Annotated in this window: 43 protein-coding genes and 2 tRNA genes; 28 read left to right on the top strand and 17 right to left on the bottom strand. The window is 40.9% G+C overall.

Annotated features, from left to right (window positions below; translation table 11 throughout):
- On the top strand, positions 1-1,491 hold a 1,491-nt coding region (locus ACXYMT_RS15140; RefSeq protein WP_459059920.1), incomplete at its 5' end, for a T9SS type A sorting domain-containing protein.
- A gap of 476 nt (positions 1,492-1,967) precedes the next feature.
- Positions 1,968-5,849: a T9SS type A sorting domain-containing protein gene (locus ACXYMT_RS15135; protein ID WP_459059919.1), complete on the top strand. Its 3,882-nt coding sequence runs from the start codon at positions 1,968-1,970 to the stop codon at positions 5,847-5,849.
- Between the two features lie 132 nt (positions 5,850-5,981).
- On the opposite strand, the gene ACXYMT_RS15130 is transcribed toward ACXYMT_RS15135, so the two are convergent.
- Complete coding sequence (locus ACXYMT_RS15130) at positions 5,982-7,124, bottom strand: acyl-CoA dehydrogenase (RefSeq protein WP_459059918.1); 1,143 nt, start codon at positions 7,122-7,124, stop codon at positions 5,982-5,984.
- 65 nt (positions 7,125-7,189) lie between these two features.
- Here ACXYMT_RS15130 and ACXYMT_RS15125 point away from each other — a divergent pair, with 65 nt between their 5' ends.
- The 12 genes from ACXYMT_RS15125 to ACXYMT_RS15070 all read left to right on the top strand — a co-directional run bounded on the left by ACXYMT_RS15125 (position 7,190) and on the right by ACXYMT_RS15070 (position 17,298).
- A complete protein-coding gene (locus ACXYMT_RS15125) occupies positions 7,190-8,284 on the top strand; it encodes an anhydro-N-acetylmuramic acid kinase (protein WP_459059917.1) in 1,095 nt (364 codons plus the stop codon).
- 55 nt (positions 8,285-8,339) lie between these two features.
- Positions 8,340-9,566 carry a Glu/Leu/Phe/Val dehydrogenase dimerization domain-containing protein gene (locus tag ACXYMT_RS15120; protein WP_459059916.1) on the top strand — a complete coding sequence of 409 codons (1,227 nt, stop codon included), beginning with the start codon at positions 8,340-8,342 and terminating at the stop codon, positions 9,564-9,566.
- 174 nt (positions 9,567-9,740) lie between these two features.
- Positions 9,741-10,442: a MotA/TolQ/ExbB proton channel family protein gene (locus ACXYMT_RS15115; protein ID WP_324720735.1), complete on the top strand. Its 702-nt coding sequence runs from the start codon at positions 9,741-9,743 to the stop codon at positions 10,440-10,442.
- A 1-nt stretch (position 10,443) separates the two neighbouring features.
- A complete protein-coding gene (locus ACXYMT_RS15110; protein WP_459059915.1) occupies positions 10,444-10,836 on the top strand; it encodes an ExbD/TolR family protein in 393 nt (130 codons plus the stop codon).
- Between the two features lie 74 nt (positions 10,837-10,910).
- Positions 10,911-11,732, top strand: a complete 822-nt coding sequence (locus tag ACXYMT_RS15105) for an energy transducer TonB (protein WP_459059914.1) — start codon at positions 10,911-10,913, stop codon at positions 11,730-11,732.
- Positions 11,733-11,763: 31 nt separating this feature from the next.
- A complete protein-coding gene (locus tag ACXYMT_RS15100; RefSeq protein ID WP_459059929.1) occupies positions 11,764-12,954 on the top strand; it encodes a bifunctional folylpolyglutamate synthase/dihydrofolate synthase in 1,191 nt (396 codons plus the stop codon).
- A gap of 106 nt (positions 12,955-13,060) precedes the next feature.
- Positions 13,061-13,135, top strand: a tRNA-Val gene (locus tag ACXYMT_RS15095).
- A 41-nt stretch (positions 13,136-13,176) separates the two neighbouring features.
- Positions 13,177-13,251, top strand: a tRNA-Val gene (locus ACXYMT_RS15090).
- 168 nt (positions 13,252-13,419) lie between these two features.
- On the top strand, positions 13,420-14,085 hold the full coding sequence (locus ACXYMT_RS15085; RefSeq protein ID WP_459059913.1) for a hypothetical protein: 666 nt from the start codon (positions 13,420-13,422) through the stop codon (positions 14,083-14,085).
- A gap of 180 nt (positions 14,086-14,265) precedes the next feature.
- Positions 14,266-15,183 carry a tetratricopeptide repeat protein gene (locus tag ACXYMT_RS15080; RefSeq protein ID WP_459059912.1) on the top strand — a complete coding sequence of 306 codons (918 nt, stop codon included), beginning with the start codon at positions 14,266-14,268 and terminating at the stop codon, positions 15,181-15,183.
- Between the two features lie 181 nt (positions 15,184-15,364).
- Complete coding sequence (locus ACXYMT_RS15075) at positions 15,365-15,805, top strand: hypothetical protein (RefSeq protein ID WP_459059911.1); 441 nt, start codon at positions 15,365-15,367, stop codon at positions 15,803-15,805.
- Positions 15,806-15,969: 164 nt separating this feature from the next.
- Positions 15,970-17,298, top strand: a complete 1,329-nt coding sequence (locus ACXYMT_RS15070) for an erythromycin esterase family protein (RefSeq protein WP_459059909.1) — start codon at positions 15,970-15,972, stop codon at positions 17,296-17,298.
- 166 nt (positions 17,299-17,464) lie between these two features.
- Here the strand turns inward: ACXYMT_RS15070 and ACXYMT_RS15065 are convergent, their stop codons facing one another.
- Together ACXYMT_RS15065 and gldJ are read right to left on the bottom strand one after the other, a co-directional pair.
- Entirely contained in the window at positions 17,465-18,745 is a 1,281-nt protein-coding gene (locus tag ACXYMT_RS15065; RefSeq protein ID WP_459059908.1) for a UDP-N-acetylmuramoyl-tripeptide--D-alanyl-D-alanine ligase, read from the bottom strand.
- A gap of 64 nt (positions 18,746-18,809) precedes the next feature.
- Entirely contained in the window at positions 18,810-20,471 is a 1,662-nt protein-coding gene (gene gldJ, locus ACXYMT_RS15060; RefSeq protein WP_459059907.1) for a gliding motility lipoprotein GldJ, read from the bottom strand.
- 435 nt (positions 20,472-20,906) lie between these two features.
- Here gldJ and porV point away from each other — a divergent pair, with 435 nt between their 5' ends.
- From porV to ACXYMT_RS15015, 9 genes are all read left to right on the top strand, one after another.
- Positions 20,907-22,064: a type IX secretion system outer membrane channel protein PorV gene (gene porV / locus ACXYMT_RS15055; protein WP_459059906.1), complete on the top strand. Its 1,158-nt coding sequence runs from the start codon at positions 20,907-20,909 to the stop codon at positions 22,062-22,064.
- A gap of 111 nt (positions 22,065-22,175) precedes the next feature.
- Positions 22,176-22,658, top strand: a complete 483-nt coding sequence (cdd, locus tag ACXYMT_RS15050) for a cytidine deaminase (protein WP_459059905.1) — start codon at positions 22,176-22,178, stop codon at positions 22,656-22,658.
- A 108-nt stretch (positions 22,659-22,766) separates the two neighbouring features.
- Positions 22,767-23,765 (top strand): pyruvate dehydrogenase (acetyl-transferring) E1 component subunit alpha, encoded by a 999-nt coding sequence (gene pdhA / locus ACXYMT_RS15045; protein WP_459059904.1) that lies wholly within the window; start codon positions 22,767-22,769, stop codon positions 23,763-23,765.
- A 6-nt stretch (positions 23,766-23,771) separates the two neighbouring features.
- Positions 23,772-25,433, top strand: coding sequence for a pyruvate dehydrogenase complex dihydrolipoamide acetyltransferase (locus ACXYMT_RS15040; protein WP_459059903.1), 1,662 nt, complete (start codon positions 23,772-23,774; stop codon positions 25,431-25,433).
- A gap of 62 nt (positions 25,434-25,495) precedes the next feature.
- Complete coding sequence (locus ACXYMT_RS15035; RefSeq protein ID WP_459059902.1) at positions 25,496-26,491, top strand: M28 family peptidase; 996 nt, start codon at positions 25,496-25,498, stop codon at positions 26,489-26,491.
- Positions 26,488-27,168 (top strand): SDR family NAD(P)-dependent oxidoreductase, encoded by a 681-nt coding sequence (locus ACXYMT_RS15030; protein WP_459059901.1) that lies wholly within the window; start codon positions 26,488-26,490, stop codon positions 27,166-27,168. The genes ACXYMT_RS15035 and ACXYMT_RS15030 overlap by 4 nt, the downstream gene beginning before the upstream one ends.
- Before the next feature lie 5 nt (positions 27,169-27,173).
- On the top strand, positions 27,174-27,779 hold the full coding sequence (locus tag ACXYMT_RS15025) for a SprT-like domain-containing protein (protein ID WP_459059900.1): 606 nt from the start codon (positions 27,174-27,176) through the stop codon (positions 27,777-27,779).
- Position 27,780: 1 nt separating this feature from the next.
- Positions 27,781-28,863 (top strand): mannose-1-phosphate guanylyltransferase, encoded by a 1,083-nt coding sequence (locus tag ACXYMT_RS15020; RefSeq protein ID WP_459059899.1) that lies wholly within the window; start codon positions 27,781-27,783, stop codon positions 28,861-28,863.
- Between the two features lie 3 nt (positions 28,864-28,866).
- The gene (locus tag ACXYMT_RS15015; RefSeq protein WP_459059898.1) at positions 28,867-30,288 is read left to right on the top strand and encodes a DUF389 domain-containing protein; all 1,422 of its coding nucleotides are present in this window, start codon (positions 28,867-28,869) and stop codon (positions 30,286-30,288) included.
- Here ACXYMT_RS15015 and ACXYMT_RS15010 read toward each other — a convergent pair.
- Entirely contained in the window at positions 30,285-31,049 is a 765-nt protein-coding gene (locus ACXYMT_RS15010; RefSeq protein ID WP_459059897.1) for an ABC transporter ATP-binding protein, read from the bottom strand. The two genes, ACXYMT_RS15015 and ACXYMT_RS15010, sit on opposite strands and share 4 nt — an antisense overlap.
- Positions 31,049-31,786, bottom strand: a complete 738-nt coding sequence (locus ACXYMT_RS15005; protein WP_459059896.1) for an MlaE family ABC transporter permease — start codon at positions 31,784-31,786, stop codon at positions 31,049-31,051. The genes ACXYMT_RS15010 and ACXYMT_RS15005 overlap by 1 nt, the downstream gene beginning before the upstream one ends.
- 111 nt (positions 31,787-31,897) lie before the next feature.
- Between ACXYMT_RS15005 and pafA the strand changes: the two genes are divergently transcribed.
- The gene (gene pafA / locus ACXYMT_RS15000) at positions 31,898-33,562 is read left to right on the top strand and encodes an alkaline phosphatase PafA (RefSeq protein WP_459059895.1); all 1,665 of its coding nucleotides are present in this window, start codon (positions 31,898-31,900) and stop codon (positions 33,560-33,562) included.
- On the opposite strand, the gene ACXYMT_RS14995 is transcribed toward pafA, so the two are convergent.
- The 4 genes from ACXYMT_RS14995 to gcvP form a co-directional block, all read right to left on the bottom strand.
- A complete protein-coding gene (locus ACXYMT_RS14995; protein ID WP_459059894.1) occupies positions 33,563-34,411 on the bottom strand; it encodes a glycosyltransferase family 2 protein in 849 nt (282 codons plus the stop codon). It lies immediately after the preceding gene.
- Between the two features lie 96 nt (positions 34,412-34,507).
- Positions 34,508-35,032, bottom strand: a complete 525-nt coding sequence (locus ACXYMT_RS14990) for a methyltransferase domain-containing protein (protein ID WP_459059893.1) — start codon at positions 35,030-35,032, stop codon at positions 34,508-34,510.
- 1 nt (position 35,033) lies between these two features.
- Entirely contained in the window at positions 35,034-36,092 is a 1,059-nt protein-coding gene (locus ACXYMT_RS14985) for a 3-oxoacyl-ACP synthase III family protein (RefSeq protein WP_459059892.1), read from the bottom strand.
- 227 nt (positions 36,093-36,319) lie between these two features.
- Positions 36,320-39,169 carry an aminomethyl-transferring glycine dehydrogenase gene (gene gcvP, locus ACXYMT_RS14980; RefSeq protein WP_459059891.1) on the bottom strand — a complete coding sequence of 950 codons (2,850 nt, stop codon included), beginning with the start codon at positions 39,167-39,169 and terminating at the stop codon, positions 36,320-36,322.
- 115 nt (positions 39,170-39,284) lie between these two features.
- Between gcvP and ACXYMT_RS14975 the strand changes: the two genes are divergently transcribed.
- Positions 39,285-40,097 (top strand): UbiA prenyltransferase family protein, encoded by an 813-nt coding sequence (locus tag ACXYMT_RS14975; RefSeq protein ID WP_459059890.1) that lies wholly within the window; start codon positions 39,285-39,287, stop codon positions 40,095-40,097.
- Here the strand turns inward: ACXYMT_RS14975 and ACXYMT_RS14970 are convergent.
- The 5 genes from ACXYMT_RS14970 to ACXYMT_RS14950 form a co-directional block, all read right to left on the bottom strand.
- Positions 40,083-40,343 (bottom strand): hypothetical protein, encoded by a 261-nt coding sequence (locus ACXYMT_RS14970; protein ID WP_459059889.1) that lies wholly within the window; start codon positions 40,341-40,343, stop codon positions 40,083-40,085. The two genes, ACXYMT_RS14975 and ACXYMT_RS14970, sit on opposite strands and share 15 nt — an antisense overlap.
- 1 nt (position 40,344) lies before the next feature.
- Positions 40,345-40,896, bottom strand: coding sequence for a sigma-70 family RNA polymerase sigma factor (locus ACXYMT_RS14965; RefSeq protein WP_459059888.1), 552 nt, complete (start codon positions 40,894-40,896; stop codon positions 40,345-40,347).
- A 92-nt stretch (positions 40,897-40,988) separates the two neighbouring features.
- Positions 40,989-43,022 carry a M3 family metallopeptidase gene (locus ACXYMT_RS14960; RefSeq protein ID WP_459059887.1) on the bottom strand — a complete coding sequence of 678 codons (2,034 nt, stop codon included), beginning with the start codon at positions 43,020-43,022 and terminating at the stop codon, positions 40,989-40,991.
- 203 nt (positions 43,023-43,225) lie between these two features.
- Positions 43,226-43,711: a 5-(carboxyamino)imidazole ribonucleotide mutase gene (gene purE / locus ACXYMT_RS14955; RefSeq protein ID WP_459059886.1), complete on the bottom strand. Its 486-nt coding sequence runs from the start codon at positions 43,709-43,711 to the stop codon at positions 43,226-43,228.
- Between the two features lie 28 nt (positions 43,712-43,739).
- A complete protein-coding gene (locus tag ACXYMT_RS14950; RefSeq protein ID WP_459059885.1) occupies positions 43,740-44,897 on the bottom strand; it encodes a 5-(carboxyamino)imidazole ribonucleotide synthase in 1,158 nt (385 codons plus the stop codon).
- Positions 44,898-45,025: 128 nt separating this feature from the next.
- Between ACXYMT_RS14950 and ACXYMT_RS14945 the strand changes: the two genes are divergently transcribed.
- Genes ACXYMT_RS14945 through ACXYMT_RS14935 form a run of 3 tightly spaced genes read left to right on the top strand, consistent with a single transcriptional unit; the run spans position 45,026 to position 47,752 of the window.
- A complete protein-coding gene (locus ACXYMT_RS14945; RefSeq protein ID WP_459059884.1) occupies positions 45,026-46,135 on the top strand; it encodes an adenylate kinase in 1,110 nt (369 codons plus the stop codon).
- 29 nt (positions 46,136-46,164) lie between these two features.
- The gene (obgE, locus tag ACXYMT_RS14940) at positions 46,165-47,172 is read left to right on the top strand and encodes a GTPase ObgE (RefSeq protein WP_459059883.1); all 1,008 of its coding nucleotides are present in this window, start codon (positions 46,165-46,167) and stop codon (positions 47,170-47,172) included.
- A gap of 58 nt (positions 47,173-47,230) precedes the next feature.
- Positions 47,231-47,752: a DUF4136 domain-containing protein gene (locus tag ACXYMT_RS14935; protein WP_459059882.1), complete on the top strand. Its 522-nt coding sequence runs from the start codon at positions 47,231-47,233 to the stop codon at positions 47,750-47,752.
- A gap of 89 nt (positions 47,753-47,841) precedes the next feature.
- On the opposite strand, the gene ACXYMT_RS14930 is transcribed toward ACXYMT_RS14935, so the two are convergent.
- The 3 genes from ACXYMT_RS14930 to ACXYMT_RS14920 form a co-directional block, all read right to left on the bottom strand.
- Entirely contained in the window at positions 47,842-49,533 is a 1,692-nt protein-coding gene (locus tag ACXYMT_RS14930; protein ID WP_459059881.1) for an OmpA family protein, read from the bottom strand.
- Positions 49,534-49,545: 12 nt separating this feature from the next.
- Positions 49,546-50,484: a PorP/SprF family type IX secretion system membrane protein gene (locus tag ACXYMT_RS14925; RefSeq protein WP_459059880.1), complete on the bottom strand. Its 939-nt coding sequence runs from the start codon at positions 50,482-50,484 to the stop codon at positions 49,546-49,548.
- 20 nt (positions 50,485-50,504) lie between these two features.
- Positions 50,505-53,517: T9SS type B sorting domain-containing protein (locus ACXYMT_RS14920; RefSeq protein ID WP_459059879.1), on the bottom strand; the 3,013-nt coding region annotated here is incomplete at its 5' end.

Genomic DNA, 53,517 nt, shown 5'->3' with positions numbered 1-53,517 from the left:
GTTTATGACAATCCTGATTTGGAGGTACAAGATTTAGCTGAGTGTGAGAGCCAGGACAGTAATGGTGCTGATCTTTCTTATTACATATTTGATGTGATGGGGGGAATAAAATCGTCAGATAATGGTAGTTGGACTTTCTCTTATGTAGATGAGAATGATGTTAAGCAGACCATCGCCGAGGATCCTGCCGAAAGTGGAAAATATCCTTTAAAGGTTTGGCTTACTTCTACCGATGGTGATCCTGCATCTGGAGTAGTGATTACTGCACGATTAGACAATGATGGAGATACTAATGCATCTTCAAATTGTTATAATGAGAAGACTTTCACCTTGACAGTTTATGATAATCCAGATGTCACAGCCACACCGAAAACTATTTGTTTAGGTGAGAGTGTTGATTTGTCAACCTTAATAAGTGCTGATAATGGAAGCTTGAGTTATTTTACTCAAAGTGACTATTCCGATAATAATGGGGCGGGATTAAGCAGTAGTATAGTGACGCCACAGGTTACAACTACCTACTATATTAAAAGTGTTGTTCAACATACTGGATTTAATTGTGAAGGTACTACTTCTGTTATGATAACCATTGAAAACTGCGCTCATTTATTCCCAACTCAAACAACATGTTGTAATTACATGGATGAGGCCAATCGGGAAGAATTCGATCAGGACTATCTATGTGTTAGTACTCAAGGACCGAATATTAAAAATGTTACACCAGGTGTATTCTTCTATTATGGAGATTTCCAAGTAAGTTCTACGGGTGAGAATACTATAACTTTTATTCAGGAGCGACCACAGGAAAGTGGTTCGGCAGTGAATGGGTCAAAGTTCTTCTCACTGGTTAATACAAACAACGTCTGGGTATACTCAGGAGAAGACCAATCAGCTTGTGAAAATGTTACAATCACAGGAGTTACTGAGAGCAATGGTGTAGTAACTGTAACTTTTAACACTCCATATACTGGTGCCCATATTTTATCTCTAAAATTCGATTCAAAATCAATTCAAAAAGGTAAGTATGGAGGAGATAACACGTATACCTTTGAAATCCAGGGTGAAAGTGGAAGCTTCGGTCAATTACCATTAGATGTTGATGGTCAGTGTGACGCAACCCCACCTGATTTAGGAGGTTACGATGGTTGTACCACAGGTAGCAATTCCTTTATACAATCCACCCAATCCATCCAGGCAGAAAGCCTGAGTGCTGAAGAACCTGTGGTAGAAACTGATGTTGCAGTATACCCAGTACCATTCAGCGATATGATCAATGTAGATTACGAGTTCGACTATTCTTCAGATGTTACGATCGAGATCTTTGACTTTGGTGGTAACTTATTGAGAACTGTGAAAGACAGCAATGTCTCCAGAGGCTCTACTACATCCATAGCAGTTGACTTTTCTATAAGTGCAAATCAAATGTACCTTGTAAGAGTTGCTACAGACAGAGAAACATTTGTAAAACAAATTGTATCCTCTAAAAAGTAAATTTTAAATAACCTTTAAAACCAGTAAAGCAGCCGGAAACGGCTGCTTTTTTTTGCCCTCTAACGACCAAAATCGTGTCTGTAGTTAGCACTTTATGTCTATTAAATCTGCAGTTTTTGCTCTAAAAGATCCCTCTAACCTTCTTTAGATCAATTTTTTAACAAAAATTTCTTATAATCAGTATTTTCTGATTAAGATATTTTTTTACTTTTATTGAGAGGTTTATCGGACAAATTCTTTTATACCTCCAATTTCTCCCCCTTTGTTATTACCCTACAATAAGATGTATATCGGAAAGCTTTTCCTCCATCTTCCAAATATATCTTAACCTTTTAAAGGATTTTAAAATTCCCCCGGGATCTGAATTTCTTCAGATCATGTTTCCTCTGTACCCCTTCAGAAGAAACTCTCACCCTTTTGCAATGTCAGATTTTTGATCTGACAGGATCGCCCTGATCTATCTGCCTGGCTGCTCTATGTTCTGGTTAGTATTTATTAACCAAACATTATTAATTATGAAAGATTTTACGATGAACTTAAATGGTTTTTTAAATCTTGTATTACGGAGCCTACGGAAGGAAGAATTCCCTGGAAAAAAATATTTTTTCATTAGTGCTTTTACCGTTTTTTTAATTTTTCCTCAGAGTATTTCTAGTCAGATCACTGTTCAAAATGTCGAGACGGGAAAAATAGATAAATTAGAGCAGTCGGCTAATGGTGCCCTTGGTTCGGAAACTGATCCCACCTCCTGGGTTACTGGTATTGTGAATAAATCAAAGGCTCATTATTTGGAAGATATGTCCATTCCTTATAGACTTACAATTTCTAGTCTTGATCCAACAAAAACCTACACCTTAACAATAGGTTTTGATACTCAAAAAGATGGTTTGCATGCAATAGATTATTTAACTTCGTATAACTACGTTGGATCCCATTCCTTGTACAGTAATCATGGTATCGAAACCGTTGATCCTCTACAAGGCTCTGGTTGGTCGTTAGTTGCAAAACCCGGTAAAACCTTGGTCAACGCTGATTGGGAATTTATACCTACACCTGATGTAGCTAATGGTAATCCTACATATCAGAATTTGAGCGATGATGATAAGAAGATGTGGATTTTTAATGGGGATTTTGTCAGTGTATCCAATGGTGATCAGGACCCCTTACTTCCTGGAGAGACTACAGTTAGCCGGGTAATTGTACAGTTTAAGCCAAATAGTGATAAGGTAATTATTGCGTGGGGCGGGCATATTTCTACCTGGGAAGATTGGGGAGAAGGCTTATCAGCTAGTGCAATTCAAGGAGCTCCGTATCACATGTTTTTAGATTCTTGTGATGAAGCGAAATTAGATGGATGTGGACAAAAAGATGTTCAGTTGAGTGCAGATGCTGTTTCTGCACCTCCTACTTGTGAAATTTCCGGAGTAGAAACTGTTTGTCAGGCTTCAGGAAACTTGACTTATACAGGAACAGTTGATAATGCATCCAATCCCACTTACTCCTGGATTATTAGCTCAATTACCAAGACTGAAGGGACAGATCCAAGTATTGTGGCAGGAACAGAAGATGATCAGCAAGTAGAAATTAATGTTCCTGATGATTTTGCCGGTAGTTATTCCTTGAAATTAATTGTTACCAATGAAGGCGTTTTTTCCTTAACGGGTTACTGTGAATTTACAACAACTGTTTATGACAATCCCGATCCAACACCGTCAGATTTAGAACTTTGTGAGCGATCAGAAGGAGATTTAAAAGCAGTGTTTAATTTAAACAACGGGGTATCAGCAGAAGGGACTGGAGCTTTAACTTTCCACCTTAGCCAAGAAGATGCAGATAGTGGTGATAATCCTATTGCTAATCCTGGCACTTATTTATCAGGTGATGATACCATATTTGTACGTGAGGAAAGTGATAGTGATGGGGATCCTGAAATAGGCTGTTATGGAACTACGTCATTTAGTTTGACAGTTTATGACAATCCAGATCCAACACCGTCAGATTTAGAACTTTGTGAGCGATCAGAAGGAGATTTAAAAGCAGTGTTTAATTTAAACAACGGGGTATCAGCAGAAGGGACTGGAGCTTTAACTTTCCACCTTAGCCAAGAAGATGCAGATAGTGGTGATAATCCTATTGCTAATCCTGGCACTTATTTATCAGGTGATGATACCATATTTGTACGTGAGGAAAGTGATAGTGATGGGGATCCTGAAATAGGCTGTTATGGAACTACGTCATTTAGTTTGACAGTTTATGACAATCCAGATCCAACACCGTCAGATTTAGAACTTTGTGAGCGATCAGAAGGAGATTTAAAAGCAGTGTTTAATTTAAACAACGGGGTATCAGCAGAAGGGACTGGAGCTTTAACTTTCCACCTTAGCCAAGAAGATGCAGATAGTGGTGATAATCCTATTGCTAATCCTGGCACTTATTTATCAGGTGATGATACCATATTTGTACGTGAGGAAAGTGATAGTGATGGGGATCCTGAAATAGGCTGTTATGGAACTACGTCATTCAGTTTGACAGTTTATGACAATCCCGATCCAACACCGTCAGATTTAGAACTTTGTGAGCGATCAGAAGGAGATTTAAAAGCAGTGTTTAATTTAAACAACGGGGTATCAGCAGAAGGGACTGGAGCTTTAACTTTCCACCTTAGCCAAGAAGATGCAGATAGTGGTGATAATCCTATTGCTAATCCTGGCACTTATTTATCAGGTGATGATACCATATTTGTACGTGAGGAAAGTGATAGTGATGGGGATCCTGAAATAGGCTGTTATGGAACTACGTCATTCAGTTTGACAGTTTATGACAATCCCGATCCAACACCGTCAGATTTAGAACTTTGTGAGCGATCAGAAGGAGATTTAAAAGCAGTGTTTAATTTAAACAACGGGGTATCAGCAGAAGGGACTGGAGCTTTAACTTTCCACCTTAGCCAAGAAGATGCAGATAGTGGTGATAATCCTATTGCTAATCCTGGCACTTATTTATCAGGTGATGATACCATATTTGTACGTGAGGAAAGTGATAGTGATGGGGATCCTGAAATAGGCTGTTATGGAACTACGTCATTTAGTTTGACAGTTTATGACAATCCAGACATCACAGCAACTTACCCAAGTGTTTGCCTCGGAGAAACTATCGACCTGGCGCAGATGACAGAGGGAGTGTATGACTACATTTCTAATCCTGATGCTGCTGTCCTAAAGTTTTACGGTTCTTTAGCTGATGTTGATAGCGATACACAATTGTCTTCGACAACAGTTAGTCCGGACCTGGGAGATAATACATATTACATCCTAGCGACATCAACTTTTGGTGACGATACTTGTGAAAGTATTACTCCTGTCACAGTTACGGGAATTGAATGTATTGTATGCGAAACTGCTTTTGCTAAAGCAGATGTGAATGGTGGTGACGCTTACTGTTTTTCTGATGACTCAAATCCTTTTGGTGATCCTGTGAGTAGTGAAAGATGGGGATGGACAAATGAATTTGAAGCCAGCGATTTTACAGAAGATACTCCAATCATTCTAAATCTCTATGCCGGTGCTGGACAGTGTGATAATATCGTGATTGGTGAACCTGGTACTGGAAAAGGAGTAATTGCTGGGCAGGTAATAATTACTTATGATGATGGTTACGTTACAGTAGAATATGATATGACTTTATATGGCTTTGTAATGAGTTCTGCCCATTTATATGTTGGATGTGATCCTTACCCTTCTAAGAAAAAGGGCAAAACTACAGAGTCTACTGTAGCTCCGGGACAATTCCCGTTTAGCTCTAGTAGTACAGGTTACTTTGATAAGTTTGAACCGGATCCAATCTGGGTCGGAACTTCTGGAAAATTCTACATAATTGCTCATGCCGATGTTTGTACAAGTAAGAATAATGACCACCTGGAGTATTATCCGCAGTTGACTTCCAACCAGGAAATACAGTATTTATCAGCTAAAAAGAGAAATGCTCAACTTGAAATGGTTTGCGGCGGTAGCACTAAGAAAGGTGGTCCTGCAGCTAAGACCGGTGCAGAATCTCTTTCAATACAATCTGTAGAAATTGTCGAAGAACCTGTTGTGGAAACTGATGTAGCTCTTTACCCCGTGCCCTTTAGTGATGTCATCAATATTGACTATGACTTTGACTACACTTCAGATGTGAAGATAGAGGTGTTCGACTTTAGAGGTAATCACCTGCGAAGTTACAGCGATTTACAGGTGAAAAGAGGTTCCACTACTACATTGAACATTGACTTTGCGCTCAAAGCAAACCAAATGTACGTGGTTCAGGTAATTACAGATCGTGAGAAATTTGTCAAACAAATTGTATCTTCTAAAAAGTAGATTTTGATTAGTATTTATTAACCTAAAAAAGAAAGCAGCCGGAAACGGCTGCTTTTGATTTATATAAATGTCAATCTGAACTTGTTTTCAGCTTCCTTAGATCCTGAAACAAGTTCAGGATGACCTTCTTTATTAGTCCCTCAAAATACTTCTGGAGATAACGATCTTTTGGATCTCTGAAGTTCCTTCGTAGATCTGTGTGATCTTTGCATCGCGCATCAATCGCTCTACGTGGTATTCTTTCACATATCCGTTTCCGCCGTGAACCTGTACTGCTTCCACAGTAACATCCATTGCGGTCTTTGATGCGAAAAGTTTTGCCATAGCCCCGCTAAGATCGTAGTTTTCACCATTGTCTTTGTCACAGGCGGCTTTCATTACCAGGTGACGGGCAGCTTCAATAGAGGTGTGCATGTCGGCTAGTTTAAAAGCAATAGCCTGGTGGTTCATGATCTCTGTTCCAAAGGCCTTACGCACTTTTGAATATTCTTTTGCCAATTCATAAGCTCCGGCAGCAATTCCCAAGGCCTGTGCAGCAATACCAATTCGCCCTCCCGAAAGGGTTTTCATGGCAAACTTAAATCCGAAGCCATCTTCGCCGATCCTGTTCTCTTTTGGAACCTTTACATCATTGAAGTTGAGAGAGTGGGTGTCACTTCCCCGAATTCCCAGTTTCTGCTCTTTTGGTCCGATCTCGAAACCTTCCATTCCTTTTTCTACAATGAAAGCGTTGATACCTTTGTGTTTTTTCTCCTTGTCTGTCTGGGCGATCACAATATAAAAATCGGCAGTACTTCCATTGGTGATCCAGTTCTTGGTTCCGTTAAGCAAGTAGTGGTCATCTTTTTCAATGGCCGTAGTTCTTTGTGAAGTGGCATCACTTCCGGCTTCAGGCTCAGAAAGACAAAAAGCACCTATAGATTCTCCTGTAGCCAGTTTGGTAAGATATTTTTGTTTCTGCTCTTCATTTCCGAATTTCTCCAGACCCCAGCAAACCAACGAGTTGTTCACCGACATCACTACAGAAGCAGAAGCATCAATTTTGGAGATCTCTTCCATCGCCAGCACATAAGCCACGGTGTCCATACCGCCGCCACCATATTCCGGAGAGACCATCATGCCCAAAAAGCCAAGTTCTCCCATCTTCTTTATTTGCTCCTTTGGGAACTCCTGTTTCTCGTCCCTCTCAATAACTCCCGGCAGCAGTTCATTTTTTGCAAAATCGCGTGCCGCATCGCGGATCATGATATGTTCTTCGGTCAAATTAAAATCCATTCGGTAATTTTTTAGAAATGTTGAATTTTGGTTTGCAAAGATACCGTTTTACAGACATTTATTCAATGGAGAGTGCTATTTTTACCGCCGTGGATCAAAATGACTATAACGTTGTAGGAGTTATGTCGGGTACATCGCTTGATGGCATCGACCTGGCATATGTTCATTTCACATTTTCTGAAGGCTGGACTTATAAAATGCTTGCTGCGGAAACTGTTCCTTATTCCAAAAGCTGGGAAAAGATGCTTTCTGAAGCTGTTGCTTATGATGATCAACGCCTGAAGCAGCTCGATATAGATTACACCCGTTTTCTGGCTGAAGTGATTTCAGAATTTCTCTCCAAAAATGACATTTTTGACACCCATGCTATTTGCAGTCATGGCCACACCATTAAGCACGAGCCGGAAAACGGCTATACCCTCCAAATTGGCAACCTTCCGGAGTTGGCTAAGCTCCTTAACCGCAAGGTCATCTGCAACTTTAGGGTGCAGGACGTGGAGTTGGGCGGCCAGGGAGCACCATTGGTGCCTATTGGGGATGAATTGCTCTTTCCGGAATTCGATTACTGCCTCAACCTTGGCGGATTTGCCAATATCTCCACCAAACCAAACGGGGAGCGGCTCGCTTACGATATTTGTGCTGTGAACACGGTGCTAAATTCTCTCGCTCAGAAGCTGGGAAAATCCTATGACGAAAACGGGAAGATCGCAGCTTCCGGAGAATTGAACAAGGAGCTTCTGGAAGTGCTTCAGAAAATACCATTTTACGGTCTCCGGCCGCCGAAGTCTTTGGGCATCGAATGGGTAAACAGGAATATTTTTCCCCTTTTTGAAGGGTATGATTCTGTTCCCTCTTTACTCCGGACGTATACTGAACATGCTGCAGAAATGATCGCTAATGAATTCAGGGATTCTTCCGGAGAAAAGGTGCTGGTGACGGGCGGTGGGGCTTTTAATCAATTCCTTATGGAGGAAATAAAAAGAAGGACCCGCACCGAAGTAATGATCCCGTCGGCTGAAGTAGTCAATTATAAAGAGGCCCTCATCTTTGCATTTTTGGGAGTGCTAAAAATGAGAGGAGAGAACAATGTTTTAAGTTCTGTTACAGGGGCTTCAAAAGATCATTCTTCAGGAGTAATTTTTGAGCCTGAAGAGTTTTAGAAATAAAAGGACAGGAAATTTAGTTTTTTATATTTGCGTCAATTTTAAAAGAATTATGAAAGAATTATTGAATTTATATCAGAATAAGGCACCCGAAATTGTGTTTAACTGGAAAGATCCGGAAACTGAAGCCGAGGGCTGGGTGGTGATCAACTCCTTGCGCGGCGGTGCTGCAGGTGGTGGAACCCGGATGAGAAAAGGTCTCGATATGAACGAGGTGCTTTCTCTGGCCAAGACCATGGAAGTAAAATTCACGGTTTCAGGACCTGCAATTGGCGGGGCAAAATCGGGTATAAATTTCGATCCTAATGATCCCCGCAAAAAGGGTGTTTTAGAACGCTGGTATAAAGCGGTTTCCCCGCTTCTTAAAAGCTATTACGGTACCGGGGGAGATCTTAATGTGGATGAGATCCATGAGGTGATTCCAATAACTGAAGATTCAGGTGTTTGGCATCCGCAGGAAGGTGTTTTTAACGGACACTTCAAGCCAACCGAAGCCGATAAGATCAACCGGATTGGGCAGCTTAGACACGGGGTGATCAAGGTACTCGAAAATAGCAAATTTTCACCCGATGTTTCCCGCAAGTATACAGTTGCAGATATGATCACAGGTTATGGGGTAGCCGAAGCTGTACGTCATTACTATGACATCTACGGCGGAAATGTACAGGGTAAAAAAGCTATAGTTCAGGGATTCGGGAATGTTGGTTCTGCTGCAGCCTATTATCTGGCGCAGATGGGAGCAAAGGTAGTTGGGATCATCGACCGGGTAGGAGGTGTGATCAACGAAGAAGGATTTACTTTTGATGAGATCCGGGATATGTTCCTGAACAAAGAAGGAAATACTTTAAAAACCGATAATCTTATTCCTTTCGAGGAGATCAATGACCGCATCTGGTCTTTAAACGCAGAAGTTTTCGCACCATGTGCCGCCTCTCGCTTGATCACCAGGGAGCAGGTAGATGAAATGGTGGCTGCCGGGCTGGAGGTGATCTCCAGTGGTGCCAATGTTCCGTTCGCCGACAAAGAAATTTTCTTCGGTCCGATCATGGAATATACCGATGAGCGAATAAGCGTAATTCCAGATTTCATTGCTAATTGCGGAATGGCTCGGGTCTTTGCTTACTTTATGGAGCGCAGGGTGCAAATGACAGATGAGGCCATCTTCAACGATACTTCAATGACTATTCGAAATGCTATCCAAAATACTTATACCAACAACAGCAGCAAAACGAACATTAGTAAAACTGCTTTTGAGGTGGCGCTTAAGAAGTTGGTTTAAGTTCTTATCATACATATAGAATTTTAAGGGTGCTTTTTTGGCACCCTTTTTCATGGAATGCATTGTGAATTACTTTTTCATTTATTGTGAAGGAGGAGTTGCAAGAAATCAAAGGCTGTTTATCTTTACAATTAATTTTGCATTCTCACGTTACATAAAAAACCCGATACACAAATGCTATACTTTTTTCAGGAAGATGGTCTTGCCCAGGCAGCACAAGAGGCAGAACCGGTAGTAGAGGAAAAGACCCTCTCTTTATTTGACTTGTTCCTTAGTGGAGGAGTAGGAGGGCAGGTGATCATTCTCATCCTTTTCATTTTGCTGTTTGCAGCCATTTACATCTATTTTGAAAGATTGTTCGCTATTAAAGCGGCCTCAGAAACAGATAGCAACTTTATGAACCAGATCAAGGATTCCGTGATGCACGGGAACATTGAATCTGCACGTATACGTTGTGCCCAGGCAAATTCACCTGTGGCGCGTCTTACTGCTAAAGGTCTGGACCGCATTGGGAGTCCGCTCGAAGATATTAACACAGCGATCGAGAACGCGGGTCGTCTTGAAGTCTATAAACTTGAGAAGAACGTAAGCGTGCTGGCGACAATTGCCGGTGCCGCACCAATGATCGGTTTCCTCGGAACTGTAATAGGGATGGTTATCGCCTTCCATGAACTTGCAACCAGTAGCGGGCAAGCAGAAATGGGTGCCCTGGCCGAAGGTATTTACACCGCCATGACCACTACCGTTGCCGGACTTATTGTGGGTATTATTGCTTATATCGGCTATAACCACCTGGTGGTGAAGACAGATAAAGTAGTGCATCAAATGGAAGCTACCGCTGTAGATTTCCTTGACCTTCTAAACGAACCGGTATAATATGAACTTAAGAGGAAGAAATAAGATCAGTCCGGAATTCAGTATGAGTTCCATGACCGATATTGTATTCCTGTTGTTGATCTTTTTTATGCTCACTTCCCCGGCTATAACTCCGGAAGCGCTTGATCTTATCCTGCCAAAGGCAAAAGGTAAGACCACAACCAAACAAAATGTGGCGGTGAGTATCACAAAAGACCTGCAGGTTTATATTGATAAGGAAAGGGTGAGTAATAGTTCTCTGGAAGCAAGATTGCAACAGGCCTTGTCGGGCGTTGAAGATCCTACGATCATCCTGCGTGCCGAAGAAGGCGTGCCTATTGAAAGAGCGGTAGATGTGATGGATATCGCTAACAGAAATCGCTATAAGATCGTGCTTGCAGTAAAACCTGAATAATTCTTTGCTGCTTTTCCCCTTTTTGAGACATTGTGGAACTATGTTTGCTAATTAAAATTTAGAAAAAGAACAGCGTGAAATACCTGGAGACAGAACACGAAAGAAAATCAATGGCAATAACGGTGGTACTCCACGTGTTGCTAATTCTCCTATTGCTGTTCTTCGGGTTTACTTATCTCGATCCTCCTCCCGAAAATGGAATTGCTATTAACTTCGGAACTTCAGATGTCGGCTCGGGCATTGAGCAGCCTTTAGAAAAGATCCAGACATCACCACAACGTACTACCCCTCCTCCGGTTACTCCTGTAGAGACCAATATCAGGGAAGAAGTCGTGACACAAGATGTGGTCGAGGCACCTGTAGTGGAAAAGAAGAAAGAGGAAAAAGTCGTGCAGAAAGTTGAAGAGCCGGTGAAAAAGAAAGAAGAGCCAGTAAAAAAGCCTGATCCTAAACCGTCCAAATCGACAACAGATGCCCTAAGCAGTATTTTAAACGGACCTGTAAGTGACGGGCAAGCCCGCGGCGGAGAAGGAAATGATGAAGCTGCAGGCGATAAAGGAAGTCCCGATGGGGATCCCAATGCCAAATCCTATTACGGAACAGGAATGGGTCTCGACGGGGATGGAAATTACCGGCTTGGAGGACGAAAAGCATTGAACAAAGAAAAATTTGTACAGGATTGTAATGAATCGGGTATAGTAGTGGTCCAGATCGAGGTGAATCGTAATGGAACTGTTACCCGTGCAATTCCGGGGGTCAAAGGTACTACCAACAATGCGACCTGTTTGACAGATCCTGCAAAGAGAGCAGCACTTGCTACCCGTTTTAACAGCGATCCCGATGCTCCTGTAAAGCAGGTGGGAACAATTATCTACAACTTCAAACTTACCGAATAACTTGACGACCTATACAGAAACTGTTGAATGGATGTTCCAACAGTTACCTATGTATCAACAGGTGGGAAGCAAGGCCTACAAGGTAGATCTTTCCAATATCAATAAATTGATCCGCCGGCTTCAGGATCCACACCATAATTTTAAGACCATTCATGTTGCGGGAACTAATGGTAAAGGTTCCGTTTCGCACATGCTGGCTTCTATTCTTCAGGAAGCGGGCTACAAAGTTGGCCTCTATACTTCTCCACATTTAAAGGATTTCCGGGAACGGATCAAGATCAACGGCGAAATGATCTCAGAAGCAGCTGTGATAGATTTTATAGACACCAATAAAGCCTTTTTTGAGCAGGAAAGTCTTTCTTTCTTTGAAATGACCGTAGGAATGGCTTTTGAATATTTTTCTGAAGAAAATGTGGATATAGCGGTAATCGAGGTCGGTCTCGGCGGCAGGTTGGACTCTACCAATATCATCTCTCCTGAAGTTTCTGTCATTACCAACATAGGATTGGATCACGTCGCTATTCTCGGAAATACCCTGCCGGAAATAGCAGCTGAAAAAGGCGGAATTATTAAGCCAAATACTCCTGTAGTGATTGGTGAGTACCAGGAGGAGACTTTTCCTGTTTTCCAGCGATTGGCTGAAGCAAAAGAAGCTCCATTTCATTTAGCTGAAGAGTATAAGGGCAAATCATACAGTTCAGATCTTAAGGGGCATTACCAGCAAAAGAACGTTCGTACTGTCTCTATGACGCTGGAAGTGCTGAAAGAGAAAGGTTGGCAACTACCGGAGGAGGTTGTGGAAAGGGGCTTCAAAAATGTCATTTTAAACACCGGCTTGCGGGGCAGGTGGGAAGTGCTGCAGGAGAGTCCCAGGGTGATCTGTGACACTGCCCACAACAAAGAAGGACTGGTGTATGCCATGAAGCAGTTAATGGAAGAAAAAGCTGAAGAAATTCACGTTGTAATGGGGGTTGTAAACGATAAAGATCTTGATGCCGTACTGCCGCTTTTCCCAAAAGGAGTAAAATATTATTTTTCCAGACCAAATGTTCCCCGCGGACTTGATGCTACGGAACTTCAAAAAAAGGCAGCCGAAAATAGCCTTTTTGGGAAGGTATATTATTCAGTTTCTGAAGCTTATGAGGCTGCATTATTACAGGCTTCAAAGGAGGATGTGGTCTACGTGGGAGGCAGTACTTTCACGGTGGCAGAAATAATTTGAATTTTTTGAAATTATTCTTTGCAGAATTGAAATTGTGGTCTATATTTGCATCCGCATTCAGAAAGAGACACAGTCGCAGAGAATGCCGAAGTTCATAAATATTTTAGGGCAATTAGCTCAGTTGGTTCAGAGCACCTCGTTTACACCGAGGGGGTCGGGGGTTCGAATCCCTCATTGCCCACAAAATTAAAGGCTTCCTCTTGGAGGCCTTTTTTGATTAAAGGGTGATTAGCTCAGCTGGTTCAGAGCACTACCTCGACAAGGTAGGGGTCACTGGTTCGAACCCAGTATCACCCACTAAAGTGGGAAACTTAAATTTCCAAAAAAACAAATTTCAAATTTATAGCAGACCTCACAGGTTTTACAACCTGTGAGGTTTTTTTGTTCCATGGTTTTGGAGGATAATTAACTAAATTGGTTGTGGTAAAACGAGTTGTGAGCAATTTGCACATTGAAAATCCTTAAATGAAAGAATCTATTTTTCTGACCTTCGCCCTAATATTTCTTGGTATTGAGCATAGTAGTGCTCAAAAGACTGTACCAGCCGATCTTATTCCAAAAGGATATGTATTATTTGAGGAATATAGTGGAGATTTAAATAATGACGACAGAAACGACTATGTACTAATAATCAAAAATACAAAGGAAGAGGAAATAGTTGAAAACAGATTTGGGGATGTAGTTGATCGTAATAGAAGAGGAATAATAGTAATTCTCAACAAGGAAAATGAATATGAAAAAGTAGTTGAAAATACAGATTGTTTCTCGTCAGAAAATGAAGATGGCGGAGTATACATGCCGCCAGAATTATGGATTAACATTGAGAACAATAAATTAAAGATTCATTACGGTCACGGTCGATATGGATATTGGGAATATATTTTCAAATGCTTGGAGTCTGATTTTGAATTAATTGGGTATGAATCAAGTGAAAGTAACGGACCAAAAATTCTTTATCAATCTAAAATTGATTTTATAAAAAAAGAAAAAACATTATCCGAAAACACAACGCTAGATCCTGAGGCTGAGGAAGAAATCTTTGAAGTAATCTCTTACGACATACAAATAGATAATTTAATAAGATTATCTGAGATTAAAAATTTTGAAGACCTTGATATGACAAAATATTAGGTTGGCAAACAGCTCACAACAACGGTTAACACAAATGCGGCAGACCAGTCAAAAATGGCATTTTTGAGTCCCTTTAAAAATAGAAATTAAAAGATCAATTCCGTTCCCCTACTCCGCAACTTGCGTTAACCGGGACGTTGTAAGCAATTTGATTAAAAGATTAATATTTACTAGGTTTAAATGAAACTAAACCAACCAATTATAGTTATGATTAATCAAATCCAACTTTACACAATTTGTTTTTTACTTTTTTTTACACCCAACAGTTTTGCTCAACAAAAAACTGAAAATTTCCAAGAAATTTTAAATGAAGCCAATAAGTTGTCGTCCAACGGAAATTATGATAAAGCTTTAGTCTTGTATGAAGATGCGGTTAAAATTATACCGGATACTATTTCAACTATTGACAGATTAAAACTTTATAATAGCCTAACAAAGAAATACGCATTTTTAGGATTATTTGATGAAGCCAGGAAAAGAACCAGAGAACTATATTTTCAAGATCTGGAAATCAGGAATAAAGAGCTTTTGAAAATTGACGGTTCATGTTTATTAGGTGCTTATGAAGCATTGGAAGGAGACTATCAGAGTGCATTAGATTTTAACGTTGTATACCTTTCTATTGTAAAGGAATATGAAGATGTTAGCAAACATTGTGCTTATCGGATTCATGCCCTTGCTGGAAAAGAAGAGCAATCTATAAATCAAATTCAAGAACTAATTTCACGAAATCCACTTCCCGAATATTTTTTATGGCTAACTTATTTACTACAAGAAAAAGGTGCGGATAAAATGGTTCAACAACTATTGCCAAAATTAGATCAACTAAAACGAATGTCAGAATCTGGACAAATAGAGGGTTATGATGAAGGAACTATTTTTTATGGACTTGGAATGATGGAAATTATTAAGGATAATCACGAAAAAGCGATAGAATACTTAAAAAAATCTTATGACGCGGGGAATAAACAATATTATTGGTGGAAAAATTTTAATCCTATGTTTCATGAATTAGAATCGTATGCAGAATATCAAGATTTAATGGATAAAATGAAATCAGATATTGATCAAATGAGAGCAAACTACCTCAAGTCATAAGCCGCATAAGCAAGGTTATCAAAAGTGGCTCTTTTGAGAGGTAATTACTTTTTTTTATTAGAACAACCATTCCGCCGGAAAATGATTCCTTCCCTACACGCCACTTTCGTTAACCGGGAACGTTGACAGCATTTTTAACCCAACCTTAATTGAAAAATTTCATCTTAAACAAAAATGACACATGACGAAAAAATTGTTCTTTTATTTAACAGTAACAATGATAATTTTCTCTTGTTCGAAAAGCGATGATAATCAAAATGTTATAAATCCAGACTTCCTTGGAAAATGGAAACTTACAGAAACTCTTCAAGATCCTGGAGACGGAAGTGGTGTCTATGAACGTATCGATAGCGAAAAAACTATTGAATTCTTTAATAATGGAACTTTCTCTATAAACGGACCACTCTGTGGATTATCTACTTCAGTAGGCGAGAATATTATGGGTCAGGTTCGGAATTCAAATTATTCTAATAACAATATATTGCTTTCCAACGAGAAATGTTCCACTGACAACTCATCAACCGAATATATAGTAGTTATTGAAAACTCTGATTTAATTATTTATTATACAGCATGCGTAGAAGGCTGTGCCCAAAAATACCAAAAAGTAACTGCCGAGTGAAAAACTGCTTACGATAACGGCTATCCAAAAATGGCTTTTTTTAGAACTACTATCTTACATTTATTTCCATAAGAAACAGCCGGTTCAACTGAAAGTGATTTCTTCCCTACACACCACTTTTGATAGCCGGGAGGTTGTACAACATTTAAAGAAAGACTTATCTAGTGAAAAATAAAATATCAATATTCATATTTTTTTTAACCGTCCTTAGCTACTCTCAAAAAAAGCAAACTATTGAATGGATAAATAATAATTCTATTCTTATTGAAAACGCTAACCCAAATTCTGTCCTGATTGATTTTAAGCAAAATGCTCCCGTTAGTTTTAGAAATGCTAAAATTTATGGTTTTGGAGAAGCTTCTCACAATACAAAGGAATTTTTTGACCTTAAGTCAAAATTTTTTAAACACTTGGTCAATACTCAAGGTGTCAGAGTCTTTATAATGGAAGAATCGTATCAAGCTGAATCTGGAATTAATGAATGGATAGGTGGTGGAAAAGGAGACATTAATACCATAGCTGAAAATTTTAACATCGGATTCTGGCGTTCTAAAGAAGTAGTAGAATTATTACAGTGGATGAGAAATTTCAACTTAGATAAGTCAAAAGGAGATCAAATTCGCTTTTATGGAATGGATATTCAAAAAGGGAAAAACATTAGTAAAGAGATACGAACATTAATTAGTGAGAATAAAATTAATATTGGCGAATCGCTCTTGACTACTGTAGATAGTTGCTCAATCAAAACAATAAACTATAACAAACCTGACGATTGGTGGCAACTTCAGATTCCAAAATTGACTAAACTAAAACAGCAAATACTGACTTCAAAAAACGAAAGTGATGAGTATAAATCTTTAATAAGAAGTTTAGATTATTTAATTGGTTATATTGAATACGCCTCGTACGTTACAGATGAATATCCGAAAAGCACGGAATTTAGAGATTTAAAAATGTTTGATAACGTAAGGTGGATTGTGGAAAATCTTTCGCCAAACAAAAAAGCTTTTATTTGGGCTCATAATGAGCACATTAACAAAAAAGAAATGTACTACGCTGGGAGTGATATAATCAATTTAGGTCGTCACTTAAAAGACCACTACTCAGAAGATTATTATAGCGTAGGTTTTGACTTTGCGACAGGAAAGATTAATGGTTATGTATCAGACCAGAAAAAAGGTAATCACTGGAAAACTTACCACATAAAGAAGCCTTTTAGAAGAACTTACGCCAGAACATTAAATGCGGCTAATAAGGAAATTTACTTTATCGATTTAGATATTGCAATTGAAAATGAACCAACAGGATTCTTTAGTAAGAAAAACGAATACTTACTTATAGGTGGCGGCGGATATCAACCTAAACCGTTACATAAAATTAAGATTTCAAAAATATATTCGGAATCCTATGATGGTTTAATATTCGTAAAAAAAATATCGCCTCCGGATTATAAATATAAGCGAACTATAAAAACGGGGTACAGCAAGGAATAACGCACATTGATGAACACCTCTCAAAAATGGCATTTTTTAACTACCCTGTAAGATGGTATGCAACCTTTAATTTTTGATCATTGTTTCGTAACCTGCGGTAATACGATTTTTAAGATTTTTGAACCTTAAACCTTAAACCTTAAACCTTGAACCTTTAGTTCCGGAATTAAATTAATTCCATCACCCTTTCTAAAGCCATTCCGCGGGAACCTTTTATGAGAATAGTGCCGGAATTGAATTCTGAAGGCTGAAACCAGCTTCTAAAATCTTCAAAACTCTCGAATTTTTTTATCCTTTGAGAGGAAATGTTAGTTTGAAAGAAATTGGAGCCAATAGCATAGACCTTATCTACGTTTGAATTGTGATACTGTTCCAGTAAATGTTCATGTTCCCCGGCTGCTGAAGTTCCCAGCTCAAACATGTCTCCTAAAATGGCAATTTTAGGAGCTCCTTCCATACTTTTCAGGTTTTCTAATGCTGCAGCCATGCTCGAAGGATTGGCGTTGTAGGCATCCAGAATGATCCTTCTATTGTCCTTTAAAATGATCTGAGACCTGTTGTTCTTTGGGGAGTAATCTTTGAGAGCAGCTATAATATCATCTTCAGCGACTTTGAAATATTTTCCTACTGTATACGCGGCTGCCATGTTTGTGCTGTTGTAGTTTCCTGTCAATTGTCCGCAGATCTTTTTTCCTTCCACCTCGATTCCGGCATAGGAGTCTTCCCTGTAGTATGTCAGTTGAAGATCTGCTTCCGGAGAAGGGCCAAAACTGTAGGTGTGGTCATAACTTTTCTCCTGTGCCTGTAGTGGATCATCCTGGTTCAAAAAGAGCATTTTTTGATGTGCTTTCAAGTGGTCATAGAGCTCCTTTTTGCCTTTTATAACTCCTTCTACACCTCCAAAGCCTTCCAGGTGAGCTTTTCCAAAGTTTGTGATATAGCCATAATCAGGAGAAGCAATTTTGCAGAGGAGGTCTATCTCCTTTTGGTGATTGGCTCCCATTTCGACTATTCCTAATTCAGTTTCCTTGTTCATGGAAAGCAGGGTGAGAGGAACTCCAATATGGTTGTTTAAATTTCCAGTTGTTGCCACTGTTTTTAACTTCTTCGAGAGCACTGCGTTAAAGAGCTCTTTGGTGGTGGTCTTTCCATTACTGCCGGTAAGAGCAAGGATAGGAACTTCTAAATACTTTCTGTGGTATGCAGCCAGTTCCTGCAGTGCTTCAAGAACATTCTCTACCCGTATAAATTTATCATTGTTTTCGGGAAGATCTTCATCAATGACCGCATAGGTAGCGCCTTTCTTCAAGGCCTCCGAAGCAAATTCGTTGGCATTGAAGTTATCACCCTTAAGAGCAAAGAACATACTGCCGGGCATGATCTTCCTGGTGTCGGTACTAACGCCGGAAGTCTGTAGAAATAACTGGTGGAGTTGTGGTATTTTCATAAAAATAAAGCTATAAAAAAAGCCCTAATCAAATTAGGGCTTCTCCTTATATATTTAAAGAAATTTAATTCTTTGCTGTTTTGTTTTTATTAAGAGATTTTGATCCCACTCTGGACATTGCATTTCTAAATCCAATATAGTCGGTCGCCATATCCTGAGGGAAGAATCTCCTCTGTGCAGGATCCAACCAGTATGCACGGTCTCTCCATGAACCACCTTTATAAACTCTTACATTGTCATCTACTAAAGTGGTGCGTCCTGTAGACTTGTCATATTCAAGATTTTGACCTCCAATGCTGTCTATAGTTGCTGTGTGAACTGGAGAATTGTACATTCTCTTGCTTGGATCTGCTTCCCCTTCTTCACCAAAAGAATCATAGTAACGGGTAGAAGTCCTGTCTCCATCTCTAAAATTTCTTTGATCACTTTCATTGAAGTTAGTTCGCAGATAAGTATCTTCAGGTGTAATGGGAACAGTCTTTATCTCCCCGGGAAGATTTCTTGCTACGATTCTTCCGTTACTCAAAGTATCATATTCGATCTCGTCTACTCCAAGAACCTTAACGGTTCCGTCTTCAGTAATAGCGTGTTTTGTATAAACGTTACCTCTATAGTAGTTGAAGTCGTTAAATTCATCATCGACGATGGGTCGGTAAACGTCAGCAACCCACTCGGCCACGTTTCCGGCCATGTCGTAAAGACCAAAATCATTTGGCTCATAAGATTTAACTTCGGCAGTAATATCGGCGCCGTCGTCACTCCATCCTGCAATTCCGCCGTAGTCGCCATCACCTTGCTTAAAGTTGGCCATTTGGTCACCTCTTCTTCTGGCATCACCACTTCTGGTGTATTGACTATCCCATGGATATTTTTTTCTTCCGCGGTAAACATTATAATTTCTGATTCCTACTAATGCAAGAGCTGCATATTCCCATTCTGCTTCGGTAGGAAGACGATATTCGGGTAGAAGAACTCCGTGCTTGCGTTGTACATAAAGGTTGGTACTATCCTTAGTCATAAACCTGTCGGCCTTTTTACCGCCGCGAGAAATACTGTCACTTCCGCCATAGACCTGGTTTGGGGCATTAAGATAGGTTTCAGTGCTAAATCCTTGTCCGGGTTCAGCAGCAAAACGGGCACCTTCAGCAGTAAATCCTTCTTTTTCCAAACGTAGTTCATTCACTCTGTCTGTTCTCCATTTACTGAATTCCACTGCCTGTATCCAGCTAACACCAACTACCGGGTAGTTCGCATATGCCGGGTGGCGTAGATAGTTATTGGTCATCGTCTCGTTATAACCCAACCTGTTTCTCCAAACAAGAGTATCGGGTAAAGCTCCCTGGTAAATATTTCTATACCTTTCTTCGCTTGGGGGGTATACGCGCTTTAGATAATCGAGGTATTCCAAATACATTAGATTGGTGACCTCGGTCTCGTCCATGTAGAAAGACTGGACGTGTTGCTGGGTAGGTGTATTATTCCAGTCATGCATTACATCATCCTGAACCCGTCCCATAGTAAAGGTTCCTCCTTCCACGAAAACTAATCCCGGTCCTGCTTCCTGCTCATCGTAGTCGGCATTATAATTAAAACCACCTTCCTTGGAATTGATATCCCAGCCAGTGGCGCGGGAGTTATCTTTGTAATCCCTTGAGTTGTTACAGCTAAAAAGGCCGGCACTTAAAACGACGGCAAAAAGAGCTTTTACAGCAACCTTATTTCTCATATTCACAATATCTTTTATAGCAATTATGGCTTTGCAATATAGTAATTAACGCAAAACTACCAAGATTATTTCAACTGAAACAAAATCTTGTAGTCTCCTGTAAATCTTTACGATAACGCTGCCCGGGAGGAATTATTTTATTGCCGAAAATTTAGCTTTGTTAAAATCTTCCAGAACGTTACGGAGCAAAAGTAGTGGTTTTTCAGCAACAAATTTGATTAATTTCAACTGTCTGTGGCTCAGACCTTCGAAAATTGGAGGATTAGAAAAAACCTAAAAAAAATATAAAGTTTAGTGGAATTGTAGGAAAGATGATCTTAAGATATAAGCTTCTGTTAAATTGAACGTTATGTTAAGATAAAAAGGAGAAATTCAGGTATTGTACTACATTTTAATGCATTTCGGGTATATTTGTTAATTATTTATCGTGAACCTATGAAAAATTTATCACTCTTCACCTTTGCGGTGATTTTAGTATTTAGTGGAAAATCTTTTGCTCAGGAAGACCGTGACCGGGTAATAACAACGGCTGCTTCTACTTTAATGATCGCCGCCGATGCGCGTGCTGCCGGTTTAGGAGATCAAGGGGTCGCAACGTCTGCCGATGCATATTCACAGCAATGGAATCCTGCTAAGTACGTTTTTGTGGAGAGTCAGCAGGGATTTGGTGTTAACTATACCCCATATCTAAGTGAACTGGTTAATGACATTTTTCTTGGTAACCTTACCTATTATAACCGCATAAGTGAAAGAAGTGCTTTTGGTGCCAGTTTAAAATATTTTAGCATGGGTAATATTGAGGCGAGAGATTACCCGGATGAAGTTGCTCGAATTCTTAGTCCAAATGAATTCACGCTGGATCTTTCCTATGCATTAAAATTGAGTGACCATTTTTCAATGGCTGTAGCAGGAAGATTTCTGAGATCTGATCTTAAGATCGCAGAACTGGATCCAGATGCAACAGCTGCCAGTACTTTTGGAGTTGATATTGCTGCCTTCTATCAAAGTGACCGGATAGATTTTACTCAGTTTGACGGCCGCTGGAGAGCCGGCCTGAATATTTCCAACATAGGTCCTAAGATCAAATATGATGCGGGTGGACAGGAAAACTTCATACCTACTAATTTAAAGCTGGGAACCGGGTTTGATTTTATACTTGATAACCAGAACAGGATCGGGACATACCTGGAGTTCAATAAACTTCTAGTTCCAACACCAAAGGATTTCGACGGGGATGGAGATATAGATGCTGAAGATATTCAGGAATACAACTCCATTGGAGCTATTGAAGGTATATTCACCTCGTTTGGTGATGCGCCCGATGGGTTTAGTGAAGAACTTAAGGAAGTGACCTATGCTCTTGGAGCCGAATATGTCTACGATGAAGTGTTTTCTTTTAGGACCGGGTATTTCCACGAGAGCCCCGAAAAAGGATCGCGGGATTTCATCTCTTTTGGAGCCGGTTTCCGTCACACGGTTGTGGATATTGATCTGTCTTACCTGTTCTCAACTTCAGATGTTGTTAGTCCGCTTGAAGGAACTCTTCGCTTTGGACTTACTTTTAACTTTGGAAGACAATACTATCAGTATTAATAGGAACAACAAATTTCAATGATTATTATTTAAATTTGCATCTGCAAACCAGATGTTTTTGACTCCCGGACTTTTTAGTTTCGGGAGCTTTTATCTAGAGAAATACCATACATGAAAAAAATAACTATAAGTGCCGATCTTGAGGTTTACAATGATGAAACTGAATTGCCTCAGGAGGTACAGGGGTTGATGACCCAGGCAGTGGACGCCAGGGAAAAATCTTACTCCCCTTATTCCCAGTTCAAAGTTGGGGCGGCTATTCTCCTTGAGAATGGGGAGGTGGTCACCGGGAGTAATCAGGAAAATGCGTCCTATCCCGCCGGACTTTGTGCAGAAAGAACAGCAATATTTTATGCGGGTGCCAAATATCCCGAAAGTAAGATTCTCAAAATGGCATTAACAGCGCGATCTGAGAATCATAAAGTGGAAGTGCCTACGCCTCCCTGTGGTTCATGCAGGCAGGCAATTGCCGAATATGAAGTAAAACAGGATCAGCCTATTGAGATCTTTTTTATGGGTGAAAAAGGAAAGGTGGTAAAGGCGAATTCTATATCAGATCTATTGCCTCTTATTTTCGATAATAGCTATCTATAACGTTTTCGCGCTTTTTCAAAGAGAAACTGTTTTTTGTTCATTTTGAAAATAGTATTTTTGTGTTTCGCTTGGCGCAAGCATCGCTTAGCCTTAAAAATAAGTAGTTAAATGAAGAAAATTACAAAAGCCACTTACCTTAAGTGGTACGAGGACATGCTGTTTTGGCGGAAGTTTGAGGATAAACTTGCCCAGGTTTACATTCAGCAGAAAGTGCGAGGTTTTTTACACCTGTACAACGGTCAGGAAGCTATTCTTGCCGGTGCTTTGCATGTGATGGACCTTTCAAAGGATAAAATGATCACAGCCTATAGAAATCACGTCCAGCCAATAGGGATGGGTGTTGATCCAAGAAAAGTAATGGCTGAATTGTATGGAAAGAAAACCGGTACTTCCCAGGGAATGGGCGGTTCCATGCATATTTTTTCTAAAGAACACAGGTTCTATGGTGGTCACGGGATCGTAGGAGGACAAATTCCTCTTGGTGCCGGTCTTGCCTTTGCAGATAAGTATTTTAAAAGAGATGCAGTGACCCTTACTTTCCTTGGAGATGGTGCAGCAAGACAGGGATCACTTCACGAGACCTTTACTATGGCTGTTAAATGGAATCTGCCTGTGGTTTTTTGTGTCGAGAATAATGGGTACGCAATGGGAACATCTGTGGCTCGTACTTCAAAAAGCACCGAGATCTGGAAGCTTGGTTTGGGCTATGATATGCCATGTGGTCCTGTAGATGCAATGAATCCTGAAAAAGTAGCCGAAGCTCTTGACGAAGCGATCAAGAGAGCCCGTAAAGGAGAAGGACCAACCTTCCTTGAATTGAAAACGTACCGTTACCGCGGTCACTCCATGAGTGATGCCCAGCAGTATCGTACAAAAGAAGAGGTGGCCGAATATCAAAAGATCGATCCTATTACCCAGGTAAAGGATATCATCAAAGAGAAAAAATACGCTACAGATAAAGAAATTAAGGAAATCGACAAAAGAGTGAAAGATCTTGTTAGTGAATGTGAAAAATTTGCTGAAGAATCTGATTTCCCAGAGATCCAGACCTTGTATGATGTAGTGTATGAACAAGAGGATTATCCGTTTTTACCCCATAAATTATAATAAATTATGGCAGAAGTAATTAAAATGCCACGTCTTAGTGACACCATGGAAGAAGGTGTTGTTGCAAAGTGGCTTAAGCAGAAAGGTGACAAAATAGAAGAAGGAGATATACTTGCCGAGATCGAAACAGACAAGGCAACTATGGAATTCGAATCTTTCTATGAAGGTACTTTGCTGCATATTGGAATAGAGGAAGGCGAAACTGCACCTGTTGACGCTCTACTTGCGATTGTTGGAGAAGAAGGGGAGGATATTTCCTCACTTTTGGATGGTGCCGGTGATACAAAGGATTCTTCAGATAAAGCTGCTTCGGAAAAAGAGGAGTCTTCAAAGTCTGAAGAAACTTCTGAAGAAGAGAGTTCTTCTGAAGGAGGAGATATCCCTGAAGATGTGGAGGTAGTTAGAATGCCACGCCTTAGTGATACTATGGAAGAGGGAACTGTTGCTTCCTGGATCAAAAAAGAAGGAGATGAGGTCGAAGAAGGAGATATACTTGCTGAGATCGAGACTGACAAGGCAACCATGGAATTTGAATCTTTCTATTCAGGTACTTTGTTGCACATAGGAATTCAGGAAGGAGAAACAGCACCTGTAGATGCAGTTCTTGCCATCATAGGACCTAAAGGAACCGACGTTTCTGCTATTGTAAAAGGAGGAGGGGCTTCAAAACCTGCTGCTTCTAAACAGTCTGAAGAGAAGAAGAAAGAAAAAGCTGAAGAGTCTTCAAAGACTTCCCAGGCTGCATCAACTTCAACTTCAGATGGAGGAAGGATCTTTGCTTCCCCGCTTGCGAAGAAGATGGCAGATGATCTTGGAATTGATCTCAATGATGTGAAAGGTTCCGGAGAGAATAATCGTATTGTCAAGAAAGATATCGAGAATTACAAGCCTTCAGCAAAAACTTCAGAAGCTAAACCTGCCGCTGGAGCTCAGCCTGAACAACAAGCACAGCCCTCACCTGTGCAGGTATACACGCCTGCAGGGGAGGAGAGTTTTGAGGAGATCAAGAATTCTCAAATGCGTAAAACCATTGCTAAGAGACTTGGAGAATCCAAATACAGTGCACCTCACTACTACCTTACTGTAGAAGTTGATATGGCCAATGCCATGGCAAACCGGAAGCAGATCAATGAGATCCCCGATGTGAAGGTGTCATTCAATGATCTGGTGATCAAAGCTTCGGCAATGGCGCTAAGAAAGCATCCAAAGGTGAACTCACAATGGACAGGTGATACTACTAAAATTGCAAAACACATTCACATGGGAGTTGCAGTAGCAGTGGAAGAAGGTCTTGTGGTACCTGTTCTAAAGTTCGCAGATCAAATGTCGCTGACTCAAATTGGCGGAAATGTGAAGGAACTTGCCGGCAAAGCCCGAAACAAAAAACTTCAGCCACAGGAAATGGAAGGCAGTACCTTTACTGTTTCAAACCTCGGTATGTTTGGGATCACTGAATTCACGAGTATCATTAATCAGCCAAACTCTGCAATACTTTCTGTAGGAGCTATTGTTGAAAAACCTGTGGTGAGAAATGGGCAGATCGTAGTGGGTAATACTATGAAGCTTACGCTTGCCTGTGACCATAGAACAGTGGATGGAGCAACAGGAGCACAATTCCTGGAAACGCTTAAAACATATATAGAAAATCCGGTTACGATGCTGGCATAAAAGCATCCGGACTTATATTATAAGAATCCCGCTTTTAGCGGGATTTTTTTATCTTTAGCCACATGAGAAAATATTCCATTACAGGTGTTGCTGCACTCGGTCTTTTACTCTTAATGAGTTGCGGGCAATCAAGAGAAGCGGCTGAAGAAGTAGCTGCAGAACCCATAAAAGAAGAGATTGTCAAAAATGTCATTTTAGAGGATGAAGTTGCAGCGACTTTAGAATACCTTTCTTCAGATGAACTTCAGGGAAGAGCTACCGGAACAAACGGAATTGAATTGGCTGCACTGTACATTGAGCAGCAGTTCAAAACACATGATCTAAAACCCTTTTTTGAGACCTATAGAGATTCTTTTGAGGTAAAGGGTGTAACAGGCTATAACCTCATTGGAAAAGTTGAGGGTACAGACCCCCATCTTAAGAACCAATACATCATTGTTGGTGCTCATTACGATCATGTAGGCCGGGCGAGGGCAGTAGAAGGTGATAGCCTCGCAAATGGAGCAAACGATAATGCTTCGGGAACTACAGCTGTTTTGGAACTGGCAAAATTCTTTGCGGAAAATCCTCCAAAAAGGAGTATGCTTTTTACTCTTTTTTCAGCAGAAGAAATGGGACTTGTTGGTGCAAAGGAGTTGGCAAAAAGGTTAAAGGCTGAAAACCTTGATCTCTATACCATGTTCAATATTGAAATGATAGGTGTTCCTATGGAGGAGCGGGATTACCAGGCATACATTACAGGGTACGAAATTTCTAACCTGGCTGAAAAATTCAATGAGTATTCCGGAGAGGAGATCCTTGGCTTCCTTCCTCAGGCGAAAGAATACAGTTTGTTCCAAAGAAGCGATAATTATCCTTTTTATCAGGAGTTTAAGGTGCCGGCACAAACGATCTCCACCTTTGATTTTAGTAATTATCCATATTATCACCACGTAGATGATGAATTTGGGTTAATGGATGTAGATCACATGACAAACCTTATTCAAGCCATCATTCCCGGGCTTTCATCTATGGCCAATACTCCTCAAAAGGAAATAAAGCTGAAAGAGAATTTATGAAAAAAGTAGTGATCACAGGAACGAGTCGGGGGATAGGCCTTGAGCTCGTAAAGATATTTGCCGATGCAGGACACAAGGTCCTGGCACTTTCCAGAAATGAAAAGCCGGTAAAAAATCTGGAACTGGAGCAGGTGGAGACCTATAGCTTTGACATTACCAATGAAGGTCATTTAGAAGAAATTTCTAATCATATACGAGAGAATTGGAAAGATGTTGACATTCTTATTCATAATGCAGGAGCTATAATCAATAAACCCTTTGAAGAAATTTCTTCTGAGGAGTTCGAACGGGTCTATAAGATAAATGTCTTTGGAGTTGCTGCGCTTACCCGGAAATTACTTCCGTTCATGAATAAGGACGGGCATGTAGTGACGGTAAGCAGTATGGGTGGAGTGCAGGGCAGCATGAAATTCCCAGGACTTTCTGCCTACAGCTCAAGTAAAGGTGCCGTAATTACCTTGACAGAACTACTGGCTGAAGAATATAAAGAAACCGGGCCTGCATTTAATGTATTGGCCTTAGGTGCTGTGCAGACAGAAATGCTGGAAGAGGCGTTTCCGGGATATAATGCTCCCCTGCAACCCCAAGAAATGGCTAATTATATAGCCGATTTTTCCCTTACCGGAAACAAATTTTACAATGGAAAATTACTGCAGGTTTCCAGCAGTACTCCCTAGACTTTATGAAGCACATTCTTGAGAAATATATTCCTACTCATGCAGTTGAGCCTGTTTTTGGTTTGATTCAGGCAAACGATATTCACCTCAAGATCGTGAACGAGAGAAAGACCAGGCATGGAGATTACAGGAATCTTCCGGGAGGAGTACATCAAATAACGGTTAATGCGAATCTCAACAAATATCGCTTTCTAATAACGTTGGTTCACGAGATCGCACATTTGTTGGCTTTTGAAAACTTTGGAAGGCACATCAAGCCGCATGGAGCAGAGTGGAAGAAGACTTTTCAAAAGTTAATGCTTCCATTTATACGACCGGAGATCTTTCCGGCGCAGTTACTTCCCTTAATAGCCCGGCACTTTAAAAATCCCAAAGCTAGCAGTGATACAGATGCCTATCTTGCTGTAGCATTAAAGCAGTTCGACGAAGAGAACGATAAAAATTACATTTTTGAGATCCCGCATGGAGGGATCTTTAGAATTTACAATGGTAAAGTCTTTAAAAAAGGGGAACGTCGAATCAAACGATATGAATGTGTGGAGGTGAAGACAGGAAGAGTATATTTATTCCAGCCCAATGCAGAGGTTGAATTATTAAAAGCAGCTAATTAATATGAACCAGGATAATTTTGCAGTTCTAATGGCAGGTGGTGTAGGCTCCAGGTTTTGGCCGGTGAGCACTGCTGCAAAACCTAAGCAGTTTCGTGATCTTTTAGGTAGAGGTGAGACTTTAATTCAAACCACCTTTAAAAGATTGACGGCGCTTGTTCCTCCACAGAATATCTTTGTTCTTACTAATGAAAACTATGATGGGCTCGTTAGGGAGCAATTACCCAATTTAAATGAAGAACAGATTGTTCTTGAACCGGTGATGAGAAATACTGCGCCTGCAGTTTTACTTGCTGCTTTAAAGATCAAAAAGAAAAACAAAAAGGGGGTAATGATCATGGCGCCCAGTGATCATTGGATAGAAGATGAAAAAGCTTTCTTCAATGATATTAAGGCCGCCTTTGAAGCCGCCCGAAATGAAGATAAGATCATAACCCTTGGCATTAAGCCTACTTTTCCAAATACGGGTTACGGCTATATTAAGTTTGACTCAAAGGCTACAGAAAGAGTGAAGCCTGTGGAAACCTTTACGGAGAAACCAACGTATCCAGTAGCAAAGAGTTTTCTAGAAAGCGGGAACTACTTATGGAATTCAGGAATCTTCGTATGGAATGTAGATTACATTGTGCGGTCATTTCAGAAGAATCTTGAATTGATGTTTCAGCTTTTTTCGAAAGGGGAAGCAGGATTCAATACTTCCGCAGAAAAGGAATTCATAAAGGAGAACTATCCGGCAGCCGAAAATCTTTCTATTGACTACGGAATTCTTGAAAAGGAACAGGGCACTGTCTATGTCATTCCTGCTTCTTTTGACTGGAATGATCTGGGAACCTGGGGTTCATTATATAATGAAAGCGAGAAGGATGAAGAGGAAAACGTTGCTTTAAATGCACGTCTTTTTGCGGAGAATGCTACGGGTAATCTTGTAACTTCAGATAAGAACAGGGTAGTGGTTATTGAAGGGATCCGGGACCACGTAATTGTCGATGAGAATGAGATCCTGCTTATAGTTCCCAGGGCCAAGGAGCAGGATATAAAAGGAATTAGAGAAAGAGTGCAGAAGAAATTCGGTGAAAATTTAGGTTAGTGAATGGAAAACAATTCAGCCAGTAGTACATCAATACCTTCAGGTGAAGGGAAGGGTAAAACCGTTCTTAAGAGTATTAAGGAATTTCTTCGGGAGCTTCTCGATATTCATGAGGATACCGACAGGGAAACAACGCTTGAAACTGTTAAGCGGGACATTTCGTTTAAAGGGCATAATGCATGGATCCTTGTCTTCTCAATTTTTGTGGCCTCCATTGGTCTCAACGTAAGTAGTACTGCTGTAGTCATTGGTGCCATGTTGATCTCGCCGCTAATGGGACCAATTGTCGGGATAGGCTTTTCTGTTGCTATTAATGATATTGACACTTTAAAGCGAAGCCTCGTCAACCTTGGAGTAATGGTGGTGTTAAGTGTGCTTACGGCATATCTATATTTCCTCATTTCTCCTATTAAAGAAGAAACTCCGGAACTGGTGGCAAGGACTTACCCTACGATTCTTGATGTGCTGGTAGCGATCTTTGGTGGAATGGCCTTGATTGTTGCAAAGACCAAAAAAGGAGCAATAGCAAGTGTGATCATGGGGGTAGCTATTGCTACAGCTCTTATGCCACCGCTCTGTACGGTAGGATATGGGTTGGCAACCGCCCAGTGGCAATATGCCGGGGGAGCTCTTTACCTGTTCTCTATTAATTCGGTGTTCATCGCCCTTTCTACCTTTTTAGTAGCGAAACTTCTACGTTTTCCACTGGTCAAATACGCCAACAGTAAACATCGTCGCAACACAGCACGTTTAGCTTCCCTAATCGCGGTACTGGTGATGATCCCCAGTATTGTTCTTTTTGTAAACCTATTGAGGGAGCAGGTTTTTGTGAGTAAGACTAAGGAATTTGTGAATCAGGTAATAGATTATCCGGGAGCAGAGGTGGTAAAATTTGATCAGAATTACAAAACGAAGATCATTGAGATCTATTTAATAGGACGTACGGTTCCCCGGGAACAAATAGATCAATGGGTACAGCAGATAAAAGAAGTACCCAACTTTGAAGACGTGGTGCTGCAAGTGCATCAGGGTTCCGATCAATCTTCTGAATTGGCAACCCGACTTTCAACAGAGGTCAGAGCGGGAATTCTGGAAGATCTATATGTGCGAAATCAACAAGTTGTGGAAGACAAGGATAAGAGAATTCAGCTATTGGAGCAGGAGCTTTTGAAGTACAGAAGTGCAGGAATTCCTTTTGCTGCTGTTTCAAAAGAGGCTAAGATCAATTATTCCGGAATTGAGGAGATGAGCTATGCCAATAATATTGTCACCAATTTCTCAAAGATCGATACCATTCCAACTTTCAATGTGAGGTGGTCATCAGACCTTAGTACAGCTGTAAGAAGGGCAGAGAGAAATAAACTTGAGCGATGGCTGCAGGTGCGGTTGGCACTGGATACGCTAACTGTACGAACACTTAATTAGAGCCCCTTCTGCTGGGCATCCCGTACTTTTCGAAACAAATCAGATGAATAGACGAAATCTGTTACTGCTTCGTCTTCGGTTTTAAATACACCACTCTTATCTCCTTTCCATGCCAGAACTCCGTCCTTTAAAAAAGCAATATTTTCTCCTATTTCCAGAACAGAATTCATGTCGTGAGTAATAACTACTGTAGTGATGTCATACTCCACTGTAAGTTCATGAATCAAATTATCAATAACAGTAGCGGTCCGTGGATCCAATCCTGAGTTAGGTTCATCACAGAACAGGTATTTGGGACGGTTGACAATTGCTCTCGCAATTGCTACCCTCTTTTGCATACCACCACTTATCTCTGCAGGATATTTTCGACCAGAATCAACAAGGTTTACCCGCTCTAAAACTTCATCAACTCTTTTCTGCAATTCCCTTTTCTTCTTTCTTGTAAACATTCGTAAGGGAAACATTACGTTCTCTTCAACGGTCATTGAATCAAATAATGCTCCTCCCTGGAACAGCATTCCCATTTCCTGTCGCAGTTCCCGCTTTTGCTCATCTGAAAAAGAAGAATAGGGTTTACCATCATATTCTATGGTACCTTTATCAGGAGTAATTAGTCCAAGCATGCTTTTGACCAGGACACTCTTACCGGAACCTGACTGCCCAATTACAAGGTTTGTTTTACCAGTTTCAAAAACAAAGTCTATACCCTTGAGAATTTGCTCATCACCAAAACCTTTATGTAAATCTTTTACTTCTATCATTAGCTGAGTAGTAACTGAGTAATAATGTAATTCATAACAATAATGACCACACTGGTCCAGACAAAGGAGGTCGTGCTGGCTTTTCCAACTTCAAGGGAGCCGCCTTTCATATAGTAGCCATGATAAGATGGTATTGTAGCAAGAATAAAGGCAAAAACAAAGGTCTTAAAGAAGGAGTAGAAAAGATGAAATGGATCAAACTCCTCCTGAAGGCCCTGTAAAAAAATATCTGCCGGTACAAACCCACCCATTACGGCTGCAGTGTAAGCTCCAAGAATTCCCAGGAACATTGAAATAGCAATGACAAATGGATAGGTGAGCATTGCAATGATCTTTGGGAAAACCAAGTAATTCAAAGAGTTGATCCCCATTACTTCGAGGGCATCAATTTGTTCGGTCACTCTCATTGAACCAATACTGGATGTGATAAAGGAACCAACTTTTCCCGCCATGATAATTGATATAAAAGTGGGCGAGAATTCAAGAATAATAGATTGTCTTGCTGCAAAAGCGATCAGGCTTTTAGGAATCAATGGATTATTTAAATTGAGGGCTGTTTGAAGTGCCACAACTCCTCCAATAAAAAAGGATAAAAATGCGACTATTCCTAGAGAGCCAATAACGAGCTCATCTATTTCCTTAAAGATTAATTCTTTTAAGACACTGCGTTTGGTCATTCTCCCAAACACACCCTTTAACATCAAGAAATATTCCCCGATCGACTGCAGGTACCTCATTTTAAGCTTTTGTTGCGGCTAAAATACTAATTTTTTAAAGGAATGTATTTAAGCTTAACTTAATCTTAAACCCATAGAACTTTGTATTTTTGCAGCATAAAATTTACCCAAATGAGATATTTTATCCCCCTTCTCTTTTTAATCTTTTTTGTTTCTAATTCATACGCCCAGAAAACCGACCAAAGACCATTTAATGCAGATAAAGATCTATATGCAAATCCAAAACTCGTAGTTGGAGTGGTGGTAGATCAAATGCGCTATGATTATATAACCAGATTTTGGAACCACTATGGAAATGATGGCTTTAAAAGGCTAGTTTCTAAAGGTTTTAATCTTCGTAATAATCATTTCAATTATATTCCTACTTACACCGGGCCGGGACATGCTTCTGTTTATTCCGGAGCTGCGCCGGGAACGCATGGAATCATCGGGAATAACTGGTATGATAAATTTGATGAAGAATATGTCTACTGTGTGGAAGATAGTTCAGTAGAGCCTATAGGTACTTCCGATGATGCCGGAAAGATGTCTCCACATCGCTTGATCACCACCACGGTTGCTGATGAGAACCGCCTGCACACCCAAATGAAAGGAAAGACCATAGGTATTGCTCTTAAGGACCGGGGTGCAGTCCTACCCGCAGGTCATACGGCAAATGCTGCTTATTGGTTCCACGGAAGAGATGAAGGTAAATGGATCACCAGTTCATTCTACACTCAGGAGCTGCCGGACTGGGTGGAGAAATTCAACTCCTCAGGTAAGGTAGATTCTTATCTTAAGCCATGGACCACCCTTGCAGATGTCGATACTTATGTAGAAAGTGGAGTGGATATCAACCTTTTTGAAGGAGGGTTTTCAGGCAAGGAAGACACAGGTTTTCCTTATGATCTCAAGGCTTTAAAAGATAACAACGGAGGCTATGATATTGTAAAGGTAATTCCGTATGGGAACAGCCTTACTACAGATTTTGCGATCGCTGCACTGGATGGGGAGCAGCTGGGAGAGGATGATCATACCGATTTTCTTACGGTAAGCTATTCTTCAACAGATTATGTGGGCCATAACTTTGGCGTGAACTCAAAGGAAATTCAGGATGCATATTTGCGTTTGGATCAGGATCTGGCGAGACTTCTTAAGGCCCTGGACGAAAAAGTAGGGGAAGGGAATTATACTCTTTTCCTTACTTCCGATCATGGTGGAGTTCATGTCCCTGCTTATCTTGAGTCAGTGAAGATCCCTTCCGGATACTTTGACTGGGATAAATTAAAAAAAGAACTCAATATTTTCCTTAGCGGAAAATTTAACAGCGAAGATCTTATAGAGAATACCTCTAATAATCAGATCTTCCTGGATTATGATGAGGTGCTAAAAATGGAAGTTTCTTCTGAAGAAATTCAGCGGGAGATTGCACACTTTCTTTTGCAATACGAGAGGGTCAACAGGGTATTTACGAGAGAGCAACTGCAGTCGGCCAACTTTACAGAAAAGATCGCATCGGCTGTAGACAATGGATTTAACCAAAAAAGGAGCGGAGATGTCATTCTTATTTTGGAACCCTCGGTGATTTCTTATTCCAGAACAGGTTCCACCCATGGTTCGGGAAATAACTATGACACTCACGCACCTCTTATCTTCTACGGAAAAGGTATCAAAGCCGGTAATAGCCTTGAGAGAACAGAGATCGTTGATATAGCTCCAACTATTTCGGCCTTACTGGGAATTCCGTTTCCGAATGGGGCGACAGGTAGACCGTTACACATGGTAATGGAAGAGTAGCTAAAATATCTTTGACAGCATTTTTTTATAACGAAGCCTTCTAATGAAGGCTCCTTCTTTTTCACCTACCAAAAATGGCATTTTTGAGGCCTTTGCTTTTCTGAAGCCTTTAAGGTAATCAAGAGCCAACTTAGGATCCCCTTTTTTTAGAGCAAGTTTGACGGAGGCTATAGCTGTTATGAACCAGCCGTAACGCAATTTATAAAAAGCCTCTCCCTGTTTCCACTTTGCAGCTTTGTTGTAGGTAAACCCGGTAGGACGCAGATGCTTTACTGCTAAAGAAGGATCTGTTTTTATTGTCCACCCGTGATATTGTGCCAGGAGCTCATCTACCGTATCCCAGCCCATGGAGGGTTTTAGTCCTCCAATATCTTCAAAACAAGCTTTACGATAGGCCTTTAATGCGCCCCGAATATGGTCCTTATCGGTGAGGCTTTCCAGCTTCCATAAGCCATCTTTCTCCAGGTGACAAAAACCTCCCACCATTCCCACTTTTGGGTCTTTTAAAAAGTGACTGCTTATGGTTTCAAGATAATTAACCGGAAAAATGAGATCGGCATCAAACTTACAGATCACATCATAGTCATTGTCCAGCTGAGAAAGTCCGTGGTTGAAAGCATTAACTACCTTACTTCCGGGTAAATGTGCTTCGGAAGAGGTAATATTGACAAGAGAGATGAAAGAAAACTTTTCAGCAAAATCTTTTACTATTTCGGCAGTTTCGTCGGAAGACTGATCGTTCACCACCAGCAGCTCGTCCGGCTTCAGGCTTTGTTCTGAAAGGGATTTTAGAGTGCGCCCGATAAATTCAGCTTCATTGTGCGCGGGAATGATGATGTAGAATTTCAAATGAGCAGAAACTTTCAGCTAAATTACAATTTTTGAGCAGGTATTGACGGAAAGAATTCGTAGAGAAAAAAGAGGTGTCAAAAATGACATTTTTGACTATGCTTTTCTTTCGGCATAAACAGCATAGTAGCGCGGAGTAAAAGTTCGCAGCAGAGGTCGTATCCCGATCTTTTTTACCGGATTGGTCCATTTGTGGCGCTCCTTTATCTCCCAACCTGCTTTTTCCAGCAACCAGTCGAATTGCCAGTCTTCAAATTCGTGGAAATGTCGATCCCATTTATCAGTTTTGCTGCGGTAGGCAGGAGAGAACCACAACCTCAAAGGTACGCTGGCTACCAGTTTTTTCGCCTGAATGTCTCTCAGGACATTAAACGGAGCCAACAGGTGTTCAAAGATCTCAAAGGCAGTGACAATTTCTGCAGGAGAATTTTTAACGCTGTCGGTATTCAGGTCAAGATCTTCCCCCTGAGTATTCGTGACAGTATAATTATGTTCTCGCATTACTTTCGAAAAAGGATTATCTACCCCGAGATCCAAAATACTGGCGGGAGGAGGAGCAACTTTTTCTAAGAATTGGATGGTTTCCTTATAGCGCTTGTTCGGAAAGGTATTTTCGTACATTCTAGAACTGGTACACGATAGCATTAATGTTCATTCCCGCTCCAACACTCGCCAGGATGATCACATCTCCTTTATGTAAAGATTGTCCTTCCATTTTTCCCTTAAGGATGAGGTCGAGTAGGGTAGGAACAGTGGCGACGCTACTATTGCCCAGTTTATCTATACTCATAGGCATGATACCTTCGGGAACCGGCATTTGATAAAGTCTGTAAAAGCGCTTTATAATAGCTTCATCCATCTTTTCATTGGCCTGGTGAATAAGTATTTTTTTAACGTCTTCTATTTTCTTTCCACTGTTCGCAAGGCAGGTTCTCATTGCATCCGGAACATGGCTCAGAGCAAATTCGTAGATCTTACGGCCGTGCATTTTTATATAGCGGCGGTCATCCTTAGCTTCACGATTGTTGGATTTTCCAAAGAAGATGAAGTTTGCTTCTTCAAAGGAATATGTTGCACTTTCATGAGAGAGAATTCCACCGGTTTCTTCACTGGCTTCGATCACAGTAGCTCCTGCACCATCTGAATAAATCATGGAGTCCCTGTCGTGTTTATCGACAACTCTTGAAAGGGTTTCAGATCCTATAACAAGGCATTTTTTTGCCATGCCGCTTTGAATAAAGGCCTTAGCCTGTATCACGGCTTCTACCCAGCCCGGGCACCCAAAAAGGATATCGTAAGCCACACACTTCGGGTTTTTGATACGAAGCTTGTGCTTTACTCTGGTAGCCAAACTTGGCACGGTATCGCTCTGCATGTCGTTATGAAGCACGTCACCATAGTTATGGGCAACGATCAAGTAATCCAGTTCTTCAGGATCTATTCCAGCGTCTTCAATAGCGCTATTAGCTGCCAGATAAGCAATGTCGGAGTTGTTAAGTTCGTTATGTATGTAACGTCTCTCGGCAATCCCGGTAATAGCCTTGAACTTCTCAATTATTACCGTATTGGACTGCGGAAAATTAGATCCGTCCTCATATAAAAATTCATGCTTTTGAAAGTCTGAATTTTTTTCAATTCTGCTTGGGATGTAGCTACCTACTCCTGTGATTTTTATGCTCATTCTGTGTCACTTATAGGGTCGACAAGTATCAAAATTAGTAAATGTTATGCCGGTTTCCCTACATTTTTTGCATTAAAAATTTACTTTTGCGGCATCTTTAAAAGATCGCGGCAAAATTTTTTTAATGATCAAAAATTAAGAGAAATATTGTCTTTTAGTTAAGAAGTTGTTAAGGGTGTTTGAGTAAAAAAAGACCGAAGGTGGTGTTCCTTCGGTCTTTTAACTTTTTAATCTTCCATATATTCCTCTATGGGAGCACAGGTGCAGATAAGATTTCGATCTCCGAATGCTTCATCTACTCTTCGAATAGAAGGCCAGAATTTATTTTCAGCTACATATTCAAGTGGATAAGCTGCTTTCTCCCTGGTATAAGGGAAATTCCACTCATCTGCGGTTAGCATACCCAAAGTATGCGGAGCATTTTTCAAAACATTATTTGGTTCTTCGGCAGTTGCTTCCTCAATCTCTTTTCTAATCGAGATCAATGCGTCGCAGAACCTGTCCAATTCAGCTTTACTTTCGCTTTCTGTAGGTTCGATCATAAGGGTGCCTGCAACCGGGAATGAAACTGTTGGTGCGTGAAAGCCATAGTCAATAAGCCTTTTGGCAATATCAGTAACTTCAATGCCTTTTGCTTTGAAAGGACGGCAATCCACAATCATCTCGTGGGCAGCTCTACCACATTCTCCGCTATAGAGGGTCTTGTAATGTTCTTCGATACGGGCTTTGATGTAGTTTGCATTTAAAATAGCAAACTGGGTAGATCTTTTAAGGCCTTCTGCTCCAAGCATCTTGATGTATCCGTAAGAGATAAGGCATACCAGGGCAGAACCCCATGGAGCTGCAGAAATAGCTGTTATGGCATCATCTCCTCCTGTTTGAATTACAGGGTTCCCCGGAAGGAAAGGCACCAGTTGCTTCGCAACGCAAATAGGGCCAACCCCGGGACCACCACCCCCGTGAGGAATAGCAAAGGTCTTGTGCAGGTTGAGGTGACAAACGTCGGCACCAATGGCACCGGGGCTGGTTAAACCAACCTGGGCATTCATATTTGCACCGTCCATATAGACCTGTCCGCCAAATTCATGGATAATATCGATGATCTCAACAATAGCCGACTCAAATACGCCGTGCGTAGAAGGATAGGTGACCATTAAGGCTGCCAGATTATCCTTGTGCTTTAAAGCTTTTTCTCTTAGATCGTCAACATCGATGTTCCCGGTATCGGTTGACTTAGTCACCACTACTTTCATTCCGGCCATAACCGCCGAAGCAGGGTTAGTTCCATGTGCAGAAGAAGGTATCAAACAGATATTTCTGTGAGACTCACCTCTTGATTCATGGTACTTACGAATTACCATAAGACCTGCATATTCTCCCTGAGCACCGGAGTTTGGCTGCAGTGAAGTACCTGCAAAACCTGTGATCTCGGTAAGTTGTTCTTCAAGCTTCTTAAGAACTATTTGATATCCTTCTGCCTGCTCTACAGGTACAAATGGATGAATATTCCCCCACTGCGGATAGCTTATTGGAAGCATCTCGGCAGCGGCATTCAGCTTCATTGTACATGAGCCAAGAGAGATCATGGAATGGTTAAGGGAAAGATCCTTACGCTCCAGTTTTTTGATGTATCTCATTAACTCAGTTTCTGAATGATATGAGTTGAAAACATCATTTTTCAAAAACTCAGTTTTACGCTCTACAGAAGTAGGGATATGATTCTCTTTCGAAAATTCTGAAACTTTCATGGTTTCCTTTCCTGCAGCTTCAGCAAAAATGGAAATGATGGTGTTGATATCATCCAGATTTGTTGCTTCATGAACAGAAATTGATACTACATCTGCAGCAGGATAGTAGAAATTAACCTGATTTTCTTCTGCGATCGTCCTGATCTTCGCTGCATCAGCTTTTACCAGAACTGTATCAAAGTAGGTTGAATTCAGCTGAGAGAAACCGAGTTTTTCAACATTTTCAGCAACTGTGACTGCAGCACTGTGAACCCTTCCGGCAATAAATTTCAAGCCGCGTGGTCCGTGATAAACGGCATACATTCCTGCCATGACAGCAAGCAGTACCTGTGCAGTACAAATGTTTGAAGTCGCCTTATCTCTTTTAATGTGCTGCTCCCTGGTTTGAAGAGCCATACGCAGGGCGAAATTACCATCGGTATCTTTGGTAACCCCAATGATCCTTCCAGGGATATTTCTTTTATACTCCTCCTTAGTTGCAAAGAAAGCAGCGTGAGGACCTCCGTAACCTAAAGGAATCCCAAAGCGCTGAGTGGTTCCTACTACCACATCAACTCCGAACTCTCCCGGAGCTCTAAGTTTAACAAGGCTAAGAATATCTGCAGCAACTGCAGTTTTTATATTATTTTCTTTTGCTTTTTTTACGAAGTCGGCATAATCATAAACCTGCCCCAGTTTGCCTGGATATTGAAGAATGACACCAAAGAAATCATTTGAAAAATCAAATTCTTCGTGATCTCCAATAACAAGTTCAATTCCAAGGGGGATCGCCCTTGTCTTTAGAACGTCTATGGTTTGTGGTAGAACAGCCTCAGAAACAAAGAATTTTTTTACATCATTTTTCTTCTGCTCACGCTCCCGTACCTCATACAACAGCGACATTGCTTCGGCTGCAGCAGTGCTCTCGTCGAGTAATGAAGCGTTGGCCAGTTCCATACCTGTAAGATCGGCAACAACGGTCTGGAAGTTTAGGAGTGCTTCAAGTCTTCCCTGGGCGATTTCTGCCTGATACGGAGTATAAGCAGTATACCATCCCGGATTTTCCAGTATATTTCGCTGAATTACCGGAGGAGTAATAGATTCATGATAACCAAGACCTATATAGCTCCTGAAAATTTTATTTTTGGCTGCTAAAGAGATGCTGTGAGTGATGTATTCATTTTCACTCATTGCCGGAGCCAGGTTAAGTTCCTTTTTCAGGCGAATGTCATCGGGTAGGGTTTCATAAATGAGTTGATCCATAGAATCCACTCCTATTGTCTTGAGCATGTCCTGTAGATCATGCTCGCGAGGGCCTATATGACGTGTAGCAAAAGAATAAGTATTCATCTAATAAAAGTTGTGTTTTGAGCAGCGAAATTACACAATTTAGACCTAATCTTTAATGATTTACATCAGCAAGATTTGTTAAGGTTTTTCGCTTTTAAAACAGGAGGGTAATTGAGTGAAAAAAATAATTGATTTCTATATTAATAGCAGCATTCATGTGGCTTTGGCGGTAGTGTCACTAAGCCTTGTCACTATACTTGTATATGAGGTCGAAATTAGAGAAAACCTGTTGCTTTTTATCTTTTTTGGTACTGTGACCGGATATAATTTTGTGAAATACGCTGATGTAACAGGACTGCACCACCGGAGTCTGGCAAAAAGGCTGAAATTTATTCAGATTTTAACGCTCATTTGTTTCACCGCACTCACAGTAACGATCTTCTTTCTTAGCTTTGAAACTATTGTCTGGAGCGTCATATTTGGAGCCTTCACCCTTTTATATGCCCTTCCGGTCTTTAGCAAGCGGCGAAATTTAAGGAGCATCTCCGGACTTAAGATCTTTATCATAGCCTTTGTGTGGGCGGGAGTAAGTGTTGTTCTGCCGGTAACAGGTGCCAAAAATGTCATTTTTGAGGACCTTGTTTTGGAGTTCCTTCAGCGGTTCTTACTGGTCCTGGTGTGGATCCTGCCGTTTGAAATTCGGGATCTAAAATATGACCTTGAGCAACTGGGCACTATACCTCAAAGAATAGGGGTGACACCTACTAAAGTATTCGGTTTTATTTTACTTAGTCTGGTGATCCTTCTGGAGTTTCTTAAAGGTAATTTTTTATCGACATCCACTTTTGCACTGGTAGCTACTTGTATTATTACCGGCTTGTTTGTGGTGTTGAGCAGAGAGAAACAATCCCGCTATTTCACTGCATTTTGGATAGAAGCCATTCCTATATACTGGCTGGTTATTCTTGTGATGCTAAGAAGTTTTTGAATTCCCATTCTTGATCTTAGTCCTAAGAACTTCTTTTTCGTGGGAAGAACACTGCCTGATATCTGCCTTTTTTATAAGGCCGGTAAGTTTTTTATTGTTCTGGTAATAATCTTTACAGGTTCTGCAAAAGTAGAGATGAAGTCTTAATCTCCATTTTTCAAACAAACCGGCCTCTTGATATTCGGCTTTTGTGCAAACACTTGCTGCTTCTGCGCAACTTAGTTTCATAAGATTCAGTCCCTTCATATTAAAACCAGTTTTTCTCAAGACATTTGGCCAGAGAAGTCCTGGCTCTGTGAATTATTACCCAAAGGTTAGACGGTGTAATATCATATTCATTACATATAGTTTCAGTGTCTATTCCTTCAATAGTTTTCATTTTGAAAATTGTAGCCTGTTTTTCGTTCAGTTGATCGAGACATTCCAGAATGGCAAGTCCCAGTTCCCGGTTCTCCATCTGGTCTTCAGCGGTCATGTGAGAAAGATCTGCTACTTTTTCTTCCAGCCAGTCTCCTTCCTCTTCACTGTTGGGAAAATTTATTTTAACTTCTGCCTGTCCCTTAGCCGAATTGTTCTTGCGGTAATAGTCAATGATCTTTCTCTTGAGGATAGAAATTAACCAGGTTCTTTCTGAAGCCTCGCCCTTAAAATTCTTCATGGAATTCAAACCTGCCAAAAAGGTTTCAGAAATAATATCATTGGCAACCTCCCTGTCATTTACCCGCACAATCGTATAGTTGAACAGGTAATCTGCATACCGGTCAACCCATTTATCAGGATTAAGGCTATTTTCTTCCATCTCGTGGCTGGTTTCCCTCAAAAATAGGAAAAGATTTGGTTAAACTTTTACCAAACCTTTTCCTGTTATACTGTGAGATGTTGTTGGCTGAATTATTTCTTCGGAAGTAATCCCGCTCGTCTGAGCAATGCTTCGGGAGCAGCTTCTTTTCCTCGGAAGCGTTTGTATAGTGTTAGCGGATGCTCTGTTCCTCCTTGCGAAAGAATGGTCTCCCGGAATTTTTTTGCAGTTTCCCTGTCAAAAATGCCATTTTCAGTAAAGAATTCGAAAGCGTCTGCATCCAGTACCTCCGCCCATTTATAGGAATAATAGCCGGCAGCGTAACCTCCCTGGAAAATATGCGAAAAGGAGGTGCTCATACAATTCTCCTTGACCTCAGGATAAAGTTGCGTAGGCTCAAAAGCTTTTTCTTCATGAGCTTTGACATCCAGAATATCTGAAGGATCCTGGCTGTGCCAGCTCATGTCCAGCATTCCAAAGCTCAATTGCCTCATGGTAGCCATTCCTTCATGAAAAGTAGCTGAATCTTTGATCTTTTGGATCAATTCATCCGGAATCACTTCTCCCGTCTCATAATGTTTGGCGAAAAGCTTCAAGGCATCTTTTTCATAACACCAGTTTTCAAGCACCTGACTCGGAAGTTCCACAAAGTCCCAGAATACGTTGGTTCCTGAAATACTCGGGTAAACCGTGTCTGCCAACATACCGTGCAAGGCATGTCCAAACTCATGGAAAAGTGTAGTTACCTCATTAAAGGTAAGCAAAGAAGGTTCCTCGTCTGTAGGTTTGGTGAAGTTGCAGACAATGGAGATATGCGGCCGCTCATTTTTCTCTTTTTGGCGGTACTGAGATTTGTAAGAGGTCATCCATGCACCACCGCGCTTTCCTTCCCGGGGATGGAAGTCGGCATAGAAGAGGGAGATGTCGTTCCCGTCCTCATCTGTAACTTTATAGGTCTTTACTTCGGGATGGTAGATCTCCACTTCGAAAACCTCCTGGAATTTCAAGCCATAGAGCTTTTCGGCTACAATGAATACCCCGTTGATGACATTGTTCAATTCGAAGTAAGGCTTTAATTGCTCATCATCCAGATCGAAGAGTTTTTGCTTCAGTTTTTCTGAATAATAAGCGGCATCCCATTTTTCAAGCTGGTCTATGTTATCCAGCTCTTTGGCAAAGCTTTCCAGTTCTTTAAATTCTTCTTCGGCTGCAGGTTTGGCTTTTTCCAGTAACTCCTCCATAAAGGAATTGACTTTTTCGGGAGTTTCGGCCATTCGTTCCTCCAGTTTAAAGTGAGCATATGTTGGGTAGCCGAGTAGATTTGCTTTTTTGTGCCTAAGCCTTACAATTTGTAAAACATTTTCTTGATTGTCCAATTCATCGCCATGAAAGCCTTTGGCGCCAAAAGCAATAGCAAGTTTTTTTCGTAGGCCCCTGTTTTTGGCGTATTTCATAAAAGGAATGTAGCTAGGGTAGTGGAGGTTGAAGATCCAACCTTCCTTGTTCTTTTCCCTTGCCAGCATTTTGGCTGCAGTTCTTGCTCCTTTAGGAAGACCTTCAAGATCTTCTTCGTTGGTGAGGTGCAACTCATATTTATTTGTTTCCGCCAGTACGTTCTCACCGAAGTTAAGGCTTAGTGCAGCCAGCTTCTTATCCAAATCCCGTAGTTGTTTCTTTTTCTCATGATCAAGATTTGCTCCATTGCGGGTGAACATTTTATACTTTTTATCCAGCAAAGTATTCTGCTCTACATTCAGATCCAGAGAATCTTTCTTGTCATAAACTTCCTTTACCTTTTTGAAAAGTTCAGCATCCTGGATCACATCATTTTTAAAGTCTGTTAGAACCGGAGAGATCTCCTGCGCGAGCTTCTGAATTTCCTCATTGGTTTCGGCCGAATTGATATTGAAGAAAATACTGGTGATTCGATCCAGTTCTTCCCCGGCAAATTCCAAAGCTTCAATGGTATTCTCAAAAGTTGGAACTGCATTGGAAGAGGTGATCTTCTCAATATCTGCTTTGGCCCTGCGAATCGCTTCTTCTATTGCAGGTTTATAATGTTCGGTCTTTATTCTGGAAAATGGAGCAGTTTCAAAAGGCTCCAGTAATGGGTTTTTCTGATTCATATCAAATCTGATTTGCAATTTTTAAATACCCTTTAACGAAATTTTTTGAAAAAATTCGGAAGTTTCTAAATTTTTTACTTACTTCACATTTCGAAAAAATTTGTAATAGTAGCTTTTAGGTTTTTGATTAATATATTTAGAATGGTTAATAAATACTATTAAAACAACAAAATGCTACTTAAAAGCCACGTGAAAGCGTGGCTTTACTTTTTTACATTTTTGGCACCTTCAATGACTTTTTGCTTTAGGCTTTCCTTATAATCGACTATTTTTTGAAGCACTTTCTCATTTGCACTTCCCAAAATTTGTGCAGCAAGGATTCCCGCATTTTTTGCCCCGTTAAGAGCTACGGTTGCTACCGGCACTCCGCCGGGCATTTGGAGAATAGATAATACCGAGTCCCATCCATCTATTGAATTACTGGATTTAACGGGCACACCAATAACAGGGAGAGGTGACAGGGATGCGATCATTCCCGGAAGATGTGCAGCGCCTCCGGCTCCTGCAATAATTACGTTGAACCCCCTTTTGTGAGCGTTCTGGCCGTAGTCGAACAGTTTTTCCGGAGTGCGGTGAGCCGAAACTATATCCACTTCCACTTCAATATCAAAAGACTCTAAAATGTCAATTGCTTCCTGCATTACCGGCATATCGCTGGTGCTGCCCATGATGATCCCAACTTTACTCATATTTTTTTTCTTTGAACCTGTCTTTAAATTACTCACTCACAACCTTAATTGTCTTCTTCACTTCTTCAGCGATCCTGCGGGCTTCAGAAAGATCGGCATTTACTATTGTTACATGACCCATTTTTCTGAAAGGGCGGGTGATGTTCTTTCCGTAAATGTGAGGCGTAACTCCTTTAAGTTTCATTATTTCTGAAATATTCTCATAAACCACGTTTCCTTCAAAACCTTCTTCCCCTACCAAATTCACCATTACTCCGCCGGCTTTACTTTCTGTTTCTCCCAGCGGAAGGTCGAGAATAGCCCGTAAATGCTGCTCAAATTGATTAGTAAATGCAGCTTCTATGCTGTAGTGCCCGCTATTGTGAGGTCGGGGAGCTACTTCATTTACCAGGATCTCATCATTTCTGGTCTGAAACATTTCTACAGCCAGTAAACCTACATGTTGATATGCTGCGGAAACTTTTTCAGCTACTTTTCGTGCTTTTTGAGCAACATCAGCATCAATTCTCGCCGGGCAGACCACATATTCCACCTGATTGGCTTCAGGATGAAATTCCATTTCCACAACCGGATAAGTCTTTACCTCTCCTGAAGGATTGCGAGCCACGATTACAGCAAGTTCATTTTTAAAGGGAATAAGTTCTTCAGCAATACAGGCAATTTCAGGAAATTTTTCGGCTGTGATAATATCTTTTACTACGGCTACTCCCTTTCCATCATAACCACCTGTAGTGGCTTTCCAGACCAACGGCAGGGAAATTTCATCATTTTTAACACCTTCCAAAAATGCCATTTTTGAAGGGTATCTTTTAAACGGGGCCGTAGGAATTTTATGTTCTTCAAAAAAGCTCTTTTGAATGCCTTTGTCCTGGATCTTCTTCAAAGTTTGGGAAGATGGATAAACCTTGATCCCTTCCTGCTCCAGTTTTTCCAGAGCCTCTACGTTCACTCCTTCTATTTCAAAGGTTAGGACATCTGCTTTTCTTCCGAAGTTAAGAACGGTGTCAAAATCCATTAGGTCTCCCTGGAAGAATTCGTTGCAGGCAATTTTACAAGGTGCCTCTTCACTGGGATCAAGAACAACGGTTCGAATGTCAAATTTTCGGGTCTCGTAAAGCAGCATTTTTCCCAATTGCCCGCCACCAAGAATTCCGAGGGTAAATTTTGAAGAAAAGTAGTTGGTCATTTTTGAGCTATTTCAGCAAAAATAATTTTAAAAATCTGAAATGCCGTATGATTCATTTAGAAATGCATATTAGGTTACCTTTCAGGTTGAAATGAATATGTATCTTTGCTTCCCAAAAATATTTTGTTTTGGTTCAATTACACGATCTACAATTTACTCCTTTTATTTCTGAAGCCGAAATCAACCTCGGGATCGAGAAGGTGGCTGCGCAGGTAAATGCCGACTTTGATGGAAAAACACCTGTATTTCTGGGAGTTCTTAATGGAGCTTTTCTTTTTTCGGCCGAGCTTATCAAAAGGTTTAAGGGGGATTGTGAGGTCCACTTTGTAAAACTTAGTTCCTACGAAGGTACCGGCACTACCGGAACCGTGGAATCTTTAATGGGGTTGACAGTACCGCTTGAAGGTAGGGATGTGGTAGTTATTGAAGATATTGTTGACACAGGAAATACCCTGGAGAGCATCCATAAGATCCTTGAAAAGGAAAAGGTGAACCAATATAAGATCGCGACCTTATTTTATAAGCCGGATTCATACAAAAAAGAGCTTACTATAGATTATGTGGGGATGGAAATTCCAAACGATTTTATTGTGGGTTATGGACTTGATTACAATGGACTGGGCAGAAACCTTACCCAGGTCTATAAACTTAAAAATAGTAAAATGACAAACCTCGTGTTGTTTGGACCTCCTGGTGCAGGAAAGGGGACCCAGGCGTCAATTTTGAAAGCTCATTACAATCTGAAGCACATTTCTACCGGAGACGTTTTTAGGTACAATATTAAAAATGAAACCGAACTGGGAAAATTGGCTAAAGCCTATATGGACAAAGGTCAATTGGTACCCGATAGTGTTACTATTGATATGCTTAAAGCCGAGGTGCGGCAGGCAAAAGAGGGGAATGGTTTTATTTTCGATGGATTTCCCCGTACTGTTGCTCAGGCTGAAGCTTTGGCAGAATTTCTTCATGAGGAAGGAACAGAAGTAAGTGCAATGATCGCCCTTGAGGTTGATGATGAGATTCTTGTTGAGCGTTTACTGGAAAGAGGAAAAACATCGGGAAGACCCGATGATGCCAATGAGCTGGTAATTCGTAAGAGAATTAAGGTATATTACGAGGAAACTGCTATCTTAAAGCAGTTTTACTTAAAACAGAATAAATATTTTGGAGTGGACGGGGTAGGATCGATTGATGAAATTACTGCCCGTCTCAAAGAAGTTATTGACCAGCTGGTTTAATTAAACCAGCTGAAGAAAATTAGATTAGAATGACTGAGGGGAATTTTGTTGATTACGTTAAGATCCACGTTGCATCCGGAAATGGAGGAAAAGGATCTGCTCACCTGCACAGAGAGAAATATGTGGCAAAAGGTGGTCCCGATGGGGGAGATGGAGGCAGGGGAGGACATGTGATCATCAAAGGCAATAAAAATCTTTGGACCCTTTTTCATTTAAAGTTTAAAAGACATATCAAAGCAGGCCACGGGGAGCACGGAAGTAAACAACGCAGCACAGGTGGCGATGGGCAGGATGAAGTTGTAGATGTGCCGCTAGGCACGGTTATACGTGATACAGAAACCCAGGAAATCCTCCATGAGATCACAGAAGATGGACAGGAGATCATTGTAGCCGAAGGTGGAAAGGGGGGGCTTGGAAACTGGCATTTCAAATCCTCTACCAATCAAACTCCACGCTATGCACAACCCGGAATTCCGGGAGAGGAGCAGGACATCACTCTTGAACTAAAGATTCTTGCCGATGTTGGCCTGGTAGGTTTCCCTAATGCGGGAAAATCAACCTTACTGTCAGTTATCACTGCCGCCAAGCCTAAAATAGCCGACTATGAGTTCACAACCCTCAAACCAAATCTTGGTATTGTAGAATACCGGGACTTCAAAACCTTTGTAGTAGCAGATATCCCCGGAATTATTGAGGGTGCTGCTGAAGGAAAGGGGATAGGCCATAGATTCCTTAGGCACATTGAACGTAATTCAACATTGTTATTTTTAATTCCTGCAGATGCAAAGGATATTAAAAAGCAATACGAAATCCTTTTGGATGAGCTTAGACGCTATAATCCTGAAATGCTGGACAAGGACAGGCTTATTGCGATCTCAAAGAGTGATATGCTCGATAGTGAATTAAAGCAGGAAATGAAGGCAGAACTCGATAAAAACTTAGAAGCTCCTTACCTGTTTATCTCCTCTGTCGCTCAACAGGGTCTTACGGAGCTCAAGGATAAGCTTTGGGAAATGCTAAATAAGGAAGCTGTTTAATTCCTGTTAATATCTTCATTTTCAGTCGTGTTTTCTTTAAATTTAAAGAAAACACGCTATGAAATTTTTAAAGATCCTTTTCATTTGTTTCCTTTTTCAATCTTGTGGAGGTCCGCGTGCTGTCTATGATTATGATGAAAATATTGACTACAGCTCTTACTCATCTATTGCACTTTACCCCCAAATCCAGACAGGTTTAAGTCAACTGGATGAAAAGAGACTTTTCAGCAGTGTCCAATCTGCTTTGGAAAGCCGGAATCTTGCTGCTAATGTCTCTCCCGATCTTTTTTTGAATATATACACTGAAGAATATCAGGAGCCAACCAGGAACAGTGTTGGGGTAGGAATTGGCGGTACAGGCAGAAACGTAGGAGTAGGAATAAGTGGCGGAATTCCCATTGGTGGCCCTGAGAATTATTTAAGACTGACTTTTGACCTTGTGGATGTAAAGACTGATGATCTTGTTTGGCAGGCTGTGGTAGATAGTAAGTATGATCCCGATGCACGTCCAGAGGCCAGGCAGGAACTGTTTGATAAAATGGTGGAGGAAGCACTACAGGGATACCCTCCAAAAAAGTAATTTTTGAACGGTCTTAATTGCAAATATTGCAAATAAAAAGGCCCTGATCTCTCAGGGCCTTTTCTTTGGCTGGTTAGTTAAATCGTAGCCTAATTTTCCTCATCCTCGGCAGCCTCTGGCTGATCTTGAAGTTTAGGAGTAATGTTTCCGGTTATTTCAGTGAATTCGCTTCTTCTGTTACGAGCGTATTCAGCTTCAGTACACATATTTGGTCTTGTACAATCGTTCAATGGTACTTCTTCACCATAACCCTTAGGCACAAGTCTATCTCTACTGATTCCCTGGCTCACAAGGTACTCAAGAGTTGACTCGGCACGACGCTGAGAAAGATCCATGTTGTATTTGTTAGAACCACGTGCATCGGCATGAGATCCAATCTCTATCTTCAACATTGGATAGTTCTTCATGATCTCTGCTACACGATTAAGAGTAGGTTCAGACTCAGGCTTAATTGTAGCCTTATCAAAGTCGAAATAGATATTTCCGACACCGGCAATTTGTCTTCTTCCGGTTTCAGGATTGATCTCCATTTCCTCTTTTGGAAGGATTGGAGGGGTATAGTCTTCTCTGGTGAAAGCGTAAAGGTTATCTGATCCTCTTCTGTTTGAAGCCAGATATCCTTTTTCTTCACCTTCCTTCAGTACAAAAGCGAAATCATCAAATTCACTGTTTAAAGAGTTCCCAAGGTTTTGAGCCTTTCCAAAAGTGCCATTTTCCTGTTCACTTTTGAAAACATCAAGATTTCCATAGCCCATATGACCATCAGAAGTGAAGTACAGAGTGCCATCATTTGCGATGTAAGGGAACTGCTCACGGTGAGCGGTGTTAACATTTGGGCCAAGATTTACAGGTTGTCCAAAGGTGCCATCTTCGTTTACAGCAACGCTGTAGATATCGAAAGATCCCATTGATCCAGGCATATCACTGGCAAAGTACAAAGTAGAGCCATCCTGACTAAGGGTTGGATGTTCAACAGAATACTGGTCACTTGTGAAAGGTAATGCTTCAATGTTGGTCCACTCCCCGTCTACCATCTCGGCGCGATAGATCCTAATCGTAGCTACAGGCACTTCTGCCCAGTCTACTTTTACTCTTCTTGAGTTCGTGCGGTCAAAATACATAGTCTTTCCATCGCTGGAGAATGCAGCCGAACTTTCGTGGGTATCGGTATTGATCTTGTCGTTAAAAAGTTCGATGTTGCTAAGCTTTCCGTCATCATCTATATTGGCAACATAGAGGTCCAGATATGGCTTTTGATTCCATGCATAAATTGGACGGCTCGAGTTTCTGGTAGATGCGAAAACTATTTTATCTCCCATAAAAGTGATTCCGAAATCACTAGAGGCTGCATTCTGCATTACCTGGTTTGTAGTGTAGGTATGAGATACGGCAGTGTCAAGTTTGGAAGTCCATTCTTCAAAATCAACGGTTTTATTCCAGTACTGACTAAAATACTCATCTGCTTCGTCGTCCTTTCCGGTCGCACGCAAAGCGTGGGCAAATCTAAAGGAGTATTCAGGCGCAATGCTGCCGTCATTGAATTTCAGAAATAGGTCGCGATATGCTTCTGCTGCATTACCCATTCGGTTAGTAAAGAAGTAGGAATCACCTAAATTTTGCAGGACCATTTGATCCTTATCCTGAACTAACCTATAAGCTTCAGAAGCATCCATATATGCTCTTTGATTAAATAGGCGGTTAGCTTTCTTTACCTGTGAACTCTGGGCCACAGCCGAGAATCCGATAAGGATCGCTAAAAGTGTTGTATAAAGTTTTTTCATGTTTCTTAGGTTTTAGAAGAATCTTGGGGATACGTTATAACCTTTTGAAAGGCCAAGCAGGTCAAGGTCAAACAGCACCATGATCTCGTGGGTACCGTCATTGAAGTCACTCAGGTTACCTGTGGTGTAATCATATGCGTAACCTATTCTAAGCTCCGGAGTCACTCGGAAGTTTACCAGACCACTTATAGTTTCATCGAAACGATAAGCTACACCTGCTTCAAAACGATTATAAAGAAGCACGTTTGCAGTAACATCAACAGATAGCGGTGCTCCTTCTACCGCTCGTGCCATAAATGCAGGCTTAAGCTTTAGATTCTGGTTAAGGTCAAATACGTAACCTCCAGTTAAGAAGTAGTGAATATTTTCCTCACCTAAACGTGCCAATCCTGTTTCATTCTCAAGATGCTTTGAAGTAAAGATGTTTGGAGCAGACAAACCTACATAGTAGTTATCCCCAAACCAATAGGCACCAACTCCAAAATTTGGAAAAGCTTCGCTAATGTTCTGCATTGCGGGATCTCCACCTTGGTTTGTAGTTAGACGAGTTAGATCTGCGTCAAAGAAGGTTACCCCGGCTTTTACTCCAAAGGACAACTTTGAAGTTTCAGATACGGGAAGGATGTAATTGACATCGGCGTAAAGGTTATTTTCTTTCACGATATCACCAATCTCGTCATGAACTATTGATAGGCCGGCCTCCAGTCTTTCAGTAAGACCAGTTTTGGCAAAAAAGTTGGCGGTTTCCGGGGCTCCTTCTATTCCGGCCCATTGATTCCTGTAGATCCCGCCTACATTTAGCATTCCCAGGTCATCTATAGCATAAGCGGGGTTTATCACGCTCATGTTATACATGTATTGGGTATACATAGGATCTTGTTGAGCATTACCCTTTAATGAAAAAAGGGTAATGCAAGCAACTGTAAAAATTTTTATAAATGAATTTCTCATGTGTTTCGAATATTTCAAAATTATCTGCTTAAGTAGACTCTACCTTGAGTTGGCGCTGTTTGTCCGTCGTTGAAATACAGGATGTAGAAATATACACCTGCCGGTAGTACTCCGCTTCCGAAAGAACCTTCAGTTGAAGTTCCATCCCATCCCTGGCTTTCTCCTGCCTGACCTTTATAAACAGGTTCTCCCCATCTATTATAGATCTCCATATTGTGGTTAGGATATTCAGAGCTCAAGTTCATTACTACAAACCTGTCGTTCATGCCGTCTCCATTTGGAGAGAAGGCCTCTGGGATCATGATTTCACATACTTCCAACGTAACAGTTACAGCAAGTCTCTGCGAACTCTCACAACCTGTTGTGGCATCTGTGGCAGCTGCGTAGTAAGTAGTGTTGTTTTGCAGAACAGTATTTTGAGGTACTGTTTGCGTTCCTGTAGCTGTAGTGTACCAAGTAATATTACCGGTTGCGGTTACATTTTCCTGAAGTTCAGCAATTGTTGCACCATCAAACTCACAGAAAACGTCACCTCCTGTTGTCAAGGTAGGAGCAGTTGCGTCATCAAGAGTTACAGTGATCGCAGCAGCTTCAGATTCACATCCTGCAGCATTTGTTTGAGTAATATAATAAGTGCCTTCTACCAGTTCATCTGTATCTGCAGCTGGAGTTTCAAGAGCTTCATCAGAGTAAACACTAAAAGTTGCTCCATCTTCTCCTGTAATATCAAGGTCTGCTACAGTAGCACCTGTTACAACACAATCGTTGAAATCGGTTACTGTTGGAGCAGCTGGATTATCAGATACTGTTACTGTAACAGAAGGTCTGTCATCACAGGTTCCTTCTATGGGACCTGCAAAGTATACAGTTCCGTCTACAAGAACAGCAGTTGCATCAAGAGCATCCATTCCGTCTGCCGAAGAATACCAAAGTACTCCTGCCGGAGCAAGGTCTGCAACTGTTGGTGCATCTCCACAAAAAGTTTGCTCAGTTTCGGTCACTTCAGGACAATTTGGTTCCTGAGTTCCAATTACGATAGTGACAGTAGCTGAAGCGGAACATCCATTTTCGCTAGTTACGGTATATGTATATATACCTTCTTCATCTGTTGCAGGATCAAAAGTTCCATCAACTTCTTCTCCATCAAAAGTCCAGGTGCCACCAGCTTCTGCATCCTCGCCTAGTTCAGCGAATAAATTAACCGTCTCTGTTGTGCCTTCTTCAAGATTAACAGTAGTGCTTTGGCCTGGATTGGGATTTTCCAGCACAGTAACTGTAAGTTCAGCAGAATCCTGGCAATCACCCGTTCCAACAGTATAGGTTGTAGTAAAGTCACCAAAATTGCTTTGGAAGTTGTACTGATCAATTATCTGTTGAATAGTAGGATTGAATGTTCCTGTTCTATCTACACCAGCTTCAAGTAAATTGAGATATAGATTTCGAACTCCTGTATTTGAAAGATTTCGGACTTCTGAATTACAAACAGTTCTAGAATTGTCTGCACCTGCATTTGCTGAGTTTTGGCCATTTATGATTATAGTAAGCTGTGCTGACTCTTCACACCCCGTTCCCTTACCTACAGTATAGGTTGTGCTGAAAGTTCCGGCACCATCACTGTTGTTAATTTGAGTTGTTAACTCTGTTATACTCGGATTGAATGTACCTCCCGCAACACCAGTAACAAGGTTTGAAAAGATATCTTCCACCTCACTTGAAGTAATGCTGATTGTATCCAGACATATTTCTGTGTTAGTGTTATCCTCTCCGGCTGCACCATCTCCTATAACTGTAACTGAGAGAACTGCTGAATCTTCACAGGTAGTACCTTGTCCTACTGTATAAGTAGTGGAATAAGTTCCGATTCCATCACCAGAATTAAATTGCGCAGTTATTTCTGCGAAACTTGGAACGAAGTTTCCTCCTGCAGTAGCATCATCATCTAGTAAATTTTCGAAAACAGCGCGAACCTGATCTTCATTAGCAGTTTCTGCTAATTCGCTTCTACAAAAAACCGTAGCAGTATTATCTTCACCTGCGTTTCCTTCACTACCAGTAATAGTTACTGCAAGTTCAGCTGAATCTTCACATCCCGTTCCCTTACCTATAGTATAGGTTGTGCTGAAAGTTCCGGCACCATCACTGTTGTTAATTTGAGTTGTTAACTCTGTTATACTCGGATTGAATGTACCTCCCGCAACACCAGTAATAAGGTTTGAAAAGATATCTTCCACCTCACTTGAAGTAATGCTGGTTGTATCCAGGCATATTTCTGTGTTAGTGTTATCCTCTCCGGCTGCACCATCTCCTATAACTGTTACTGAGAGAATTGCTGAATCTTCACAGGCAGTACCTTGTCCTACTGTATAAGTAGTGGAATAAGTTCCAATTCCATCACCAGAATTAAATTGCGCAGTTATTTCGGCCATAGTTGGAGCGAAATTTCCTCCTGCAGTAGCATCATCATCTAGTAAATTTTCGAAAACAGCGCGAACCTGATCTTCATTAGCAGTTTCTGCTAATTCGCTTCTACAAAAGACCGTAGCAGTATTATCTTCACCTGCGTTTCCTTCACTACCAGTAATGGTTACTGCAAGTTCAGCTGAATCTTCACATCCCGTTCCCTTACCCACAGTATAGGTTGTGCTAAAAGTTCCGGCACCATCACTGTTGTTGAGTTGAGTTTTCAATGCTTCAATAGAAGGATTGAAAGTACCTCCTGTGATTCCGCCAGTAATAAGAGCCATGAATATTTCTTCAACTTCACTAGAAGAAACATTTTCGGTATCTAAACAAATTTCAGTATCAGTGTTATCTTCACCGGCAGCATTATCTCCAATAACAGTTACTGAAAGTATTGCTGAATCCTCACAAGCTGTACCTTGTTCTATTATATAAGTAGTGGAATAAGTTCCGATTCCATCACCAGAATTAAATTGCGCAGTTATTTCGGCCATAGTTGGAGAGAATTCGCCACCTGCAGTAGCGTCATCATCTAGTAAATTCTCAAAAACAGCGCGAACCTGATCTTCATTA

It is taken from the genome of Salinimicrobium sp. CAU 1759 (genome assembly GCF_054482715.1).
The sequence above is the reverse complement of the archived record's forward strand: the minus strand, read 5'-3'. Positions and strand labels throughout refer to the sequence as shown.

Bases quoted from the DNA above. Each gene is read 5' to 3' on its own strand.
- ACXYMT_RS15135 (WP_459059919.1), top strand. From the start codon at position 1,968: ATGTTCTGGTTAGTATTTATTAACCAAACATTATTAATTATGAAAGAT.
- ACXYMT_RS15130 (WP_459059918.1), bottom strand. From the start codon at position 7,124: ATGGATTTTAATTTGACCGAAGAACATATCATGATCCGCGATGCGGCA.
- ACXYMT_RS15125 (WP_459059917.1), top strand. From the start codon at position 7,190: ATGGAGAGTGCTATTTTTACCGCCGTGGATCAAAATGACTATAACGTT.
- ACXYMT_RS15120 (WP_459059916.1), top strand. From the start codon at position 8,340: ATGAAAGAATTATTGAATTTATATCAGAATAAGGCACCCGAAATTGTG.
- ACXYMT_RS15115 (WP_324720735.1), top strand. From the start codon at position 9,741: ATGCTATACTTTTTTCAGGAAGATGGTCTTGCCCAGGCAGCACAAGAG.
- ACXYMT_RS15110 (WP_459059915.1), top strand. From the start codon at position 10,444: ATGAACTTAAGAGGAAGAAATAAGATCAGTCCGGAATTCAGTATGAGT.
- ACXYMT_RS15100 (WP_459059929.1), top strand. From the start codon at position 11,764: ATGTTCCAACAGTTACCTATGTATCAACAGGTGGGAAGCAAGGCCTAC.
- ACXYMT_RS15085 (WP_459059913.1), top strand. From the start codon at position 13,420: ATGAAAGAATCTATTTTTCTGACCTTCGCCCTAATATTTCTTGGTATT.
- ACXYMT_RS15080 (WP_459059912.1), top strand. From the start codon at position 14,266: ATGAAACTAAACCAACCAATTATAGTTATGATTAATCAAATCCAACTT.
- ACXYMT_RS15075 (WP_459059911.1), top strand. From the start codon at position 15,365: ATGACGAAAAAATTGTTCTTTTATTTAACAGTAACAATGATAATTTTC.
- ACXYMT_RS15065 (WP_459059908.1), bottom strand. From the start codon at position 18,745: ATGAAAATACCACAACTCCACCAGTTATTTCTACAGACTTCCGGCGTT.
- gldJ (WP_459059907.1), bottom strand. From the start codon at position 20,471: ATGAGAAATAAGGTTGCTGTAAAAGCTCTTTTTGCCGTCGTTTTAAGT.
- porV (WP_459059906.1), top strand. From the start codon at position 20,907: ATGAAAAATTTATCACTCTTCACCTTTGCGGTGATTTTAGTATTTAGT.
- cdd (WP_459059905.1), top strand. From the start codon at position 22,176: ATGAAAAAAATAACTATAAGTGCCGATCTTGAGGTTTACAATGATGAA.
- pdhA (WP_459059904.1), top strand. From the start codon at position 22,767: ATGAAGAAAATTACAAAAGCCACTTACCTTAAGTGGTACGAGGACATG.
- ACXYMT_RS15040 (WP_459059903.1), top strand. From the start codon at position 23,772: ATGGCAGAAGTAATTAAAATGCCACGTCTTAGTGACACCATGGAAGAA.
- ACXYMT_RS15035 (WP_459059902.1), top strand. From the start codon at position 25,496: ATGAGAAAATATTCCATTACAGGTGTTGCTGCACTCGGTCTTTTACTC.
- ACXYMT_RS15030 (WP_459059901.1), top strand. From the start codon at position 26,488: ATGAAAAAAGTAGTGATCACAGGAACGAGTCGGGGGATAGGCCTTGAG.
- ACXYMT_RS15025 (WP_459059900.1), top strand. From the start codon at position 27,174: ATGAAGCACATTCTTGAGAAATATATTCCTACTCATGCAGTTGAGCCT.
- ACXYMT_RS15020 (WP_459059899.1), top strand. From the start codon at position 27,781: ATGAACCAGGATAATTTTGCAGTTCTAATGGCAGGTGGTGTAGGCTCC.
- ACXYMT_RS15015 (WP_459059898.1), top strand. From the start codon at position 28,867: ATGGAAAACAATTCAGCCAGTAGTACATCAATACCTTCAGGTGAAGGG.
- ACXYMT_RS15010 (WP_459059897.1), bottom strand. From the start codon at position 31,049: ATGATAGAAGTAAAAGATTTACATAAAGGTTTTGGTGATGAGCAAATT.
- ACXYMT_RS15005 (WP_459059896.1), bottom strand. From the start codon at position 31,786: ATGAGGTACCTGCAGTCGATCGGGGAATATTTCTTGATGTTAAAGGGT.
- pafA (WP_459059895.1), top strand. From the start codon at position 31,898: ATGAGATATTTTATCCCCCTTCTCTTTTTAATCTTTTTTGTTTCTAAT.
- ACXYMT_RS14990 (WP_459059893.1), bottom strand. From the start codon at position 35,032: ATGTACGAAAATACCTTTCCGAACAAGCGCTATAAGGAAACCATCCAA.
- ACXYMT_RS14985 (WP_459059892.1), bottom strand. From the start codon at position 36,092: ATGAGCATAAAAATCACAGGAGTAGGTAGCTACATCCCAAGCAGAATT.
- gcvP (WP_459059891.1), bottom strand. From the start codon at position 39,169: ATGAATACTTATTCTTTTGCTACACGTCATATAGGCCCTCGCGAGCAT.
- ACXYMT_RS14970 (WP_459059889.1), bottom strand. From the start codon at position 40,343: ATGAAGGGACTGAATCTTATGAAACTAAGTTGCGCAGAAGCAGCAAGT.
- ACXYMT_RS14965 (WP_459059888.1), bottom strand. From the start codon at position 40,896: ATGGAAGAAAATAGCCTTAATCCTGATAAATGGGTTGACCGGTATGCA.
- ACXYMT_RS14960 (WP_459059887.1), bottom strand. From the start codon at position 43,022: ATGAATCAGAAAAACCCATTACTGGAGCCTTTTGAAACTGCTCCATTT.
- purE (WP_459059886.1), bottom strand. From the start codon at position 43,711: ATGAGTAAAGTTGGGATCATCATGGGCAGCACCAGCGATATGCCGGTA.
- ACXYMT_RS14950 (WP_459059885.1), bottom strand. From the start codon at position 44,897: ATGACCAACTACTTTTCTTCAAAATTTACCCTCGGAATTCTTGGTGGC.
- obgE (WP_459059883.1), top strand. From the start codon at position 46,165: ATGACTGAGGGGAATTTTGTTGATTACGTTAAGATCCACGTTGCATCC.
- ACXYMT_RS14935 (WP_459059882.1), top strand. From the start codon at position 47,231: ATGAAATTTTTAAAGATCCTTTTCATTTGTTTCCTTTTTCAATCTTGT.
- ACXYMT_RS14930 (WP_459059881.1), bottom strand. From the start codon at position 49,533: ATGAAAAAACTTTATACAACACTTTTAGCGATCCTTATCGGATTCTCG.
- ACXYMT_RS14925 (WP_459059880.1), bottom strand. From the start codon at position 50,484: ATGAGAAATTCATTTATAAAAATTTTTACAGTTGCTTGCATTACCCTT.